General features: G+C 39.3%; 47 protein-coding genes. 9 read left to right on the forward strand and 38 right to left on the reverse strand.

Features of this window, described 5'->3' with window-relative positions; all coding sequences use genetic code 11:
• Positions 1-401: 401 nt before the first annotated feature.
• The 9 genes from H5118_RS00005 to H5118_RS00045 form a co-directional block, all read right to left on the reverse strand.
• Positions 402-2,180 (reverse strand): sugar phosphorylase, encoded by a 1,779-nt coding sequence (locus tag H5118_RS00005; RefSeq protein ID WP_182747277.1) that lies wholly within the window; start codon positions 2,178-2,180, stop codon positions 402-404.
• 55 nt (positions 2,181-2,235) lie between these two features.
• Positions 2,236-3,456, reverse strand: a complete 1,221-nt coding sequence (locus tag H5118_RS00010; RefSeq protein ID WP_165744733.1) for a glycosyl transferase — start codon at positions 3,454-3,456, stop codon at positions 2,236-2,238.
• Positions 3,449-5,194, reverse strand: a complete 1,746-nt coding sequence (locus tag H5118_RS00015; protein WP_182747279.1) for an HAD-IIB family hydrolase — start codon at positions 5,192-5,194, stop codon at positions 3,449-3,451. The genes H5118_RS00010 and H5118_RS00015 overlap by 8 nt, the downstream gene beginning before the upstream one ends.
• A gap of 145 nt (positions 5,195-5,339) precedes the next feature.
• Entirely contained in the window at positions 5,340-6,578 is a 1,239-nt protein-coding gene (locus H5118_RS00020) for a uracil-xanthine permease family protein (protein ID WP_149593033.1), read from the reverse strand.
• Between the two features lie 10 nt (positions 6,579-6,588).
• The gene (upp, locus tag H5118_RS00025; protein ID WP_002958676.1) at positions 6,589-7,218 is read right to left on the reverse strand and encodes a uracil phosphoribosyltransferase; all 630 of its coding nucleotides are present in this window, start codon (positions 7,216-7,218) and stop codon (positions 6,589-6,591) included.
• A 146-nt stretch (positions 7,219-7,364) separates the two neighbouring features.
• A complete protein-coding gene (locus H5118_RS00030; RefSeq protein ID WP_182716892.1) occupies positions 7,365-8,321 on the reverse strand; it encodes a phosphotransferase in 957 nt (318 codons plus the stop codon).
• A gap of 270 nt (positions 8,322-8,591) precedes the next feature.
• Positions 8,592-9,074, reverse strand: a complete 483-nt coding sequence (locus tag H5118_RS00035; protein WP_182747281.1) for a hypothetical protein — start codon at positions 9,072-9,074, stop codon at positions 8,592-8,594.
• Between the two features lie 25 nt (positions 9,075-9,099).
• Complete coding sequence (locus H5118_RS00040) at positions 9,100-9,651, reverse strand: hypothetical protein (RefSeq protein WP_182693008.1); 552 nt, start codon at positions 9,649-9,651, stop codon at positions 9,100-9,102.
• A 115-nt stretch (positions 9,652-9,766) separates the two neighbouring features.
• Positions 9,767-10,162: a DUF6228 family protein gene (locus H5118_RS00045; RefSeq protein WP_182747282.1), complete on the reverse strand. Its 396-nt coding sequence runs from the start codon at positions 10,160-10,162 to the stop codon at positions 9,767-9,769.
• Positions 10,163-10,783: 621 nt separating this feature from the next.
• Between H5118_RS00045 and H5118_RS00050 the strand changes: the two genes are divergently transcribed.
• Complete coding sequence (locus H5118_RS00050; protein ID WP_182733278.1) at positions 10,784-11,752, forward strand: integron integrase; 969 nt, start codon at positions 10,784-10,786, stop codon at positions 11,750-11,752.
• 190 nt (positions 11,753-11,942) lie between these two features.
• On the opposite strand, the gene H5118_RS00055 is transcribed toward H5118_RS00050, so the two are convergent.
• The 5 genes from H5118_RS00055 to H5118_RS00075 all read right to left on the reverse strand — a co-directional run bounded on the left by H5118_RS00055 (position 11,943) and on the right by H5118_RS00075 (position 21,313).
• Positions 11,943-14,198 carry an acyl-CoA dehydrogenase gene (locus H5118_RS00055; protein WP_149603631.1) on the reverse strand — a complete coding sequence of 752 codons (2,256 nt, stop codon included), beginning with the start codon at positions 14,196-14,198 and terminating at the stop codon, positions 11,943-11,945.
• Positions 14,199-14,537: 339 nt separating this feature from the next.
• Entirely contained in the window at positions 14,538-15,566 is a 1,029-nt protein-coding gene (locus H5118_RS00060; RefSeq protein WP_182747283.1) for a zinc-binding dehydrogenase, read from the reverse strand.
• 10 nt (positions 15,567-15,576) lie between these two features.
• A complete protein-coding gene (locus H5118_RS00065; protein ID WP_182747284.1) occupies positions 15,577-16,989 on the reverse strand; it encodes a TolC family protein in 1,413 nt (470 codons plus the stop codon).
• Positions 16,982-20,134: an efflux RND transporter permease subunit gene (locus tag H5118_RS00070; RefSeq protein ID WP_002958688.1), complete on the reverse strand. Its 3,153-nt coding sequence runs from the start codon at positions 20,132-20,134 to the stop codon at positions 16,982-16,984. The genes H5118_RS00065 and H5118_RS00070 overlap by 8 nt, the downstream gene beginning before the upstream one ends.
• 9 nt (positions 20,135-20,143) lie before the next feature.
• On the reverse strand, positions 20,144-21,313 hold the full coding sequence (locus H5118_RS00075; RefSeq protein ID WP_024595653.1) for an efflux RND transporter periplasmic adaptor subunit: 1,170 nt from the start codon (positions 21,311-21,313) through the stop codon (positions 20,144-20,146).
• Positions 21,314-21,432: 119 nt separating this feature from the next.
• On the opposite strand from H5118_RS00075, the gene H5118_RS00080 reads away from it, so the two are divergent.
• Positions 21,433-22,371 carry a LysR family transcriptional regulator gene (locus H5118_RS00080; RefSeq protein ID WP_076925596.1) on the forward strand — a complete coding sequence of 313 codons (939 nt, stop codon included), beginning with the start codon at positions 21,433-21,435 and terminating at the stop codon, positions 22,369-22,371.
• A 10-nt stretch (positions 22,372-22,381) separates the two neighbouring features.
• Here H5118_RS00080 and H5118_RS00085 read toward each other — a convergent pair whose 3' ends face one another.
• The 7 genes from H5118_RS00085 to H5118_RS00115 form a co-directional block, all read right to left on the reverse strand.
• A complete protein-coding gene (locus tag H5118_RS00085; RefSeq protein WP_182747285.1) occupies positions 22,382-23,419 on the reverse strand; it encodes a GGDEF domain-containing protein in 1,038 nt (345 codons plus the stop codon).
• A 168-nt stretch (positions 23,420-23,587) separates the two neighbouring features.
• Complete coding sequence (moaA, locus tag H5118_RS00090; protein WP_007582018.1) at positions 23,588-24,559, reverse strand: GTP 3',8-cyclase MoaA; 972 nt, start codon at positions 24,557-24,559, stop codon at positions 23,588-23,590.
• Between the two features lie 185 nt (positions 24,560-24,744).
• Positions 24,745-27,036 carry a xanthine dehydrogenase family protein molybdopterin-binding subunit gene (locus H5118_RS00095; protein ID WP_182747286.1) on the reverse strand — a complete coding sequence of 764 codons (2,292 nt, stop codon included), beginning with the start codon at positions 27,034-27,036 and terminating at the stop codon, positions 24,745-24,747.
• 12 nt (positions 27,037-27,048) lie between these two features.
• Positions 27,049-27,537, reverse strand: a complete 489-nt coding sequence (locus H5118_RS00100; RefSeq protein WP_007582016.1) for a (2Fe-2S)-binding protein — start codon at positions 27,535-27,537, stop codon at positions 27,049-27,051.
• 200 nt (positions 27,538-27,737) lie between these two features.
• The gene (locus H5118_RS00105) at positions 27,738-28,331 is read right to left on the reverse strand and encodes an NTP transferase domain-containing protein (RefSeq protein WP_182747287.1); all 594 of its coding nucleotides are present in this window, start codon (positions 28,329-28,331) and stop codon (positions 27,738-27,740) included.
• The gene (locus H5118_RS00110) at positions 28,325-29,353 is read right to left on the reverse strand and encodes an XdhC family protein (protein WP_182747288.1); all 1,029 of its coding nucleotides are present in this window, start codon (positions 29,351-29,353) and stop codon (positions 28,325-28,327) included. Before H5118_RS00110 ends, H5118_RS00105 begins: the two co-directional genes overlap by 7 nt.
• A gap of 84 nt (positions 29,354-29,437) precedes the next feature.
• A complete protein-coding gene (locus H5118_RS00115; protein ID WP_182747289.1) occupies positions 29,438-30,301 on the reverse strand; it encodes a DUF6279 family lipoprotein in 864 nt (287 codons plus the stop codon).
• A 781-nt stretch (positions 30,302-31,082) separates the two neighbouring features.
• On the opposite strand from H5118_RS00115, the gene H5118_RS00120 reads away from it, so the two are divergent.
• A complete protein-coding gene (locus H5118_RS00120; RefSeq protein WP_024595553.1) occupies positions 31,083-31,808 on the forward strand; it encodes a tetratricopeptide repeat protein in 726 nt (241 codons plus the stop codon).
• A 136-nt stretch (positions 31,809-31,944) separates the two neighbouring features.
• On the opposite strand, the gene H5118_RS00125 is transcribed toward H5118_RS00120, so the two are convergent.
• The 12 genes from H5118_RS00125 to dnaK form a co-directional block, all read right to left on the reverse strand.
• Positions 31,945-33,339 carry a coniferyl aldehyde dehydrogenase gene (locus tag H5118_RS00125; RefSeq protein ID WP_409074705.1) on the reverse strand — a complete coding sequence of 465 codons (1,395 nt, stop codon included), beginning with the start codon at positions 33,337-33,339 and terminating at the stop codon, positions 31,945-31,947.
• Between the two features lie 214 nt (positions 33,340-33,553).
• Complete coding sequence (locus tag H5118_RS00130) at positions 33,554-35,029, reverse strand: SLC13 family permease (RefSeq protein ID WP_182747291.1); 1,476 nt, start codon at positions 35,027-35,029, stop codon at positions 33,554-33,556.
• 9 nt (positions 35,030-35,038) lie between these two features.
• A complete protein-coding gene (locus tag H5118_RS00135; RefSeq protein ID WP_182747292.1) occupies positions 35,039-35,995 on the reverse strand; it encodes a porin in 957 nt (318 codons plus the stop codon).
• 176 nt (positions 35,996-36,171) lie between these two features.
• Positions 36,172-37,536, reverse strand: a complete 1,365-nt coding sequence (locus H5118_RS00140) for a sigma-54 dependent transcriptional regulator (RefSeq protein ID WP_002959078.1) — start codon at positions 37,534-37,536, stop codon at positions 36,172-36,174.
• On the reverse strand, positions 37,529-39,259 hold the full coding sequence (locus H5118_RS00145) for an ATP-binding protein (protein WP_182692464.1): 1,731 nt from the start codon (positions 39,257-39,259) through the stop codon (positions 37,529-37,531). The genes H5118_RS00140 and H5118_RS00145 overlap by 8 nt, the downstream gene beginning before the upstream one ends.
• 190 nt (positions 39,260-39,449) lie before the next feature.
• Positions 39,450-39,713 (reverse strand): CBU_0592 family membrane protein, encoded by a 264-nt coding sequence (locus tag H5118_RS00150; protein WP_024595558.1) that lies wholly within the window; start codon positions 39,711-39,713, stop codon positions 39,450-39,452.
• Positions 39,714-39,874: 161 nt separating this feature from the next.
• Complete coding sequence (locus H5118_RS00155; protein WP_024595559.1) at positions 39,875-40,126, reverse strand: hypothetical protein; 252 nt, start codon at positions 40,124-40,126, stop codon at positions 39,875-39,877.
• Between the two features lie 302 nt (positions 40,127-40,428).
• Positions 40,429-40,797, reverse strand: a complete 369-nt coding sequence (locus H5118_RS00160; protein ID WP_024595560.1) for a response regulator — start codon at positions 40,795-40,797, stop codon at positions 40,429-40,431.
• Between the two features lie 92 nt (positions 40,798-40,889).
• On the reverse strand, positions 40,890-41,294 hold the full coding sequence (locus tag H5118_RS00165) for a DUF1761 domain-containing protein (RefSeq protein WP_002959069.1): 405 nt from the start codon (positions 41,292-41,294) through the stop codon (positions 40,890-40,892).
• A gap of 150 nt (positions 41,295-41,444) precedes the next feature.
• Complete coding sequence (gene ybaK / locus H5118_RS00170) at positions 41,445-41,906, reverse strand: Cys-tRNA(Pro) deacylase (RefSeq protein WP_182716874.1); 462 nt, start codon at positions 41,904-41,906, stop codon at positions 41,445-41,447.
• A gap of 101 nt (positions 41,907-42,007) precedes the next feature.
• Positions 42,008-43,147: a molecular chaperone DnaJ gene (gene dnaJ / locus H5118_RS00175; protein ID WP_002959065.1), complete on the reverse strand. Its 1,140-nt coding sequence runs from the start codon at positions 43,145-43,147 to the stop codon at positions 42,008-42,010.
• A gap of 202 nt (positions 43,148-43,349) precedes the next feature.
• Positions 43,350-45,266 carry a molecular chaperone DnaK gene (gene dnaK, locus H5118_RS00180; RefSeq protein ID WP_182747293.1) on the reverse strand — a complete coding sequence of 639 codons (1,917 nt, stop codon included), beginning with the start codon at positions 45,264-45,266 and terminating at the stop codon, positions 43,350-43,352.
• Between the two features lie 241 nt (positions 45,267-45,507).
• On the opposite strand from dnaK, the gene H5118_RS00185 reads away from it, so the two are divergent.
• Positions 45,508-46,323, forward strand: coding sequence for a thioesterase family protein (locus H5118_RS00185; RefSeq protein WP_024595563.1), 816 nt, complete (start codon positions 45,508-45,510; stop codon positions 46,321-46,323).
• Here the strand turns inward: H5118_RS00185 and H5118_RS00190 are convergent.
• Positions 46,312-47,058: an ABC transporter substrate-binding protein gene (locus H5118_RS00190; RefSeq protein WP_182747294.1), complete on the reverse strand. Its 747-nt coding sequence runs from the start codon at positions 47,056-47,058 to the stop codon at positions 46,312-46,314. The genes H5118_RS00185 and H5118_RS00190 overlap by 12 nt on opposite strands.
• Positions 47,059-47,222: 164 nt before the next feature.
• Here H5118_RS00190 and H5118_RS00195 point away from each other — a divergent pair, with 164 nt between their 5' ends.
• The 3 genes from H5118_RS00195 to H5118_RS00205 are packed head-to-tail and all read left to right on the forward strand — an operon-like array spanning position 47,223 to position 50,649.
• The gene (locus tag H5118_RS00195) at positions 47,223-48,389 is read left to right on the forward strand and encodes a paraquat-inducible protein A (protein WP_024595565.1); all 1,167 of its coding nucleotides are present in this window, start codon (positions 47,223-47,225) and stop codon (positions 48,387-48,389) included.
• Positions 48,386-50,041, forward strand: a complete 1,656-nt coding sequence (gene pqiB / locus H5118_RS00200) for an intermembrane transport protein PqiB (protein ID WP_002959056.1) — start codon at positions 48,386-48,388, stop codon at positions 50,039-50,041. Before H5118_RS00195 ends, pqiB begins: the two co-directional genes overlap by 4 nt.
• On the forward strand, positions 50,041-50,649 hold the full coding sequence (locus tag H5118_RS00205; protein WP_024595769.1) for a PqiC family protein: 609 nt from the start codon (positions 50,041-50,043) through the stop codon (positions 50,647-50,649). Before pqiB ends, H5118_RS00205 begins: the two co-directional genes overlap by 1 nt.
• Here H5118_RS00205 and H5118_RS00210 read toward each other — a convergent pair.
• Together H5118_RS00210 and H5118_RS00215 are read right to left on the reverse strand one after the other, a co-directional pair.
• Complete coding sequence (locus tag H5118_RS00210; protein ID WP_310736084.1) at positions 50,646-50,987, reverse strand: GNAT family N-acetyltransferase; 342 nt, start codon at positions 50,985-50,987, stop codon at positions 50,646-50,648. The genes H5118_RS00205 and H5118_RS00210 overlap by 4 nt on opposite strands.
• Before the next feature lie 201 nt (positions 50,988-51,188).
• On the reverse strand, positions 51,189-51,416 hold the full coding sequence (locus H5118_RS00215) for a hypothetical protein (RefSeq protein WP_370626123.1): 228 nt from the start codon (positions 51,414-51,416) through the stop codon (positions 51,189-51,191).
• A gap of 323 nt (positions 51,417-51,739) precedes the next feature.
• Between H5118_RS00215 and H5118_RS00220 the strand changes: the two genes are divergently transcribed.
• Positions 51,740-53,122: a Na+/H+ antiporter NhaC family protein gene (locus H5118_RS00220; RefSeq protein ID WP_024604188.1), complete on the forward strand. Its 1,383-nt coding sequence runs from the start codon at positions 51,740-51,742 to the stop codon at positions 53,120-53,122.
• Between the two features lie 70 nt (positions 53,123-53,192).
• On the opposite strand, the gene H5118_RS00225 is transcribed toward H5118_RS00220, so the two are convergent.
• Positions 53,193-56,075, reverse strand: coding sequence for an insulinase family protein (locus tag H5118_RS00225; protein WP_182747295.1), 2,883 nt, complete (start codon positions 56,073-56,075; stop codon positions 53,193-53,195).
• A gap of 236 nt (positions 56,076-56,311) precedes the next feature.
• On the opposite strand from H5118_RS00225, the gene H5118_RS00230 reads away from it, so the two are divergent.
• Positions 56,312-56,728, forward strand: a complete 417-nt coding sequence (locus tag H5118_RS00230; protein ID WP_024594583.1) for an MAPEG family protein — start codon at positions 56,312-56,314, stop codon at positions 56,726-56,728.
• Positions 56,729-56,795: 67 nt separating this feature from the next.
• Here the strand turns inward: H5118_RS00230 and H5118_RS00235 are convergent, their stop codons facing one another.
• Positions 56,796-57,536: a peptidylprolyl isomerase gene (locus tag H5118_RS00235; protein ID WP_182747296.1), complete on the reverse strand. Its 741-nt coding sequence runs from the start codon at positions 57,534-57,536 to the stop codon at positions 56,796-56,798.
• Between the last annotated feature and the right edge of the window lie 135 nt (positions 57,537-57,671).

The following is a 57,671-nucleotide window of genomic DNA, read 5'->3' on the forward strand; positions in this document are numbered from 1 at the left end:
CCTTAGCCAAGCAAGTCATAAAGCTATGTAAGAGACGTATTACACAAAGCTATATAGAAAAAAGTTTAAAAAACTTTATTTTGAATTACGAAAAAGAGGCCGCTGGATAAAGTGGGGATCCCTCAACCCGAAGGGTTCTTTCTAGGGGCGATTAACTCTTTGTTACCTACATGGATGTAGGTAAGGGGCGTGAGCAGGACGCGGAAGCTTTGCTCGGTTTTTACTTATTCTTACATGGATGTAAGCCAGTAGAATAACGCAGGAGCAGTTATCGAGCCCACTAGGTTACAAACCTCGCGTCGCGATTTGATCGCCCCTAGATTGAACAAATTTCAATCCACAAAGATCAACACGCCCTAGTTAAAACAAAGGCTCGCAGTGCGAGCCTTTTTTAATACATTTTATTTAATATTACTCAGCCACACGCTTTGGTATGGTTCTAGCTCTATTGTTAATTGGCTTTCTTCAATCGTTTTATCTGCCACCAAATCAAACCACTTTTGGGTGTTAATTAAGTTTAAGTCGGCCAATGTGAGTGTTTGTGGTTTATCGCTAATGTTATAAACACAAAATATGCTTTGGCGTCTGTCTATACTTTGTCGCCAAAAACCAAATAATCCCCCTGCTAAATGCAGCGTAAACTGTGTAGCATTTGGGTGGAAGGCACTTTGCTTTTTGCGTACTGCCAATAAACTTTTTATGCCGTTAAACACTTTATGATGATGACTGTACTTTTCACCAATTGCCGCCAGTAGCTTTGACTCTTGCCAACGATGGCGGTTAATAGCACGGTTATGCTGAGAGTTTTCAAAGCGTTCGTAATCGTTAGTTGTACCCAACAAACTATGAATATAAAGCCCTGGGATACCTTCAAGCGCAAACATAATTGCGTGAGCACACATAAACCGCTCCAGGCCAAACTTATCTGGGCCATTGTGCGTCCCTTGGAGAGCATCAAATAAAGCAATATTTAGCTCGTACGGTGTATGCGTTCCATCGTTACTGGTTCGCATAGATACACGACCACCAAATTGCATAGTGGTACTTACAAGTGACGCCACTTCACTGGGTTGTAATAAACCTTCAATTGGTCTGAGCCCTATTCCATCGTGCGAGGCTATAAAATTAAAGTATGCCGTACCATTTTGCGCAGGCGGCATGCTCATCATCCAATGCTTAATTGCAGTGCTATCGCCACTAAGTAATGTATGAAGCAATAAAGGCGGCAGTGCAAAGTTATAAATACTGTGCGCTTCGTTGGCATTACCAAAATAAGACAGGTTTTCTTGATTTGGAATATTGGTTTCGGTAATTATAACTACGCTCGGCTCTGCGTGCTCAATAAGTGTTCGCATTAGCCTTACGGCTTCATGTGTTTGCGGCAAGTTAATACAACTTGTATTAAGCTGTTTCCACAAAAATGCAACCGCATCAAGCCTAAACAAACGCACGCCATTGTCTAAATAATGCCTAATTATTCCCACAAACTCTTTAAGTACATCAGGATTGCCAAAGTCAAAATCAACCTGATCGTGACTAAACGTACACCATACGTGCTTTTCACCGCTTGGCGTTGTTACAGTATTTAATAACGATGAGGTTCGCGGGCGTACAACTTGGCTTAAATCATCCGTTAAGCTCGCCGTTTTGAAATAATCTTTACCCGGGTGTAAATCATTTAAAAAGTTCTCAAACCATACACTTCTGCTTGAGCAATGGTTAATAACCAAATCCGCCATTAGCTTTACATCTTTAGCGATATTTTGAATATCTCCCCAATCACCCAAGGACTCATTCACTTGCACGTAGTTCATTACGGCAAAGCCTTCGTCTGAGCTGTACGGGTAAAATGGCAATATGTGCAGCGCATTTAACTGCATATCACATTGCTCTTTTATAAACCTGTGTAGTGTTTTAAGCGGTGCCTCCATTGGGCTCGATACGGCAAATTCACTATCATCGTGTTTAATAATAGAGTCGCCATAAGCAATCAATACTATATCTTGTTCATCCCACCGGTTTGTATGGGGTGTCGGGTCGCGCAGTGCATTGCTACCTAATATAATTTTAATGAGTTGCTGAGCAAGCTCAGTAACCGATAAAGGCAGCTCAACACCCTCATAAATAATATGAAGATGTTGCTCTACTCGTTGTAAAAATAATTCGCTAACTGTGCTCACATGCGCCCCTAATATTTATTGTTTAGACTTATAGGCTAGTTAACCTGCACGCAGGTTAACTATATTCTTTGTTATCTAGCTCTACGGCTTCTTTTAAGCGCTCAAGTACGTCTGGCATTGCTGATACAACACGGTTCCAACTTGGCACAAATGGCGCTTCCATTGGGTTTTCTAAAAAGTGTTGCCCTGCTTCCATAATATTTTGTGCAAACATTTCTACTGCTTTTTCTTCTTGGTGTACATCAAGCGTTAACCCGTTCATTAGCGCGTCGTTATGATACGTTTCTATAAAATCTAAACCGATACGGTAATAAGTCGCTTTTAATGAACGAATTGTTTCGCTGGTAAAAGTAACACCTTGAGTCGCCAGCTTTCTAAACAATGCCTTAGTAATATCAATCGACATTTTAGACAAACCTGCACTTTGATCATCAAGTGAAAGTTCTTGGTGCTTATGGTCATAATTATCGGCAATATCTACTTGGCACAAGCGGTTATGCGAATAGTTACGATACATTTCACTCAGTACACCTATTTCAAGGCCCCAATCACTTGGGATACGAATATCGTTTAATACATCGCGTCTAAACGAAAACTCACCTGCAAGTGGGTATCTAAAAGAGTCCATATATTCAAGGTAGTCGGTATTGCCTAAAATTGTTTTAAATGAGCGAAGCAATGGCGTTACTAATAAGCGCGATACACGGCCATTAATTTTGCCATTAGCAGTACGCGGGTAAAACCCTTTACAAAATTCATAGTTAAAACGCGGATGCGCAACGGGGTAAATTAAGCGAGCAAGTAGGCTTCTGTCGTAGGTTAAAATATCGCAATCATGCAGCGCGATAGACTCTACTTCTGCTGTTGCTAATTTATAACCCATGCAATACCACACATTACGCCCTTTACCCAGCTCACGTGGTGCAACACCTAGCTCTTGTAATTCTTTATCTAGTGCTTGTAAGCGTGGGCCGTCGTTCCATAATACTTTATGGTTTTGGTTTAGCTCTTTAAAAAAGCCTAGTGCATGACGGTACTGTGCTTCGTCGGCTCTATCTAAGCCTATCGTAATTTGTGATAAATATGGTACTTCGCGTAATTCACTAACTATATTTTGCAGCGCAGGGCCTTCAAGTTCACTAAATAGCGAAGGAAGTATTAACCCCATAGGGCGCTGCTTACTAAAAGTAAGTAGCTCTTTTTCTAGGTCTTCTATTGGTCTGTCGGCAATATTATGTAGTGTTGTAATAATGCCATTTTGGTAAAAATCAGCCATGAGATGTTTGCTCCTCAGAAATACTTAAAATACTGCTAATACACGGCAACGACGTTATTTCTTCAATCCAGCCCAGCGGTGCTGGTGATTGAGAATATCGTGCTTTGTTGTGCGACAATTTAACCGGCTTTTTACTCGCCGGATTGGCAATAATAATGGCGATATTTGCGTGCTCTAACATTTGCTTATCGTTATCGCTATCACCCAGTGCTATAACCGTGAGAGGCTTTCTGAAATGATGGGTAAACTGTTTAACTAACCACTGCTGTGCAGCGCTTTTATCGGTATTTTTGGCAATATGAATGAAGCGTCCGCCAATTTTTATATCGTAGCCGAGTGCTTCAACATCGTTTACAAAGGCTGTGAGTAATTCGTCATTGCCATACCAATAAAGAGGGTCTGAATAATCGCGAGTTTGTGCGCGTCTTGCTTGTGCATCGTTTAGCCCGGTAAGCTCTGAAATTTGCTCACTCGATAAGTCACTAAACAATTTGTAATGCGCTTTATAATCCGCCTTTAAAGTATTTAAATCATTTAATAAACTCGATAACGGCTTTGCCATTGCGTAGCACCAATAAGCGCCTACTTTTTTACAACCAATTGGCTTTAATTCAAAATAGTCTTCTGGAATAAATACTGCTGCACCGTTTTCGACAATAAAAGGTTGTTGAATATTTAAATCGTTTTTAAGCTCTATAACTTCGCAAAAAGTTTTGCTGGTATTAAACACCACAGGAATATGCGCATTTTGCAGCTGCTGTAATAACTCACTAATATTATTTGTATTGTAATCGGCGTGATCGAGTAATGTACCGTCCAAATCTGTAAAAATAATAGGTTGAAGGGTGTCATCACTTGTTAGGTGCATACCGCTAATATCTCGGTTGCTATCAAGTTCAATTAAAGCATTTGCTTTAGCGCTCAGTGTGTTTAAGTTCTCACGCGTAATGCGCTCAAAATGAGAAATAAAATACACCAATTGCTCGTTAGTCATGGTGCCTGAGCCTTCACCTTTTTTGGCTATTAGCTTTTGTTCTTGCTCTTGTCGCCATGTAAAAACATCACTAAAACTCGGTGCTTTTAGCATAACTGTATAATCAATTAGGTTAAAAACGGCTTTATATTCATTTGCCAAACAGCTATTTACACAGCGGCGCCAAACGCCTTCTTTATCAAACTGTTGCTCTAACTCGTTAAGCGGCTCACTCAATGAAAACAGCGGTTGTGGCTCACTGCCCACGCACCACCCTTCTAAAATAACAATATCAACTGGCTTTTCATTTGTTAGCCAATCACTTATTGGCACGCAGTCGTCTTCGTGTTTATTAAAACGGGGAAGCGGTACGTTTACCTCTCCTGCCAGTAAATTAGTTATTGTGCTATTCATTAACGCTACGTCGTGAGTACCCGGTACTCCGCGAGTAGTAAAAAGAGGATGTACGTCTTTGGCAAGCTCAGTACGTGCTTCTTTTGCTAAATAAAAGTCATCAATTGACAATGCAACACTGTTAAGTGGTGTGTTTTTAGAAAACCACGTAACTAAAAAATCTGCGAGTGTTGTTTTTCCTGAGCCCTGGCATCCATTTATGGCAACAAAAATAGGAGTATTTGTTTTTTTAGATTCGAGGATGTCATGCGCAAGTGGAACAAAATATTGCTCACTCAAATATTGATACTTTAAAGGCAGTTGGTGTTTTGCTAAAAACGGGGTTATATCCACAATATTGGCCTCTGACATAGTAACTCCTTTGCATACGATGCGTTCTGGAAATTAAATGCAGATACTAGACCATTATTATTTTTGTATATTTATTAATAGGTTAAAAAAATAGCGCATTGAAAATGCGCTATTTTGGTGCAATATTTTTAACTTACGTGCACTATTAACTCTCTTGAGGCTGCGCCTTAGGTAATACAAGGTTGAGCACAATGCCTAAAATAGCGCATAAACTTACGCCCTCTAAACTAAATTGGCTACCACCTATATGCATACCGCCAATACCGCACACCAAAATAAGTGCAACAATACTTAAGTTACGTGGTGCTGTTAAATCATCGCCCGACTTAACTAATGTATTTAAACCCACTACAGCAATAGAGCCAAAAAGTAGAATCATAATGCCACCCATTACAGGTACAGGTATAGTCTGTAAGCCAGATCCCATTTTAGCAACAAAGGCTAAAATAATGGCGATAATGGCTGTCCACATCATTACTTTAGGATTGAAGTTTTTGGTAAGCATAACTGCTCCCGTTACCTCTGAGTAAGTAGTGTTAGGCGGGCCGCCAAATAATGATGCTGCAGACGTCGCAAGGCCATCACCAAACAAAGTACGGTGAAGCCCAGGTTTTTTCAAAAAGTCTTTATTGGTTACTTGGCTAATAGCCATCATGTCGCCAATATGCTCAATTGCAGGTGCTATTGCTACAGGCACCATAAACAAAATAGCCTGCCATTTAAACTCAGGCCATGTGAAGTTTGGTACAGCAAACCACTGTGCGTTAGTTACTGCATCAAATTGCACAACGCCCATACCAAGCGATAAACAATAACCCGCAACAACCCCTGCCAGAATAGGTATAAGCTTAAATACGCCTTTTCCCCACACTGCAAAAATAAGCGTAACCACTAACGAGAACAACGAAATATAAATAGCACTGTTGTAATCAATAATTTGAATACTTCCGTCGCCACTTTTACCCATCGCCATATTTACAGCAACAGGTGCAAGCGCTAAACCAATAACCATAATTACAGGGCCTACAACCACAGGCGGTAAAATTTTATGAAGCGTTGCAACGCCCTTAAATTTTACTAATAAACTTAAAAGCATATAAGCAAAGCCCGCTACCATTAAGCCGCCCATAGTGGCTGGCACGCCCCACATTTGCACAGCGGCAATAATGGGTGCAATAAAAGCAAATGATGAAGCTAAAAATATAGGCACTTGGCCTTTAGTCACTACCTGAAACAGCAAAGTACCAATGCCAGCGGTAAAAAGCGCAACATTAGGATCCAAGCCCGTTAAAAGTGGCACTAATACCAGCGCACCAAATGCTACAAACAGCATTTGCGCGCCCGTTAAAATAGTTTTTATTGAAAAGGTGTCATTATTTTGCACTTAAAGACTCCTAAACAGTACCGAATATTTTGTCGCCCGCATCGCCTAAACCAGGGATAATATAGCCCTTTTCGTTTAAGTGGCTATCTACAGAGGCTGTAAATATTTCTACGTCGGGATGTGCTGTAAGTGTTTTTTCCACACCTTCTGGTGCAGCTACTAATACAATTACTTTGATTTCTTTACAGCCTGCTTTTTTAAGCATATCGATTGTGGCAATCATTGAGCCACCCGTTGCAAGCATAGGGTCAATAACTAAGCTTAGGCGTTCATCAATATTACCTACTAGCTTTTCAAAATATGGTACTGGTTCTAGTGTTTCTTCGTTACGTTCAAGACCAACCACACTTACTTTAGCGGCTGGTAATAACTGCATAACACCGTCCATCATGCCAAGACCTGCGCGTAAAATAGGCACTACGGTAATTTTTTTACCTTTAATATGCTCTACTTTTAATTTATTGCCATCCCAGCCTGTAATTTCGTTATCTTCTAACTGTAGGTTTTTAGTTGCTTCGTAAGTTAATAAGGTTCCAACTTCAGAACATAATTCACGAAAGCTTTTAGTACTAATACCATGCGCTCGCATTAGGCCTAGTTTATGTTGAACAAGAGGGTGAGAAATAACGTGAATTGCCATGATATAAACCTACTGATACAAGAATTTGCAGTATTTTATATTAAAAAAGGTCATTTGACCTGTAGTTTTAAAGAGATTTTCATACATCGTGCCAAAATGCATTGTTTTGCCTGATATTTATGCAAGCAATCAACGCGTTGTGTTTATTAAATGTTACTCGCTAACCAGCTATTTACTTGCTGTTGCATATAACTATTTATTTTTTGGTGCTCGGGGCTCCAGCCAGCTAAAAATCGATAAAAGTCAGCCCATGCAGCAGGCCATAAAGCGAGCCAATTGTCAGCTATTTTACTTGCTGGTGCCCAAGGGTGATAAGCTGTAATAGCAGCCTTTAAATTGTCAAAATAATACACAAGGTACTCATCAGCGCACTCGTGTAATTGTGCATCACTCAAGCAACTGGTCATAAAATACATTACATCAATTATCCCAGAACCTGCACCTATATACTGAAAATCATAACCGAGTATTTCATCGCGCTCATTTGCTGCAAAGTTAGCAAGTTTTGCATCGCCATGAATCAGCGTTTTATACGTACAACTTTGTAGCTGCTCATCTATTTTATGTGCAGCATTTTTAATATCGGACTTTTTATCAAGGTTATCTTTTAGTTTATTAAACTCATCTGGGCGCGTGCTTAAATGCCAGTAGTTGCCTTGCTGCCATAACCCTTCAGCGGGTTTACTTAAGTTAAACGCATGAAAGTGTGCAAGCCACCTTAATATAGCTTTGACATGTTGTGGCCCTGCTTGAGTAAACCCATGTTTGGTGAAATCCTTAAACACCAGCGCATATTCATCATCTTTATTAATTACACCTATACATTCAATACTTTGCGCATGTACTGGTAAATGCTGGCTATAAAGCTTATAAAATGTGTATTCAACACTATATGAGTGCTGCTTTCTTTTAAGCGCAAATTCGCTTTGTTTAATTTTAGGATGGTTTATATAACTGGGTATTTTAATCGCTTTAATAACGCAGGCTTTATCATCAAGCTGGCACTGCACAATACTGCCACATCCACTCCAAAGTGATGTAAGCGTATCGCCAATTTCAATGTGCTTAAAGTGAGGTTGTAATAAAGGAATGTAAAATGCCATAGCTATATTAAGTAATTAAGTTTTTTGTAGTTTAACATTAGTGGACGTTTTTAATAAAACTAAGGCATAAGAAAGCTCCACTTGGTTTTATACAAGTTTGTATGTAAATAGTGGCCAAAATCACTATGCCACAACACTTTGATTTTAAAATTAACTGGATAAAACCATGTCTTCCTAGGTTGAGTATATTTAGGCATTTTAGCCTCTTCAAAGTGATGAGGAGGTGTCCACTAAAACGGGTGAGGAGCAATGTCCTGCTTGAATGGTTTGTTATGTAACCTTTATACCACTTTCCTCAAAAAACTTTTCTAATTTACTTTTATTAATGTTTGATAGAAAAGCAAAAGATCTAAAGGTAATACCGACTTTAGATTTAAAGTCTATTAGGTGACCCAGCGGACCAAGATTATAGGAGCGTATTTCTTGAAGTGAATCAAGTGCAATGTCATCTTTAAAAAAGCCATAACCGTAAAAGTACAACCTATTTTGATGAATTTGAAAAACAGGCTTACTTAAGGCTCTAATAGACCAAACCCAAAGGATAAAACCAACACCAAATAAAATAATCAAAGTAAAATCTAAACGATAGTTAAGCAAGCTAAGTAATAATTCATCATCACTCCTATTACGAGCCTCCAAGAAATAAACACCTAAAAAGGTTCCTATCGGAACTCCAGGTATTACCCAGATGTACATTAAGAATGCTTTCCACATTGGATAACGTTCTGTGGACGAGTTTCTCCAGAATTTCACGATTCTTCCTTGGTTACATAACGCGCTAATCAGTCGAGCCGTTGTTTGGCGTCGGCTGCATTTGCTTGTTAGCTTGAATATACTCTAGTCCCATTTCTTTTTTGCATATATCTCCGCTCTCAAACTTTTCATCAGAATAAAATAGTGCACCAATTATCTTATTATTTGTTGGGTTAAAAGACACACTTAACGAATCAACTCCCTTAGCTTCATTGCGATTGATTTTTAAAGTCAAAGAGGTTTGGTTTTCTGTGCGTTGCATTTTAACGTGTGTAACAGAAGAAACTTGGTAAAAAGCAGGATACAGAATTAAGGAAGAACTGAACGCGTTAATTAAGGCTTGTTTATCATTCCACTCTGGAATTGATTTCTTATACCTTTCCATTGCAGTTAAGTAATCATGATATTCATCTATTCGATCAGCAGAGTGATAACTTTTTGATAGGTTCTTAACGTCATAAATATAATTATTGATTTGAATAAGCTCATCACTTGAGCATACGTTAGCGAAACTCCCTGCTGTGAAAGTCGAACTTAGTAGCAATACTAAATGACTAAGTTTCATATTTGAAAACATACGCCTCCCTTCAAGCTAACTTTTAAATAAGGGGCGCAGGCATGTGGGGCATAATGGCGAAGCCGCCCCGCATGTTTGCGTCCCAGCGAACGCAGTGAGTGACTTAATTTTTTTGTTAGGTGCGTGCATGATTGAAAAAATGCTCCGCTTGCTTTGCCAAAACTGGTAACTGACCTAAATCAGTAATGATACTTGAAGTTACCTGCCATTCCTCTGGGTGTCCATGCATGTCGCTGAGCTGAAAAGAGAGGCGAACCTCACCCAAAGATGAACAAGTAGCTGAAACACTAAACTGATTTTCTAGGGACTGCCATTCGATTGGCGATTTCCAAGGTTTGGAAAATGAAGCGAGCTTATTTAACCAATTAGAAATACCGGTTTCATCGGTATAGGTGCACACTCGCGCCGATGCTGAAACAATACCAGATAAATGAACAGTAACGTACTCTGGCTCAGGCTTAGAGAATCTGAGCGAGTTGTTCGATATCGATGAATCTATAGAAAATTCCATTTATCTCCAAAGCACCTAACTTTTAAATAAGGGGCGCAGGCATGTGGGGCATAATGGCGAAGCCGCCCCGCATGTATGCGTCCCAGCCCGCGCAGCGGGCGAACTTAATTTTTTTGTTATGTGTCATGCTGTTGAGAAAACCTTGCTCTTATTAATGCTATTAAACTTCTAGCCATACTCCAAAAGCATAAAGCTATAAGCGCAACACCAAGTAAAAACCCGTAGCCATCGGAGCGTCGTCCTTCAAACCATTTCTCGAAGTTTTCGAAACGAGACCCCATCCAGTAGCAAAGAGCAAATCCCAACAAAATACCGAGGGTGTCTAGAAGAAACTTACTTAGCGTGTATGGTTTTAGGTTTTCTTTAACTTCCATGTAGCCTCAACTTACACTGACACATAACAATTTAATAGTGCGCTCATCGCGCATATTTCTGCCAACGATACGCTCATGTATTTTATAAATCTTTTTTACCAAATAACTTAATACATTGCCATATATAATTTTTTATTAGCACTCAAACTCTCAATAAAAGACAAAATGCGCTCGCAGCTCATTTTCTTGAATATGTGTGCATCACAACTATACTGTATATAAAAACAGCGCCATTATTGGTAATAGTATGAAAACACGTTCCCCATTTTTAAATTATATAGCCGATTATATGTTGGTACGTCAGTATTCATTACGCACCGTAGATACCTACCTAAGATGGATTGCATCTTATATCCATTTTCATAATAAACGCCATCCCGCCTCAATGGGGGACAATGAAGTCGAACGCTACTTAGAACATTTAGTGTTAAAGCAAAACGTTGCACCACGTACGCAAGCCACCGCACTCAATTCATTGTCATTTTTATACAAGCACATAATAAAAAAAGAACTCTCATTAAATTTAAATTTTGCCCGTAGTAAAAAACAAGCAAAGCTCCCTGTAGTGATGACCCCAGAGGAAGTTAAAATGTTGATGGCTCATTTAAATAAGCGCTATTATTTAATTGCAGCCCTTATGTATGGAAGTGGCTTAAGAGTAATGGAAGCGGTGCAATTAAGAGTAAAAGATATTGATTTTGATTATAAATGCATTCAAGTATGGAATGGAAAAGGTAATAAACACCGCATTGTTACGCTGGCCACAGAGCTAATTCCTATGCTGAGAAATCAAATTTTGAACGTTGATGACTATTTAAAACTGGATTTAAATAATACGGAATATTCTGGCGTATGGATGCCATATGCTTTAACAAAAAAATATCCAAGTGCCGCAAAATCGCTTGCGTGGCAATATTTATTTCCTTCTCATATATTAAGTTCAGATCCTCAAAGTGGTGAAATAAGGCGACATCATTTTCATCACTCTTGTATTAGAAAAGAGATTAAAAAAGCCGTCCAAAAATCAGGGTTAACAAAAATAATAACACCTCATACATTGAGACACTCTTTTGCTACTCATCTACTGCAAAATGGCGCCGATATAAGAACTGTTCAAGCTCAGCTTGGCCATTCTGATGTTAAAACTACTCAAATTTATACCCATGTACTACAGCAAGGTGCTAACGGGGTTGTTAGCCCTTTTTCAAGATTATAAGCGTCTCTTTTTAATCCTCTACAGATACATATTCACTTTCAAACCAATACCGTCATCTATTTCTACTTTAAATAACACATAAAAAAGCCCCGCTTGTTTTTACACAAGCGGGGCTCCACACTAATACTTTTCAAAAATAAAAGCGCCGATACTGCGGGCGCTTTGCATCATTGAATTTAATTACTTTAACTTACTGATTAACTACGCTTTTAAGCGGGTTAATTGGCTGTGCGTTATCGTCTAGTATGTTCATATCAAAATCGAACTCATCTACACGAATCGCTTTTTCACGTTTGATGTTGTAATCAATTAACTGAACGTGCTCAGCTTGCGTAATTACGTTTGCCGCTAGTGCATTATCAAGCGTGATGTTAAAACGTGCACCTGGCTTAATTACTTTAGCACGTAATGCTTTTTTAACTTTAGCCAGCTCGCCAAGTGATGCCATTTTAGCTTTGTAAGCTTGCTCATTAATATGATGGCCATCGCCCACTACAGGTTTAACTAAATGCGTGATTTGCGCTTTAAATGCGGTATCTAGCTGAGCTTGCTTAGCTAGTTCGCGGATTAAATCGTCGCTAATTTTTGGCATTTTAGTTGAGTAGTTCATTGTAATGAAACGAATAAACTTACGTGTACCACTTGCAGGGAAGTTATCTAAAAACTTATGCAATGCTTCTTCAGCACTTTGTAGTGCAAAACGAGTCGCGTAATGGAAATACGGCGCTGCTTGCTCACGGTCACTACTTGATACTTTTTGCTCGTAGTATTTAATTGATGCCATAGCTGCATATAAGAAGCTCATTACATCACCTAAACGTGCCGATAGCATTTCTGCTTGTTTTAACTTACCGCCAAGTACAAGTAACGAAAAGTCTGCGTACACTGCAAGTTTTGCAGATAATTTATGTACTGCTTTTTCGTAGTCACGTACTTCTGGTAATTCAGAATTAGCACTTGCTGTAAATGGTAAAACACCAAGGCGGAAAGCACGTAAGCTGTTTGCTGTGCTGTAGCCAATTGTTTTACGTAAAATGCCGTTAAATTCTTTATCTGCGCCTTTGTCTTCACTGTGAATTGACTCAACCATAGATTGTAAATATGGGTGACAACGCATAACACCTTGACCAAAGATCATTAGGTTACGTGTAAGAATGTTCGCGCCTTCTACCGTAATGGCAATCGGCTGTGCAACATAACCACTTGCTAATGTATTTTGTGGACCGTTTTGAATCGCTTTACCCGCTTGAATATCCATTGCTGAATCAAGCACGTCGCGACCAAGCTCTGTCATATGATATTTAGCGATTGCTGTAACAACTGATGGTTTTAAGCCCATGCCTAAGCCTTCAGTTGTAAGCACGCGCATTGCTTCTTGTAGGTATGTTTTACCTGCAATGTCGGCTAGTTTTTCTTGAATACCTTCAAACTGACCAATGGCTAAACCAAACTGTTCACGCACTGCTGCGTATTCAGATGCTGATTTAAATGCAACTTGTGCTGTACTAACACCTAGCGCAGGTAATGAAATACCACGGCCAGCACCTAAACAGCTAACCAGCATTTGCCAACCACGGCCGATGTTTTTCTGTCCACCAATAACAAAATCCATTGGTACAAATACTTTGTTACCACGTGTAGTACCGTTGTAAAAACGAATACCCATTGGGTCGTGACGATTACCAAGCTCTACACCTGGGTGCTCTTTAGGAATAAGTGCACAGGTAATGCCTAGGTTTTCTTTACCACCTAGTAGACCATCAGGGTCAACTACTTTAAATGCTAAACCAAGTACGGTAGCAATAGGTGCAAGTGTAATGTAGCGCTTGTCCCAGGTAATTTCTAAACCAAGGACTTCTTCGCCGTTGTACATACCTTTAGTTACTTTACCAACATCAGGAATACCACCTGCATCAGAACCAGCTTCTGGGCTTGTTAATGCAAAACATGGAATGTCTGTACCATTTGCTAGGCGTGGTAAGTAATGTGCTTGTTGTTCTTGCGTACCAAAGTGAAGTAATAACTCACCTGGACCTAACGAGTTAGGAACCATTACGGTTACCGCAACTGCTGAGCTTTTAGTCGCAATTGTGCCAACAATGGTAGAGTTTGCATAAGGGCTAAACTCTAAACCACCAAACGACTTAGGAATGATAAGCGAGAAAAAACGCTCTTTTTTCAAAAATTCTAAGATGTCATTTGGTAAATGAATGCCGTTTTGAATCACTGAATCGTCAATCATGCCCAATAACTCTTTTACTGGACCGTCTAAGAATGCTTGCTCGTCTGCGCTTAATGTAGCAGCAGGTACGTCGCGAAGTGCACTGAAATCAGGTTTACCTTGGTAGATAGAACCTTCAAGCCATACATCACCCGCGTCTAGCGCTTCTTGTTCTGTGATAGAAATACTTGGTAATACTTTTTTTAGTTTTGTACGTAAACTCATGATTGAACTCATCCGACCAGCTAAATAATACCTACATTACGTCATAAAAAATCGTTTAGATCAATTACTCTATTCAATTAATTAACAGTTTTTTCAATTTATTTTCTTTACCTGAACGTAAACTGTTGAAACACAAAGGCTTACAGTTGTACGCTGAAAAAAAGTATTTTGACTAAAATGATGAATAAAACAGCAAAAGCGCTAGCGCTGTATCTATTTTTTGATGGGCATAAAAAAACGCAGCACAAATAGGCTACGTTTTTATTCAATTTATAGAGGCTACATTATCAGTTAATCTAGCTAAAACTACCTAAATTTAAATCAAATTGTATAAGCGCTTCAGTTAGCAACTTTAACAATTTGCTTGCCGGTAAAACCACCAGCAAGTTGTTTATTAAGCGCTTGCGATACTGACTCAGCACTAAAATCTACGGGCGTTATTTCTGGGTGTTTAATGTCCCCACTAACAGCTCCTTCAAGTAACAGGTTGCCCATAAAGCTCAAGCGTTGTTGTGCACATAAACTATTAGCAAGCCATGCACCACCAATCGATACAACGCTAATATTTGGCGCTCGGTGATACATTAAGTCTTGATCAAAATAAGGTAGCGGATTTAAGCAGGCAATACGTCCGCAAAAACGCATTAACTCAATATTACGCTGAGTACACTCTCCACCTATCGTATCAATAACCGCATCAAAGCCTTGCGGGCCAAGTTCTCTGCGGATTTTTTCGCATAGCTTTTTATCGCTATAGTCAAAAACCACATCAGCGCCTAGCTGCTTAACCAATTTATGGTTACGCTTTGATGCGGTGGTAAATACATCTGCACCACGCTGTTTTGCATATTGAATAGCAAACTGCCCTACCGCTCCGGCTCCGCCTTCAATAAAAATAGTATCGCCTTCACTAATGCCTATTTTATCTAAGCTGATAAGTGCTGCCATACCGGCGCATGGAAGTGTTGCTGCTATGGCCGGATTTAAACCGCTTGGCACAACCGACACTGCAAAGTTAGGTACTTTGGTGTATTCGCTCAAAGCACCTTGCTCACCAATGTTGGCATGCCACATAACCCGCTGGCCAACATTTGGAAACACACCTTTATTAGCTTTAACCACAACACCTACAGCATCTAAGCCTAAAATGTGTGGATACTGCCATTTACAAAAGCCTGTTTTAGCAAATTGACCATCAACTGGATTTAAACCAACGTACTCTACTTTTACAAGCAGCTCGTTATCTGCACAGTCTGGAACAGGCAGCTCAGCATCTGCTAAGTCAATTGCTTCATTTGGTTCTGGCAGTACAATAGCGCGCATCGTTTGCGGGATAATGTATTCATGTAAATTTTCAGTATTTGGCATCAATATAACTCTACTTATTAGTGTCGTTTAACGCATAACTCCATTGGCCATTAAATGACTGGTAAGCATTTACTTTGGCAAGCAGTGAAGAAATTGTTGTTTCAACAGCATTTTCTTGTGCTATTAAAACATCCTGACGCGCATCTAACAACTCAAGGTAAGGAATTTGGCCTTCTTCATACATTGCTTGGGCTTGTAAAAATGCTTTATTAGCAAAGTCATAGCGCTCATCTGCAAAGCGTTTTTGCTGTGCCTGATTGACCAACAATTGCAGTGAAAGTTCACTTTCACTTAGTGCAGTTAATACCACTTGTTGATAATCGCTGTATGCGGCTTCACTTAAAAACTGCTGCGCGTCGCGCTGTGCTAATAATGCTGGGTAACTTAATAACGACCATTGTAACTGCGGCGCTACTTGCCACTGCTGATCAGTATTTTTTAAGCCTGTGCTGTCTATACTCACAACCCCTGCAAATGCAGATAAGCTAATATCTGGTAATAACGCTTTGCTAGCTGCAACACTTAAACTATTTGCTTGGCTAAAGTCAAACAGTGCACGGCTAATATCAGGACGTAAGGCAATGGCATTATTAGCGTTTTTTAATGCTACGCTAAAGTCACGTTCAAGCACGCCTTGCTCGTTTTCAATAGCAATATTTTGCGCTAACTTACCGCTTAGTACTGCAAGAGCAGATAAATCGCTGTATTTTGCATACTCAATGGCAGGCATTAGTGCTTGTTGCTGCCTAAGCTGCGCCATAGTACGGTTTAAATCAAGCTCGTTTGCGACGCCTTCGTCAACACGGGCTTGAAGAACGTCAATACTTTGCTCAAGCGCTTCAATTTGAAGTGTAACAATGTGTTGTTTTTCAACATTACCTTGATAACTTACAAAGCCTTTAACAACTGACGATACTACTTCAATTTGCAGTAAGCGTACTTGCTCTGCTTGGCTCATGGCCGATGCATTTGCAGCATCAACCAACGCCGTAATGCGACCAAATAAATCTAGCTGCCAATCAAGTGCAATGTTTGCACTTGATTGACGGTCATAAACGCTTGGTGCATCACTTCGAGCTACGCCAACATTTACGCCACCTTGCGGAAGGTACTGGGCTTTTTGCTCTCCTAATCGCGCTAATACACTTTTAAGTGTTAACTGGCTTGTTTGCAAATTATAGTTATTTGCAAGCGCACCAGTAACAAGCTCATTTAGTTGATGAGAATTAAGCTTTTTCCACCAGTTTGTTTCATCAGCAACGCTAACGTTACTCGCAATATTAGCTTTAGCAACAAATTCGTTAACGGCTTTTTGCTCGCCCATGGTGTCTATTTTACTCGCGCACCCGGCTAAAAACGCAGCGACTAATACCGCACTGACAGTTAGACTTGTTTTAAGCCTTTTTTGCATTAATTTAGTCATGAGTATTCTCCTGCGCTTTCTCTTTTTTGTTAGTCACTAACATATAAAATACCGGCGTAAACAATAGGCCAAACACGGTTACACCTATCATGCCTGAGAATACTGCGTTACCCATTGCGTGTCGCATTTCGGCGCCCGCACCGGTGGCAAGTACTAACGGTACAACACCTGCTGTAAATGCAATTGACGTCATTAATATTGGGCGCAAGCGCATACGACATGCCTCAAGTATTGCCTCTAAGTGCGATAAGCCTGAGTCGTGTCTATCTTTTGCAAACTCAACCATCAATATTGCATTTTTAGAAGCCAACGCGACCAGTACTATTAACGCTATTTGGGTGAATATGTTGTTGTCAGAGCCGACAAACCACACACCTAACAAGGCTGAGAAAATAGTCATTGGTACAATTAATATAATTGCCAGTGGTAAACGTAAGCTCTCGTACTGCGCTGCAAGTACCATAAATACAAGTAATACAACTAACGGGAATACATAAACCATGGTGTTACCGGCAAGTACTTGTTGGTACGTTACTTCAGTCCACTCATATTCAATACCTGTTGGTAGTGTGTCTGCGAGTACTTTTTCAATAGCAACTTGTGCTTGATCAGAGCTATAACCTGGCGCTGGGCTACCATTTAGTTCTGCACTTGGGTAACCGTTGTAATGCATAACACGGTCAGGACCAATTGTTGGTGTTACTGTTAATACAGAGCCTAGTGGCACCATATTACCTGAGCGGTTTCGTACTTTTAAATTAAGTATTTGATCAGGGTCTAAGCGGTAGTCAGCATCAGCCTGTGCATTTACTTGGTACGTACGACCAAACATATTAAAGTCATTTACGTACACAGAGCCTAAGTAAATTTGCAGTGCATTAAATACTTCATCAAGTGGAATACCTTGAATAAGCGCTTGTTCGCGGTCAATATCAATATCCATTTGTGGAACTTGGATACGGAAACTTGAGTACAGGCCCATTAATGCTGGGTCTTGTTGCGCTTTACCAATAACGGCTTGCAGGCTATTAAATAGTGCCTCAAATCCTTTATTAGCTCTGTCTTCTATTTGCAGTTTAAAACCACCTGTAGTGCCCAAACCTTGAATTGGCGGCGGTGGAAATACCGCTACAAATGCCTCATCAATTGCAGCAAAACGTTTATTCAACTGCGCCGCTATCGCCATCGCTGATTGGCTCGGATCGGTACGTTTATCAAAGCTCTCAAGTGGTGTAAATACAATGCCGCTGTTAGGGCTGTTTGTAAAACCGTTCACTGATAAGCCAGGAAAAGCAACAGTATGTGCAACGCCTGGGACTTCTAATGCAATTTGCTGCATTTGAGCAAGTACGTCTTCAGTACGATCAAGGCTTGATGCGTCAGGTAACTGCGCAATAGCCACTAAATACTGTTTGTCTTGCTGTGGAATAAAGCCACCTGGTACGGTATCAAATAACTTAATTGTGCCGCCAACAAGTGCAATGTAAGCCACCATTACAACAACGGTCATACGGATTAGTTTTTGTACCAGTTTTTCGTACCCTTTAGCACCACGATTAAATACGCGGTTAAATGGTTTAAACAACCAACGTCCAAACAATTTATTAAGTAAACGCGTGAACGCATCTGGTTTTGCATCGTGTGATTTTAATAACAATGCAGCAAGCGCAGGCGATAACGTTAATGAGTTAAACGCTGAGATAATCGTCGAAATTGTAATTGTAAGTGCAAATTGCTTATAAAATTGACCTGATAAACCGGTAATAAACGCAGTAGGAATAAATACAGCACTTAGTACTAGCGCAATGGCAATAATAGGGCCTGTTACTTCGCTCATTGCAACGCGGGTTGCTTCAAGTGGCGATAAGCCTTTTTCGATATTACGCTCTACGTTTTCAACAACTACAATCGCATCATCTACAACAATACCTATGGCCAAAACTAAACCAAACAGCGACAAGGTATTAATTGAGACACCTAACCACTGCATTACGGCAAATGTACCAATAAGTGAAATAGGCACAGCAATTAGCGGAATAATTGATGCACGCCACGTTTGTAAAAATACAATAACAACAATAACTACCAGTACAATTGCTTCAAGCAAAGTGGCAATTACCGCGTCAATTGAGCCGCGAACAAATACCGTAGGGTCGTACACAATGTCGTATTCAACACCAGTAGGGAAATCTTTTGATAAGCGCGCCATTGTTTCGCGTACTTGATCAGAAAGCTCAATAGCGTTTGAACCTGGACGTTGGAATATTGGCATTGCAAGAGCTGGTTGGTTGTCAAGCTCTGCACGCAGTGCGTAAGTGTCTTGACCTAGATCAACACGGGCTATATCAGATAAACGCGTTAACTGACCTTCGTCGCCTACTTTAATAATAACTTGTTCAAACTCTTCAATACTGTTTAAACGACCTTTAACGTTTAACAGTATTTGAAATTGACTGTCGTTTGAAATTGGTTGCGCACCTAAGCTACCTGCAGCAACTTGCTGGTTTTGCGAGCGAAGTGCTGTTACTACATCTGTTGCTGTTAATTCGCGTGCAGCAAGAGCATCTGGGTTTAGCCATACTCGCATTGAGTATTTGCCAGCACCAAACATGCGAATATCACCTACGCCTGGCAAGCGCGCAATTTCATCTTTAATATTTAAATCAGCATAGTTAGATAAGTAAGCTGTGTCGTGCGTTTTTTCAGGTGAGTATAAATGCACTACCATGGTTAAATCGGGTGATGACTTTTCAGCCACAACACCTAAACGCTGTACTTCTTCTGGCAAACGCGGAAGTGCACTGTTTACACGGTTTTGTACTTGTACTTGAGCACGGTCTAAATCGGTACCTAACGCAAAAGTTACCGTTAATGTCATACGGCCATCACTAGTACCTTGCGAGAACATATATAGCATGTTTTCAGTGCCGTTAATTTCTTGCTCCAGCGGTGTTGCCACTGTTTGCGCAATAACGGTAGGGTTAGCACCTGGGTAGTTGGCGGTAACAACAACTGTTGGAGGAACTACTTCTGGGTATTCACTTACTGGTAATTGAAATAGTGATATGCCACCAGCAATTAAAATAACCAACGACAGCATAGCCGCAAATATTGGGCGCTGTATAAAGAAATGCGAAAATTTCATCAATAAACCTTATTGCTTAGCCACAAGTTGTGCGTTGTCGTTTGACAATGTAAATGCCACACCGCTTGTATCAATTGTTACTGTTTGAGGAGAGATTGGCATACCAGGACCTACGCGAGCAGGACCATTTACAGCAATTACATCACCTTCGTTAAGGCCTGAAGTAACCGCACGTAATGCACCGTAACGTTCACCAATAGTAATTAGTTTGTATTCAAGTACGTTGTTTTCGCCAACGGTTAGTACAAAGCGATTTTTTAAGTCAGTACCAATTGCACGTTCTGGGATAATAATAGCGTCGCTAATAGAATTGGCTGCAAGCTTGATACGTGCAAACGAGCCTGCGCGTAATTGGTTGTTGTCTTCATTAAATACCGCACGTACACGTAATGTACCTGTTGATGAATTAATTTGGTTATCAATAAAGTTAATGTAGCCTTTGTATGCAAAATCACTTTGACCGACTTTTTGCATTACAACAGTTTGGTGGCTCGCAGCAGTAACATCATTAAAAGAGCTATTCCATGTGCGCTCATCAACATCAAAATAAGCGTACATAGCTTGGTTTGAAACAATCGATGTTAATACGCTTTGACCCGCAAGTACGTTATTACCTTTAGTAATATTTGCACGAGAAATAATGCCATCAATTGGTGATACTACTGACGTAAACTCTAAATCAAGTTCTGCTGAGGTAAGTTGTGCTTGCAGTGCAGAAAGCTGTGCTTCGCGTTGGCGCAGTGTTGAAGTACGCGCTTGTGCTTGCTCTGTAGAGATTGCCTTACGGTCTAATAAGCGTACCGCACGTTTGTCTTCACTTTTAGCTTGCTCAAGTGCGGCTTCTGCACTTTTAATTTGCGCTTTTAAGCTTGCAACAACCGCTGCAAATGGGCGAGCATCTAATTGAAATAAAACATCGCCTTCTTTAACCACGTCGCCTTCTTTAAATTCAATGCTATCGATGATTCCTGATACACGCGGCATTAAAGCAACTTCTTGTGGAGACTCTAAACGAGTTGTATATGTGTGCCAGCTCTGTACCGGCTTAACAAGCACCTGTGCTACATCAATTGGTTGAAGTTGCTGTGCAGGTGCTGATTGAGCTGTGCTCTCATCAGCACAACCCGCAAGTGTTAAAGATGCCGCAGTAAGTGCAGCAGCAATTAGATGTTTGTTCATGAAGACGCTCCATTGTTGATTAGCCTCGCATAATACGGATTAAACCCGTGTGTAAAAACCATAGATTTTTAAATTCATTAATGCCAAAATGGCATCAATAGATTAGTTAAGGTGTAATAATGGATACAACAAGTCGACTTTTAATGTTACTTGAAGTAGTTGAGCAAGGCTCTTTTGCTAAAGCTGCAGAAATACGCAACATAGATCGCTCTGTTATATCCAAGCAAATTAGTCGTTTAGAAGATGAGTTAGGCGTTAGGTTACTCAACCGAACCACACGTTCATTTTCGCTCACAGCGGCGGGCGCCGAAATGATCAAAAAAGCAGCAGAGCTTAGAGAGCTGCTTGGCGAAACTGTGCGCATGGCCGAAAACTACCATTTAGAGCCGCGCGGCGTTTTAAAAATCACTTCATCAACACTTATTGGTCGTCGTTATTTACAACCTGTGCTTAATGATTTTCAAAAACGCTTTCCGCAAGTAGAAGTCGAACTGCGTTTAGACGACAGATTAGTTGATATTGTCTCTGAAGGATTTGATTTGGCTTTTCGTGTAGGAGAGCCTAAAGACTCGTCACTTATTGCACGTAAAATAGCGCGTAACCGGTTATTAATTTTAGCTGCGCCACAGTTTATTGAAACTTATGGTATGCCAAAAACAATGGAAGAGTTAGCGCAATTACCAGCAGCAAGCTATGCCAGTAATTCTATTCGAGTAGAAGCTATAGATTACTACGATAGTAAAGGTGAACGCTGCGAGCAAAAAATAAAAAGTGTGTTTCGTGCAAACGATGCAGAATCATTGTTAATGAAAACATTGTCGGGCACAACTTACTTTGTCGCACCTGCATTTATTATTGGTGATGAAATAATACAAGGTAAGTTAGTGCCTTTATTGACCGATGTAAAACTGATGGAGTTTAGCGCGATGTATGCCGTATATCCGCATCGAGATTTACCAGTAAGAACCCGATTATTTTTTGATGCTGTACGCGAGCATTTAGGAAAAGATAAACCGATTTGGGAAAACGGGATCCCTAACTTTGAACAAATGTACTAAGTAGCACGACTTACGCAACGACTGCCTGGTAATCATTTTCTTTTTTAAACTTACAATACACTTTATTGCGACCAAATTGCTTTGCTTTGTATAACTGTTTATCAGCTTGATTTACAAAGCTTTCCAATGAATTGGTACTTTTAAATTTTGCGACACCAATACTAGTTGTAACATTGATTGCAAGGCCGTCAATGTCAAATGTGGTATTTTCAAAACGTGCTCTTATTTGTTCAGCGGTATTAAGTGCAGTCTCTTCATTTGCAAAAGAGCTAAATAAAGCAAACTCTTCACCGCCTACTCTAAATACATACCCTCTACCTAGCACAACCCTTAGTAAAGTGGCCACTTCGATAAGTACTTGGTCACCGACACCATGACCATGCTCATCATTTATCTGCTTAAAAAAGTCTAAATCGAGTAAAAACAAATATAACTGTGACTTATCTTGTAGTTCAACTTCAAAGTAGTGGTTCATTGAAAGGCGATTGCCTGCACCCGTTAGTGGGTCAAGTAACGCTAAATTTTTAAGTCGCCTTGAAAAATGTGAGCGGCTCCCTTCAAAAACATGAGAAATCGCCCAAATACTTAAATAAGCACAGAGTAGATTAAGAGATAAGTTAAAAGTTTCAAAGGGGGCAAGTGTAGACTTACTCCCTAAAATAAACACTTGGATAACTAATAAATTTGCAGAGAAAATTACACCATATTGTTTACCTAGTAACAGGTAGTACAAAATAGGTAATGCAAACGACCATACAAACACACCATTACTAGGCGTTGCTAAGGATGTACCTATAATAATAATTAACGTTACCAGTGCACACATTATTAAGGATTGCCAAAACTGTAGTGGACGGCGTTTAAGTGAAATATAAGTAAATATACAATAAATAGAAAAACAGATTTCGATATAGCCTAGCAATGGAAAATTATTTACGGTCAAATTAACACTCGCAAATACTAGCGATAAAAAACCAAAACAAAGGCACATTCCTCTTAGAACGTCCTTTCTTAATGATTTAGTGCTATTAAGGGCCGCTATATCCATTCTAATCACTTAATAAAAATAAAAAGTAAGTTTAACGTGAAAATACAATTTAACAAGCTTTGTTCATATAAACCACGTAGATACAACCAGTTATTTACATTTTAGGGATAATGTAGTGTATTTTAGAAACACGTTTGATACTTTAATATCACTAAGTGGCTTTAACAACTAGCCACCTAACATGGATAAATTAGTAGTAATACCTGTATTACCCTGGTGTAAAAGGTGAGTTGGCTTCTTAGTTTTAATATAACGAGATAACAATGCCATTAATTCACTATTCGAACTGTCGTTCATATATTCTCTTAGCGAAATACCCTCTTCAGAAAACAAACACAAGTGCAGATTTCCTTTTGCTGTAACCCTTAGTCGATTACAGGTACTACAAAAGTCGTTACTGTAAGGCATTATTAAACCAATTCTGCCTTGATAATCAGGATGAGCAAACTCTTGAGCAGGACCTGCTGATGCACTACGCGCAACTTGCTGCCAGCCCGTTTGTAGTAGCTGAGTTTTTAAAACTTGCCCAGAAACATGGTTAGCATCAAAAAAGGCTTTGTTGTCGTTTGTTTGCATCAATTCTATAAAGCGGATGGTGACGGGGCGGTGTTTAACCCAATTTAAAAATGTATCAAACTCTTTTGCGTTGTATTGCTTCATCAGCACGCTGTTTATTTTTACTGAATCAATACCCGTTTCAAGCGCAGTATCAATACCTTTCATTACTGAGGTAAATTTGTCATGCCCAGTAATGGTGTTAAACATGCGCGAATCTAAGCTATCAATGCTTACATTAATGGCGTTTAAGCCTGCATCTACCCAGTCATGAATATTCTTATGAAGAGAAAAACCATTGGTAGTCATTGCAATTTTTTTTATGCCCGCAACATCTTTTGCCGCGCGAACAACATCTATAAAGTCTTTTCTAAGGGTTGGCTCTCCGCCAGTGATCCTTACTTTTTCAATACCATGGTGTGCAAACGCTTTAAGCGTATTGCTAATTTCATCAATTGTGAGAAAGCCACGGTCATGACCGCCCTGATAACCATCTGGTAAACAATAAACACACTTAAAATTACATACATCAGTAATAGACAAACGTAGGTAACTAAACTCTCGCCCTGTTGGGTCGATTAGCATAAATAAACCTTAACTAATATCAACACGTAATAACAACCTAATACCAATTTGCAATAATGCTTAATCGTTTAATTAAGCAAACTGGTATAAACAACGCTACCTATTGATACATAAATAATAATTACATAAATATATTTAATAACTAAAGGGGCAGCCTAAAGCATACCCCTTTAATTATTTTTGTTTTACGCTTTTAAGCCTTTTTTAAGTTCGCTTGGCTTCATTGGTAGGTCACGTAAACGCACGCCTACAGCATTAAACACTGCATTACCAATAGCAGGAGCAACTCCTATCACGCCAGGCTCACCTAAACCAACTGGAAACTCATCGCTTTGTAAAAACTCGATGTCCATATCTGGCACATCTTGCATTCTTAGCGGTAAATAAGTATTAAAGTTAGTCGCAGATACTTGCCCATCTTTATACGTATTTGACTCATGCAATGCAAGGCTGCTGCCCCATAGTAACGACCCTTCAATTTGCGCCAGTGCGCCATCTGGGTGAACTATTAAGCCCGCATCTACAACAACATAAAGCTTTTTAAGCGTTATTTTACCACTATCACGGTTAACGTGAACATGCGCTGCGGTTGCAAGCCATGCTGGCATGGTACGTTCTTGCCCTGAGCTTACAGAAAAACCAATACCTTCGTCTTTCGCCAATTTTACAGAAGCTACTTTGTCAGACACTGTTTTAAGCACATTACGTAAGCGCAGTGCTCCGCCAACGCTCTCAGGTGCTTTACCTGCTTGCTTGCCTTTACCATCTAACATTTCAATTCTAAATTGAACAGGATCTTTGCCTTGCTTATGGGCAATTTCATCGATAAACGACTCAAGACTCCATGCAATCCAACCTGGCCCTACTGAACGTAACCAACCTGGATTAAAGGTGCTTTGTGCAACTTCGTTATTAATAGCGCGTGCACGATGACTGCTCATGCTATACCAATGATCAGCGCCTGATGCCGAAAATGCATCAAATTTACCTTTGCCATCAACACCCGGTGATAAAAACCCTGGTGCCATAGCTTTAGTAGGCCAACCAGCAGCAAATGCATGTTCCATTCCTGTGAAGGTACCATTTTTATCAAACGACGCCGTCATTTTTGCAGCAGATGCTGAGCGAGACTGATCGAATAAACTATCGTCTGCTCGTGTAAATACCAGTTTTACTGGTTTACCTACTGCTTTTGCAGTTAGAGCCGCAGGTACAGTCCAGTCACCAAATAATCGACGACCAAAACCACCACCTAAATAATAAGGACGAATAATTACTTTGTTTTGTTCTATATCGAGTGCTTTAGCAAGCGCTGGTAACGTAAGTGACTGCCACTGGTTACCTGTATGAATAATCCAATTTCCGTCTTTAAACTCTGCAACCGCATTTAATGGCTCTAGCTGATAATGACTCGCTGTCGCTGTGGTATACATTGATTCTAACAACTCACTAGCGTCTGCTTGAGTTTTCTTTATATCGCCTTCATCAACAAACAAAGTACCCGAGTCACGTTGCTCGCATAATCGCTTACCTTCTTTTTGAATATCAGCTTCAGATATATTTGCCGACTCACCCTTTTTGTAACTCACCTTTAAAGCATCTACTGCTTTAATGGCACTTGGGTAACTATCAGCTAATACAACAACCCAGCCTTGCACTGTGTTACTAGGGTCATTTAAAATTTCATAGCCTTTGTAACCTTTAATTGCTTTTGCTGCACTATCATCAACGTTTGTTACTGTACTGCCATAACGAGTTGGTGGAATAACTGGACGCGCGTACAGCATGCCTTCAACTTCTACATCTATCCCATATACTGCTGTACCATTTGTTTTGGCTGGTATATCAAGCGCTTTAAAGTCTTGTTTAAGCCCTGTTAAATGACGTTTATTAGCCGGTTTTAGTGGAAGGTTTGCAACTTCATCACTGGTAAATGTACGATTAAACTCGCCTTTTTTAACTATGTCTGCGTAACTAACCGATTTTTCGCCTGAAATAATATAGCCCTTTTCAGCACGACATTTGTCTGCAGGCACGCCGAGCATTTTAGCTCCAGCTTCTATTAATGCAATTCGACCCGCAGCGCCGGCTTGAGATAATGGCTTAAAGCTTTGAAATACAGACCATGAACCACCCGTTACCATAAAGCCCCATTTTTCATGAGTATCTACGTAGGTAATTGATACTTTATCCCAATCACATTCAAGTTCATCAGCCACAATACGCGCAAGAGCAGTACCGATATGTTGACCCATTTCAGCTTTAGCAATACTCACTTCTACGGCACCGTCGGTGCTCATAGTCCACCAAATAGTGGGTGAAAAAGCCTGTTGCGCAATTGATTCTTTTGCACTGAGCGAACCCGAAAATAACGCAGGGGCAAACGCCATGACTAAGCCTGCGCTAGCAGTGCCAATCATAAACGAGCGACGATTTAAATTAACGGTTTCGCTATTTTTTTGAAATAATTTTTTCATTATCGGCTCCAGTTAAGCGTCTTGTGCATTTGGATCAAATATATTTACTACACTTTGTGACTCATCTGCAGCGCGTTGAATAGCAGTTTTAATACGTTTATAAGCCATACAGCGACAGTAGTTACCATTCATATGGCTTACTATCTCTTCATCTGAAGGACTTGGGTTAGCTGCCAGTAATGTAGCCGCTTGCATTATTTGCCCAGACTGACAATAACCGCACTGTGGTACTTGCTCTTCAACCCATGCTTTTTGAAGTGGGTGTTCGTTATTAAGCCCTTCAATTGTGGTAATGTTTTTTCCTGCAATAGCGCCAATTGGTAAAACACAGGAGCGAGTTGCTTGCCCATCTAAATGCACCGTACACGCACCACACATTGCAATACCGCAACCAAACTTCGTACCTTTTAATCCAATTTCATCGCGAATAACCCATAACAATGGTGTATCTTCACTTGCGTGTGATTCAACCACCTTGCCATTAATTGTAAACGTCACCATAGCTTGCCCCTTGATTAAGCTTTATAACCTGCGTTTATATTGTTTAATTTAAACGCAGGTTATAACAGTTAAGATTGTTGTAACTACTAATCCATAACACATATAGTTACCGCACCAGCTACATTAACAGCTAAATACCATAACCACTGCACTAAAGCGTTAGCGCAGCTAAAAACTTATTTTGCCCTACGACTACTTTTTCACTCATTTTTAGCTATAAAATTACTTAGCTGCTTTTGAGTATCTATATCTACACTCGCACTACTTAAACTAATTGTATTAACGACCTCACTGCTGGAACGCAGTAATTGCTGCGCACCTCTATGTGAAGTTAAGCTTGCAAGCTGAGATAAATCAACCGCTGGGAATATAGCGGGTACACCTAAACGCTCGCCATAGTTTGCGCACCAGCGCGATGGATTACGTTTAAAACCAGTAACTAGCTCACTTAAGTGCGCTACTTTTAGCTCAACCTGATCCGCAAGCATAAATAAAATCCCATTATAAGCATGGTGTTTAGATAGCGCTTGCGAAGCGACAGCAATTGAAACACCTAAGCCGTCATCCCATCGTTTGTTTTCAATAATATGTATATTTGAATGCCCGCTGAGTGCTTTTACTACCTCTGCGTGCCACTTTCCTGTAACTACATATACGGGTGAATCATCAAGCGCTTGCAGCACTTCAACCGCTCGCTCAATCATTGTTTGCCCTAAGCCCACATCGGCTATTAGCTTACAACCATCAAAACGAGATGATTGACCTGCTGCCAACACTACTTTTGCAATCAGCACGGCTCTTGCCCCCAATGGCTAAGTGATTGGGCATCTTTATCACACAGCACTGCATGTATTTCGCTGATCAGCGATAGTGCAATACTCTCTGGCGAGTCGCCCCCTAAATTTAAACCGACAGGCCCAAAAACAGGAGACTTAATTTGTGAAACACGCGTATTTGCGTGCTCTAAAACTAGCTCACGCCTGTGCTTAGGACCCAATAACCCTATATATTTAAACGGTACATCTTTAAATTGAGCCAACGTACTGGCGTCAAGTTCAACGCTGTGAGCCATTAAAATAGCCGCATCGACTTTATTAGTTATGCAATATTCTTTTAACTCACTCGGTGTGATGCGCAAAATAGCATCTGCATTTTTAAAATATTGTCTTTTTGCATTAGCCGCGCGTGTATCCCATACCGTTACACTCCAACCAAGTTGTTTGGCAAATGTATAAACCGGAACTGCATCTGCTCCACCACCTACTATTAATAGGTGGGGCGGTGGATAAATAGAGGTTTGCAAGCACGTAGCGCCTTGTAATTCTACCAACTGCGCTTTGCGGTTCATTGATAAGCCATGCAACTCATCATTTTGCGAAAATACACCACTACCGGCTGGCAAAATGGGGCTTACTTGTTGAAGATATCGCCCTGGTTTATTCTCATTAAGTGCTTTAGATACAAGCTCTAACTGTAAATAGTCATTAGCTTTGTGAATGGGCTGCAGTAAAATATGTACTATGCCCCCACAACCAATGCCAAGTTGAAATGTTAAATCGTCTTCATCGGTAGCATCATAACTAATGGTTTTACTGCTTAAAGTACTCATTACTTGTTTAGCATGGCGCTGTATGTCAGCTTCTAAACAGCCACCCGAAAGCATCCCTAAGCGCTCGCCTAGGCTCGAAATAAGCATCATAGCACCTAGCTTTCTGTAGCTAGAGCCTTCAATTTTGTACAAAGTAGCTAAAACCCATTCTTGGTTGTCCCTGTTGGGATACCAAGTGTTTAAGATACTTTTCAAATCTGTAACCATATATTGCCCTTTAAAAAGCATTTTTGCGTTTAAAAACAAATCAGCCTAAACAGCTAATTTAAAACTTAATAATTCACGCACAATTTAGTTTTTTATTATATCGTTTAAGGTCTCAATTAACTCATCAAATTGATCATTAACGCTTTGGCGTTGTTTATCATTTAAGGTTGAGTTTAATTCGTAGAGTAAATTTATATATAAATCTAAGTTTGCTTCATTGGTTTTCAATAGTGCGTCGCTCATATATAGTTCGCGCTCTTTAATAACTGTACTCAACTGATTTATAAATTCTTTTTTTGTAATTTCAGCATTTGTAAATACCTGTTTGGCCGCATTCAAACGGGTTTGCTTATACTCTAACCACAACGCTTCTGAGTCTTGATGTTGCTCATTAGTTGATTTAATCAGCGCTTTTTGTTGTTTATTAAGCTTTCCTATCCACTGCTCGTAGTATTCAAATTGCTCTTCCAAACGCTCATCTTTTCGCTCAAGCGGGCTTTGTTCGTTTAACTCTTCACGTTCGTCGTTAATTTTTATTTGAATATTGTTTAAAAGCTCTTCTCTTTGCTCACTTGATAAGGTTGCCCCAAGCTCAGCTAAAGGCATGTGCGCGTATTCAAGTAAGTTTTGCCAATGCTTTTTAGCAAAAACCACCTGCTCTTTTAACTGATCGTTGCTTAGTGTGGTGTTAAAAAGTGCCTTAATATTTTGAATGTCTTGTTTGTAGGCAGGCAGCTGCGTACTTCTGTGCCAGGCTTGGGTCGTGTTAATAATCTGTTTGAGCTGCTTATTTTGTGTTTTATTTAAATCAATATAATCATCTACCCAAAATGACGAAAGCCAGCTCAAGTTGTTATAAGTGAATGAGGCTGAACAGCTACACAAAAATACCATGCTGATAGCAAAGCATGCATTTATCACTTTTTTAGCTTTAAGATTATTAAGCATCACTTTCCTTATTTTAAATTTTATAATCATGAAAATCTTATTTGATAATAATTATCATTTAAGCATTGACTTGCGCAGTAATCTAACTAATAATCATTATCAGAAACAAAGTGTACCGACCTCAGTGCCTATGGAAGGATATTCAGCAAGGATGCTGACACATTAAAAGAAGAACGTGCCGCTTCGTGGTATTACTTACTCGACCCAAGTAATAACACCAAATATCACATTTACTTGCTACATTGCTCATATTAGTGACGGTTAATATGACTCAAAAAAGCCCTAACGGGCTTTTTTTATATCTTTAAATTTTCTATAAAATCTGTATCTTACACTTCTTAAACTCATTTACTTACCTTGAAAGTCCACCGCGGTGTTATTTACATTTTATACGCACGATCTTATAAGGTACCGCCTTGCGTTTACACTAAAGCTGGCGTAAAACATAACAGTAGACACCCTTTTTTGCATCTATTTATAGTAACCGATTTAGTCTTTACATAAATGTATTGGGTATTAAACGTTTATAATGTGCAAATAGTGCAAAAATTTAATAAATTAGCATTTAACTATGGCCTGTTGACCTTTTAGGATTAAATCTGTTCTATCTAGGCGCTATTTAATCGCCGCGCGAAGTTTGTAACTTAGTAAGCTCATTAAAAAACCGAGCAACAAAGAGCAAACCGCCTCAAGGGCGAGCCTAAATAGCAGTGGATGTTTAATCTAAAAAATGTACTGGCCCTAAAATCTATCGAAACTATTACTAATTGGAGACATTAATATGTCACAGTTTAATTTAAAAGCACTCATTCTTGCTGGCGTTTTACTTGCCAGCCCTTTCGCTCATGCAACATTAGAAGATGGCATAAGAGCAGCTAACGAAGGTGAATTTGCAGTCGCCCTAAAAGAATTCCAATACCTAGCAGACAAAGGTTTTGCGCCAGGAATTTACGAACTAGCCAAATTATACGAAGGTGGATACGGTGTAACACGCGATTACCGCAAAGCAGCTGCGCTTTATCAACAAGGCGTTAAAAAGAACCATGCTGATTCGATGTTTGCTCTAGCTGTTTTATACGATGAAGGTAAAGGCGTTAAACTTGATCATCAAATGGCTGTTACTTTATTTGAAAAAGCAGCAAAGAAGAATTTACCTGCAGCTCAATTTAATTTGGGCGTAATGTACGCCAATGGCGTGGGTGTTACACGAGACTATGAAGCGGCACGTAACTGGTACGAAAAAGCAGCTGCAAACAATTACTCTTTAGCGCAATTTAATTTAGCCCTCATGTATTTTGAAGGACTAGGTATGCCAAAAGATCTAGAAAAGTCATATATTTGGAATACTATCGCTGAGTACAACGGTAATATGCAAGCGAGTCATAGCCGTAAACTTGATGAGCGTAAAATGCTGCCTAAAGAAATTGAAGCAGCTAAAGAAAAAGCCGATGCCATTTATGCAAAAATACAAGTGGGTACCTATGCTGGCGAAGGTCGCTTATTTTAAAGTCTTATTTTAGAGTTTAAGACCGTAGCTTTAAACTAATCTAAAAAAGGCTGAATTACATAATGTAATTCAGCCTTTTTAATATATCTTGATTAGCAAGTTAACACCTATTCAACTTTACCAAATCAGCACCCTATTATTTTATGTAAAGCCACTTTAGAAGCTTAATAATAAGTTTGCTTTGTTTTAGTAGCATAACAATGCGAGGATTAAACGAGCCCGATACTAACGTATTTTTAGCATGGCTAAACGTTAAAAAACCTTCTATACCATGATAATGCCCCATTCCTGAATGGCCTACACCACCAAAAGGAGCATCGTCAGCAGTTACTTGCACTAAAGTATCGTTTATTGCCACAGTGCCACTGATTGTTTGCTTCATAATGTATTCTTGAGCTTGCTTATCTTGGCCTAAAATATAAAGCGCTAATGGGTGGTGATGAGCTTTAATATAGTCAATTGCGCTGTCGAGCTTTTCATAACTCATTATTGGTAGTATTGGACCAAATAACTCATCTTGCATAAGCTGCATTTCGTCAGTTACTTGAGTCACTAAATGCAGCCCCATACGATGCTTTTGCTCGTCTTGCTGATTGTGTTCAAGTGGCTTAATAATGTTTGCACCCAGTTCTTGGGCTTGCTCTAAGTAGGTTGCCAAACGTTTATAATGCGCATCGCTAATGATAGAAGTTAAGTTTTTACCTTCAACACCGTCTTTAAAATGCTTTTTATACAACTCGCATAATTGCTGAATAAGCTGATGCTCAAGCTCTTTGGGTACAAATACGTAGTCGGGTGCAACGCATATTTGCCCTGCGTTGGCCATTTTACCAAACAGTAAGGCTTGTGCCGCTTTTTTAATATCGGCATTTTGCGTAATAATAACTGGCGATTTACCACCGAGTTCAAGCGTTACCGGCGTTAAATTACGACTCGCTGACGCCATTACTAATTTACCTACGTTCGTAGAACCCGTAAATAATAAATGAGCAAATGGCAGTGATGAAAACTGTGCTGCAACATCACTCGCCCCTAGTATTATTTTACAATGAGCTTGCAGATCATCTTTAAATATTTTTTCGATAACGGCGTTTGTATGAGGTGTGAATTCGCTTAATTTAAGCATCACTCTATTACCGGCAGCTATGGCGGTAAGCACAGGTACTAACGCTAACTGAATCGGGTAATTCCACGGTGCAATAATACCAACCACACCTTTGGGCTGATAATTAACACTTGCTTTTGAAGGCCATAAGCTTAAACCCACAGAGCGATTACTTGGCTTTGCCCATTTTGGCAGTTTTTTAATAATGTGCGCGAGTGTTTGCACTGTAGGCAGTATATCGCCAAGTAAAGTATCGAAAGCGGTTCTGTAACCAAAGTCTTTTGAAGCAGCATCTACTAGCTCTTGCTCAAGTTCAACAATACGTACACGGAGTTTTTTCAATAAAACGAGACGTTTATCAATTGGCAAGTAAGGCGTTTCGAGAAAGCTTTTTTGCAATTCATCAAACTGGGGAATTAAAGGCATTGCCTGTGATGTCTCAGTGCTCAAAATAGGTTACTCAATTTTTAAAGTTATTAACGACTATAACCTTGTTCTGTTTTTCGAGCAATAACACTAATTATCTAAAAAAGAGCTTCTTAAGCAATATAAATAAGCATAAAGAGTAGCTTTGTTTAAAATTGTAAGTATAAACAAAGCTACTCTGGCATAGGTTGGTTGGAACTAATTTAGTTCAGCTTTAAAAGCCAAATACTTGGGCTGCAATCGTCATTGTAACCAGCGTAATTAATACAATAGCCACAATGTTTAGCACAAAACCCGCTCTTATCATGTCGCGCATTTGAATTTGCCCTGAGCCAAACACAATAGCATTTGGTGGTGTCGCTACCGGCATCATAAACGCACAACTACACGCTATAGCTGCTGGAATAACCCAAACCAATGGTGAACCTGTTATAGACTCTGCAACGGGCCCTAACAAAGGAAGAAAGCCAGCTGCAGTCGCTGTATTGCTTGTGATCTCAGTTAAAAACGTAATTAATGCCACAACAACAAGTACACTCATAACAAGTGGAATAGTGCTGGCGCCTTCAATTAGATGAGCAATAAATTCAGCAAGCCCTGATGACTTAATTTGAGATGCAAGTGTAAGCCCGCCACCAAATAATAATAAAACGCCCCACGGCACTTTAGCTGCGCTTTCCCAATCAAGGATACGCTCATCTTTGCCTTTATTCGCTGGCATTACAAACAACAGCAATGCCGCTGCAATTGCAATAGTAGTATCTGAAATATTAAGACCTGTTATGTCACCTAATAAAGGTCTAAATATCCAACACAGTGCTGCTAAAACAAACACAAATAACACGCCTTTTTCGGCGCGCTGCATTATACCTAGGCTTTTTAACTGCGTTGAAAACACCGCTTTTGTATCAATTTTTTGATCGTTTTTAACATTAGCATCTACTTTATACGCAAATTTAGTAAGCCAAACCCAGCTAATAATTAGCATACTTAAAGACAGGGGTACGCCTACAATCATCCATTGCGCAAAGCCAATTTCTATTTGGTAACTATCAGACAAGTACGCAGCCATTAAAGCATTAGGCGGAGTACCGATTAAGGTAGCAATACCACCAATACTTGCACCATAAGCGATTGATAACAGTAAAGCCTTACCAAAACCTTCATTACTCGGGTCTGACTGCTTTACTAAATTGGTAATTGAAAGCGCAATAGGCAGCATCATTACAGCTGTTGCGGTATTAGACATCCACATCGACAAAAATGCGGTTACCAGCATCATGGCTAAAATTTGCAAGCTTGGCTTTTTACCCGCATATAACATGGTGCTTAGCGCAATACGTTTATGTAACCCCCAACGCTCCATAGCAATAGAAATTAAAAAACCACCTAAAAATAAAAATATTAGCGGGTGCGCATACGGGGCAGCCACGCTTTTAATTGCTGCTATATCAGCCAGGGGGGATATTACCAGAGGGAGCAAAGCAGTTGCTGGAATTGGTACTACTTCGCTCACCCACCACGATGCCATCCAAAATGCTAAACCTGCGGTTTTAAATGCCGCTACAGACATACCCGTTGGTGGATCGAGTAAACATGTTAATAGCATTACTACAGGGCCTAGTACCAAAAAAAGCCATTGGAAATGTCTTTTCTTATCTGGTTTTTGCGTGAGTATATTATCTGTCATGGCAGGCCTCTAAAATTTGTATTTAAGACCAAGCGCAACACTGCTGTCGTCTTGTTCTTCTAAATTAAGATCGGTGTATAAAAGGTAAGCAGTTGTTTGCTTATCAAATACATAGTCAAGGCCCGTAGTCCATTGCGTTGCCTCAGAAGTTTGACGAAGTAAAGAGTCATCTTTAGCAAACTGTAATTTAGGTACCCATTTATCAAGCGTATAGCTTGCACTTAACACATAACCGTTACCTGATTTTATACCATCTGTTGATTCAGAATGCTGATACAGTGCACCAAGCTGTAATTGTTCAAATTTATAGGCTGCTGCTATTCGGCTCGCATTAATATTATTAAGAGAATCAACATGGCTTAATGATAAGTAATATGAGGTGTTTTTTAAGCTACGATCACCATAAATAAAAGTTGCTGCAAATCCAGCTTCGTCATCTTTGTTGTCGTCTTTTGGAGCATAAGTAAACGAAAATTGCGTATTATGCCAATAATTAGAAGTGTATGTTAGCGTATCACCAAGTCTATCTTGTCCTGCAATAACTTGGGCTATGTCACCTTGGGTTTCATTAAAGTTATCAACTTTGCCTTCAGAGTATTTAAAGCGAGTATCATTTCTTCCCACTACAAGCTCGCCAAATTGACCTTTTAAACCAAGATAAGTATTCCTTGCACTAAATGGCTCTTCGGTGTCATCTTGCTCAAAGCCTTTTACTTGCACTTCGTATTTAAAAACAACGTTTAAATATTCATTTAATTTGTGTTGCCCTTGAATACCTATACGCGAAAATGGCGCTTCAATCTGCGTGCCTTCTTCTGCGTAACGCATAATACCCGTATCTGTATTAGCAATTTGCACTTCGGCTTTACCATAAACATCATATTCAGTAGCGCAAGCCGTGTACGAGTAAAAAGCTAAGCTACTTATTGAGGTGAGTAAAATAGTAGAGTGTGTAAACTTTATCATTATGTGTCCTAATTATTAGAATCTACTTGTTGTCAGACCTAATAAGGCAACTTTACTGCCAATGGTAAAATACTTCTATATTTCAGATAGTTAATGGGTATTGCGTATAAAAAAGAGAATAAATGTGCGGTTTCCCACACACCATAAAAACGAAGTTGTCACATAAACCACACAATTTAGTCAATAAACATATCGCGGTTTAAATTGTATTTACTCATTTTATCGTAAAGGGTTTTACGAGCGATTTGCAGTGTATCCATCGTATTTTTAATACTGCCATGGTTACGCTCTAGGGCTTCTTCTATTAACGACTGCTCATAAAAAGCAACTTTTTCAGATAGGCTTAAATCGGGAGAAAGCTCACCTTTAGCCTGCGTTTTGCTAACACTAAAAGCAAGTTCTACTCCTAATAAAACCGCGCGCTCAGCTTGGTTTCTAAGCTCCCTTACATTACCAGGCCAGTCGTACGCTAAGAGTCGCTGTTGTATTTCGCTATTAAGAGGTGCTGGCGGCTTGTGATAGCGTGTTGCTGCAATAGAGCTAAAGTGCTTAAAGAGTAATACTATATCTGCTTTGCGAGCTCTAAGAGGCGGTATATCTACTTTTACCAAGCTTAGTCGATAATATAAGTCTGCTCTAAATTCACCTTTTTCAACTAATAAAAGCAAATCTACTTTAGTGGCTGCAACAATTCTTATATCTAACTCAATTGCTTTATTATCACCTACTGGAGTTACTTTTCGCTCCTCTAATACGCGTAATAATTTAACCTGCAACGACATTGGGGTACTTTCTATTTCATCTAAAAAAACAGTACCACCTTGTGCGAATTCAAACTTTCCCTTACGAGTGTGAGTTGCTCCGGTATAGGCACCGCTTGCAGCACCAAATAACTCACTTTCTATCAACTGCTCAGGCACCGCGCCGCAATTTATAGCCACAAAGTTACTTGCTGAGCGAATACTTTGATCGTGTAAGTAACGCGCTACAAGCTCTTTACCCGTGCCAGTTTCACCTTCAATCATTACATCAGCTGGGGTATCAATAACCGTATTGAGTAAATGCATCATATCTTGCATTTTAGGAGTATCACCCAGTATTCGTACACCCGGCGCTGAGGTTTTTTGTACAGCAAGTTTTAGTGCACGATTTTGAATCACTAAGCTACGCTTGTCGCATGCTCTTGCTATGCAATCAAGCAATGTTTCGTTTACTGGTTTTTCAAATAAGTCATACGCGCCTAATTGCATAGCTTTAACAGCAATAGTTACATCGGCGTACCCTGTTAAAAATATAACCGGCAGTTCACTATCAAATGCCGTGACTTGCTCAAGCAAAGTAAGCCCATCCATTGCAGGCATATTTATGTCACTCAGTACAACGCCCATAAAACGTCGATTAAGCTTTGTTAGAGCCGTACTTGCATCATTAAAGCACTCAACTGTATAGCCTTCGAGAGTAAGTAATTGCTTTAATGAATCTCTGATCATCGCTTCATCATCAACTACAATGATGTGCTTACACGGTGAGTTTTCAATCATCTGTTTTATCCTGCGTGCTTGATAGACTGATTATAAACTCAGCCCCGCCTTGCAGTCGATTGTGCGCACTTAAAGAGCCATTAAACGAGTCAATGATTTGTTTTGAAATAGATAGTCCAAGGCCTAAGCCGTTACTTTCTTTAGTACTATAAAAAGGTTCGAAAATATTACCAAAAGCATGTTGCTCTATTCCAGGCCCTGTATCTAAAATTGAGAGTTTTACTCGATTATCAAAGCACTCAACATTAAAACTTAATTTACGTATTATTGCGCCATTCATAGCTTGGCTCGCGTTAGTTATTAAGTTAACCAACACTTGCTCAAATTTAAGTGAATCAACCCACACTATTAACCCACTATCTAAATTAGGCTGCTCTACGTGTACGTTATCTTGTTTTAGTTGTGAGCTGGCAATCATCAAGGCGTTATTTAATAAACCAGCTAACGGATAAGGCCTTAATTGAGTTTGTGATGGTTTGCTAAAATGTTTTAGCTGCCCCACTATTTTGTGTACGCGACCTACAAGCCCCTCAATCACCGTTATGCTTTCGCCAAGTGCGGTGTAATTTTGCTTAGCGAGTAAACGTTTGGCGCTTGCTAGGTAAGTATTCATAGCGCTAAGGGGCTGGTTTATTTCGTGATTAATACCTGCGCTTAACTGCCCAATTGTTGCAAGTTTTGCTGATTGAACTAATGCAACTTGCGTTTTCTCAAGCTCTTGTGTGCGCTCAATCACTTTTTGCTCAAGACTATGCCTAGAGTAAACGAGCTTTTTATAACCCGCAAAACGAGCAAGTAAACTATAACCAACAATCATAACTAAAGCATAAATACTAAATGCCCAAAACAAGCGTATTAATTGAGCTGAATTTACTTTTGTAATATCAACAAGTACGTTCATATGTGCACTAAAGTAACGCAATGGTTTTGTCGCACTCACATAAAGGTTTTTATTAATTCTAAAATGCGAAATACCCTGGCTCTTATATTGAAATTGCTTAATATATACAGGTTGATGATCTAAATAAGCACGGCGTAACTTTATATTACGTCGCTTTGTTATATCAAACTCACTGAAGCTATTTAAACGCCATGTTTGCATATCAGACATCGCAATTACATTATCACTAAGCTCTAAATAAAAATGGCTACCTTTAGATGTATTTAAAAGCTCTCTGTCGTTTTCAAATTTGCTTACATTCACTTTTAATACAACAACACCAACCGCTTTGTTGTCGTGATAAACAGCCTGCGAAAAATAAATGCCACGCTCTTTTGAACGCATACCTAGTGCAAAGTAGGCCACTTTTTCACCTGCAAATGCACGCTTAAAGTAAGGTCTAAAGGCAAAGTTACTGCCTAAAAATGTGTAGTCGGCTTGCCAGTTACTACTTGCCGTTACTGCGCCTTGGGCATTCAGTACAAATATATCTGATGCACCACTGGCTTGTTGTATATCAGCTAAGTAGTTATTTATAGCGTTGTAATGGGCTTGGTCGCCGTTTGCAAATTCAATCATTAACTGATTATAAGTAAGTAGCTGGGGAATAGCCGAAAAACGAGCGAGTTCAGTATCAATGTAATTATTTAATTGAGTAACCTGACGCTGCGCTTGAGCTGTTGCTTTTTCAATATCGTGAGCGCGGCCTACCCAAAATGTAACAACCAAAATTAATACTAATAATATACATACTGTAATTATTTTTTTAGAAAACGTAAACATGGCCTACCCGAGAAATAGCCTAAAAATTTAAGGTCGCTAGTGTAACGACTTATATGAGGTAGGGATATAAACTTTTTGTTAACAAATGAATTTAATTATACTTGTTAATTAAATTTAGTCCTAAAAACAAAAAACACCGCAAACAGTTGTGCTTGCAGTGTTTAAGGTTTAGAACAAAATTAATACGTTATTAATTTGTAGCTAAAGCTGATCTGTTTTTTAGGTATTTGTATAAACCAATTAATGAAGCAGCTATCCAAAATATTTCTATCACAAAGCTCGCTAAATTAAAGTTATAGCAAAGGCTAATTAACAACAAAATCGCCCCTGTTAAATTCATCATATTATACGTTAGGCTAGATGGAGACGTTTTTCCTAGCTGCAGTAAGAAAAATGAACCAACTACTAAAAAAGTACCTGTCATACCTATGATGTCAAATAAGAGTGCTATCACGAAACTATCCTTTATCCATTTTTAAATAACCCAATAAACTGGCCCGTTCCATGGGGAGGGTATTTTTTCATTCATTGAAACAGCAAACCGAGCGATTCTATCAATATGGTAAATTCTAACAAGGCCATATGTCCGTATGAAGAAATTTTACTGTATCTGAATTATTTAAACGTTACTTTGCCACCAATTATTTTATAGGCAGGTGCACCACGAATAATCGCTTCTCGGGCAAAAGGCCGACTGCAGTTAGGACAAATACAGGGCTCTTGTGTAAAGTCTTGACTAATACGCTCTTTAAAACACTTAACTAATGCTCCTTTGCCTCCTTTTCGATATTTAAATAAGGAAGCTTTACAAGCAGAGCAAAAAATATCGACCGTTTTAGTTGGGCCTTTTTTATTAGGTTTTGCCATTAAGTCCTTCAGTACTATATAAAAAATTATTCTTTATGATACCAGTTTATAGCAATTCGTTTAATTAAGTGATCTATTTGAGGGTAGAAAAACGTGTTGATAGCTAGGCGAAAATTCGCTATTTAACTGTTCTAAATGAGAATTTTTTAACACAGGGAGCGACACATTTAGCCTCGCAAAATGATTAGGTATTATTGCTCATTTGTATTAGGTGGGTAAAGGTGACCACTGGGTTTTAAAATTTTTTGCGGTATGGATACTAAAGTGAGCTCATAATAATTTAATGATAATGAAAATATAACCTAATCTTTGAAAAAGAAGCGGTTTAATTGAGATGATAGTACATTCATATTAAAAGGTTTGATTATAAACCCCGATACTTTAGCTGCAATAACTTGCTTAACTTTATCTGTACTATCCTCACAGGTAACCATCAACACAGGAATATCAGCAAGGGCTCTGTCTTTTCGAATGTTTGTGAGTAAATCAACGCCATCCATTTTTGGCATATGAAGATCTGTAATAACCAAATCGAAATGCTGGTCACGTAATAAAGCCAAAGCTTGTAATCCATCTGTAGCTTCAACGATATTGCAATACTCCAACTTTCTTAGCATATTAATTAAAACATGACGCATGAGTGGCATATCATCAACTACTAATATTTTCATTAATACCGCTACCAAATCATGTAAATACGATTATATAAACCTACTCTACTCTCAGGTAAGAATCAAACCAGGCATTAACGGCTACTCAACCCTTACGGCCAAATACCTAAAATAAGCCCCATTAACGAAAACTGTAAAATACAGTAACTCCCATTAATTAAAAATAGCTTTAAAGGGCGTTGCTCAAATATATAACTTAATCCTAGTGAACTACTGATCCAAAAAAAGCCGATTACAAAGCCTGTTCCTATACACTCAACTAAGCTTGCGTCTTTACCTAAAAATAGAGACAACATTAAAGCCGCTATAAATACTAAAAAGAAGCTGCCGCCAAATATCAACTTAGGATTGGCTGATTGTAAATCAAGGTCAGTTAAGCCAATACTTTCTAGCCAAGCGTTTTTAAAGAGTGCTTTTGAGTACCATATGCCGCCAAGCATAAAAGAAGACAGTGCAGCCACCAGTATTGCAAAATAATCTACATCTAAAAGGTTCATACAAACAGCCGTATACAAAATGTGTAATACCGTTTGGTATTAAATATTAACGGTATAAAGATACTCTCAATGTAGTTACAAATAAGGTATTGAGCAAATTGCTTAACTTGAGTTAATTGCCTTTATGGAGAGTAATTTTAAAAATAAAGGCTATAAATCGCCAAATTTAGCGCTAGTTAACGCCGCTAAATTAGTTGGGGAGAGTGCGATTTCTAAACCTCGCTTTCCAGCGCTCACATAAATAGTATCAAAAAGTGAAGCACTACTATGAATAAACGTAGCTAAGCGTTTTTTTTGCCCAAGTGGACTTACTCCACCTAAAATATAACCAGTGCTAGCTTGAACTTTTTGCGGGGCAGCCATTGCTACTTTTTTGGCACCACATAATTTTGCCAACTGTTTTAAGTTAACTTGTTGCGACACAGGAGTAACAGCAACAATTAGCTGCCTTTCATGCGTTTCAAGAACGAGAGTTTTATATACTTGGGCGCTATCTAAATTTAACTTTTCAACAGCTTCAAGCCCATATTGACTATTACCTGCATCGTGATCGTAACTGAGTACTTCAAAGGGGATTTTTTGTTTTTTAAGTAATTCGATTGCTGGGGTCATACTATTGAATCGTGTTTTTTTTTAACAGTAACAAAAATAAAATTTAAAGCAAAAAAAACGACGCTAAAAAGCGCCGTTTCATTATTAATAATAATTTAAATTTACTTGGTCAAATCATCAAAAAACTTTTTAACACCGTCAAAAAAGCCTTGCTCTTTGGGACGATTTTTCGAGCTATCTGTACCCATACTTTCATCTAACTCTTGCAGTAGTTCACGTTGACGCTCGTTTAAATTAACTGGCGTTTCGATTACTACCTTACAAATTAGATCGCCTTGGGCACCACTTCGAACAGACTTAACGCCTTTGCCACGCATACGGAACATTTTGCCCGTTTGCGTTTCAGAAGGTATTTTAAGTTTTGCACGACCATCAAGTGTTGGCACCTGAATTTCGCCACCAAGACCTGCTGTTGTAAAGCTAATTGGTACTTCACAGTATAAATTATTTGCTTCACGCACAAATATTTCATGTTCGCGAACAGATACTTGCACGTACAAGTCGCCAGATGGCGCGCCGTGCATTCCGGCTTCACCTTCACCCGTTAAGCGGATACGGTCTCCAGTATCAACGCCAGCTGGAATTTTAACTGAAAGCGTTTTAGTTTTTTCTACGCGGCCTTGACCATGACATTTGTTACAAGGGTCTGAAATAATCTGACCTTGTCCCTGACACGTTGGACACGTTTGCTGAACAGCAAAGAAACCTTGGCGCATTTGTACTTGGCCAGCACCATGACACGTAGTACATGTTTTAGGCTTAGAACCTGCTTTAGCACCACTGCCATCACATGGCTCACAACCCACCCATGTTGGTACTTTAATTTCAACTTCTTTACCACGAACCGCTTCTTCTAAGCTCAAGTCCATGTTGTAACGTAAGTCAGAACCACGTTGTTGACGAGATTGACGTCGACCACCGCCGCCACCAAAAATATCGCCAAATACGTCACCAAATACATCACCAAAATCGCCATGACCGCCACCAAAGCCGCCATGACCACCGCCACCGCCCTGTTCAAATGCCGCGTGACCATGTTGGTCATACATTTGGCGTTTTTGAGGATCAGTTAAAATCTCGTAAGCTTCTTTAACTTCTTTAAATTTAGTTTCAAGCTCTTTATCGCCTGCGGTACGATCTGGATGATATTTCATCGCTAAGCGTTTATACGCTTTTTTTATGTCTCGCTCACTCGCATCTTTGCTTACGCCGAGGGCTTCGTAATAATCGCGTTTTGACATATCTATCACACTACTCTTTTCTGTTTGCAGCGTGAGCTGCTGGATAAACCGATAAATCGCATCGATTTATCATTGAATTTTCAAACCTTAAATACATGCAAAAGGCGCGACAAGCTATTGCTCGCGCGCCTCAATTGTTCATCCTAACCTAAACACTCGATTGAGTTAAGTGTTTTTGGCTAGCGAGAAGCGTTAGCAACAATTACTTGTCGTCTTTCACTTCTTCGAACTCTGCATCAACAACGTCGTCGTCTTGCTTAGCTGATTGCTGTTGCTCGCCTGCATCTGCTGAACCTTGCTGTGCTTTCGCTTGTGCAATTTCCATTAGTTTTTGAGACTTTTCAGCAAGAGCTTGAGTTTTAGCTTCAATCTCTTCTTTGTTGTCGCTCTTAATAGCAGCTTCTAAATCTACAACAGCCGCTTCAATCGCTTCTTTGTCTTCGCTTGGTAATGCATCGCCAGCTTCTTCAATTTGCTTACGAGTACCGTGTACTAGAGCATCAGCTTGGTTACGAGCAGCTACAAGTTCTTCAAACTTTTTGTCTTCTTCAGCATGTGCTTCTGCATCACGAACCATTTTTTCAACTTCTTCATCGCTTAGGCCTGAAGATGCTTGAATTGTGATTTTTTGCTCTTTACCTGTATCTTTATCTTTTGCAGATACATGTAAGATACCATCGGCATCAACATCGAATGTTACTTCGATTTGCGGTGTACCACGTTGTGCTGGGCGAATACCTTCTAGGTTAAATTGACCTAGAGATTTATTGTCGCTTGAACGTTTACGCTCACCTTGTAACACGTGAATTGTTACAGCAGATTGGTTATCTTCAGCTGTTGAGAATGTTTGCGATTTCTTAGTAGGAATCGTCGTGTTTTTCTCAATTAATGCTGTCATTACTGAACCCATTGTCTCAATACCAAGAGATAATGGAGAAACGTCTAGTAATAGTACATCTTTGACGTCACCAGCAAGTACACCACCTTGAATCGCTGCGCCTACTGCAACTGCTTCATCAGGGTTTACGTCTTTACGTGGTTCTTTACCGAAGAAATCAGCAACTGTTTTTTGTACTAAAGGCATACGTGTTTGGCCACCAACAAGAATAATATCGTTGATGTCGCTTACTGATAAATCAGCATCAGCAAGTGCACGTTTAAGTGGCTCTAGAGATTTAGTTACTAAATCTTCAACTAGTGATTCAAGCTTAGCACGTGTTAGTTTCACGTTCATGTGCTTAGGACCAGATGCATCAGCAGTTACATACGGAAGGTTTACTTCAGTTGATTGTGCAGATGACAGTTCAATTTTTGCTTTTTCAGCAGCTTCTTTAACACGTTGCATTGCAAGAGGATCAGTTTTTAAGTCTAAACCTTGATCTTTCTTGAATTCAGCTACTAAGTAGTTGATTACACGGTTATCGAAATCTTCACCACCTAAGTGAGTATCACCGTTTGTAGCAAGTACTTCAAAAGTGTGCTCGCCTTCAACTTCATCAATTTCAATGATTGATAAATCGAAAGTACCGCCACCTAAGTCATATACTGCAACGATGTTTTCGCCACGGTTTTTATCCATACCGTAAGCAAGTGCCGCAGCAGTTGGCTCATTGATAATACGTTTAACTTCAAGACCCGCAATACGGCCAGCATCTTTCGTTGCTTGACGTTGTGAATCGTTAAAGTATGCAGGTACTGTGATTACAGCTTCAGTTACTTCTTCACCTAAGAAGTCCTCTGCCGTTTTCTTCATTTTTTTCAGTACTTCAGCAGAAATTTGTGGTGCAGCGCGTTTTTCGCCACCCGCTTCTACCCATGCATCGCCGTTATCAGCTTTGATGATTTTAAACGGCATAATGCCGATATCGCGTTGTACTTCTTCGTCTTCAAAACGACGACCAATTAAACGCTTGATTGCAAATAATGTGTTTGTCGGGTTAGTAACCGCTTGACGCTTAGCAGATTGACCTACTAATGTTTCGCCGTCTTGCGTGTAAGCAATAATAGACGGGGTTGTGCGATCGCCTTCCGCGTTTTCAATAACACGTGCTTTGCCACCATCAAGTACTGCAACACAAGAGTTTGTAGTACCTAAATCGATTCCAATAATTTTACCCATGAAACTTCTCCAACTTCAATATTCGTTAATACGTTCGATGACATAGTAAATAGGGATGCGCCAAACTTATTTCAACTGTAAAAATGAAAAAAAATCCATTTTTTGTGATTTATTTACAAAATAACCCTAATAATTGTAAGGAATGGTGATTTTTGCACCGCCAGAGACGTTTTTAATTACTGGTCTGACTAGTTTGGTTGTGTTATAAATTTATTAAATCGCACTATAAAAGGACATCTTCATGCATTTTGAACAATTACTTCTCCAAGCTGCAAAAATTGGAAGTTCAGACAATACCGAACAATTAACTAGCACAATGCAATTTCCAGAAAACTGGTGCCAAGGCAGAACTGCTTTTGGTGGGCTCTCAGCCGCACTGTTGTATCAAGCTATCAGAGGAAAAGTATCCAATGATCGTCGCCTACTCTCACTCAGTACAAATTTTGTAGGGCCATTACTAGCTGATACTCCTTTTTCGTTATCGGTAGAAATATTACGACAAGGTAAAAGCAGCACACAGGTACTCGCCAAAGCCATTCAAAATGAACAAGTGTGTGTAATTGTACAAGCGTGTTTTGCTAAAAGTAGAGAGTCGGGTGTAAATGTGCCTGTTTCAAAGTCTTTAGGGTTAAAACCGGTAGACGAGCGCCATACTCTACCTTTTATTAAAGGCCAGATGCCTGAATTTTTTCAACATGTTGATTTATGCCCTCAACAAGGTGCCATGCCATTTAGCAGCGCAGAAACGTCTCACTTAGGGGGATGGATGCGCTTTAAACATACGCCCGAACAAATAACTGAAGCGCATGTAATTGCATTAACAGATGCATGGCCACCTACGTTATTACAAATGTTTAAACAACCCGCTCCAGCTAGTAGCATGTCATGGTATTTAGAGTTTGTACAAGAGCCAAACTTATCACCTGGCGAATGGCTTGGCTTTGAAGCAATCACTCATCATTCAAAAGATGGCTATGGTTTAGAAGATGGCTGTATATGGTCACAATCCGGTGAGCTAATAGCGCTTACACGTCAAACAGTGGCGTTATTTGATTGATGAATGGGTTTGGCCTTCATCAACAATTCTTTTATAAGTACCGTTTTGCTTGATGAGCGCCAAACCTATATCAAACTCAGTAGCTAAAGAGAGGTTATTAAAATAAGCAGGTCGCTCTGCTTTTGGAAATAAAGTGTAAATTTGCACAGCTTCGGGTGATTTATGTTGATTGTAGTAATAGTAAAAAATACGCTTATCTAACACAATTACATCCACCCAACCTTTTAACAGCTTATCTACCTGCGCCTTTTGATTAATAACCTCTTGATATGAGCTAAAGTGTTTAACATTACTTTTAAATATAGAAGGCAGATATGCAGTTGCATTTTGAAAAGCAAGGACGTTTTTATTAAACATGCCTTCTATTTCATCAATATTATATTTATTTCGCTTGAGTGTGATGGCTACATTTTCATAACTAAGTACCGGTTTACTTGGGTAAATACATGGACTACTTCCTCCTGCATAATTTAAAAGTATATCTACTCCTTTATTATGCAATTGATGCTCAGCGCGTTTATTCGACATATCTTGCACATTAATATTGGCAAATCCATTAGCCTTTAACGCGGCTTTGATTAAACCTAGGTGTATACCCGAGTCTGTTTTTTCAAAAACATAGGGCGGAATTGATGCGCTCGCGGCGATAATTACTTCTCGCTCTTTATTAATAGCCACAGCATTTTGCGAACAAATAAAGAGCCACATTAGTATGCAGTACAAATAATATTTCACACGCTTCCTTTATATAACGTGCAGCTTGATGGCAGAACGCGTTGTATTAATGTATTAAATATAGCAAAATTGAAGAAATATTCTTCTTGCTTGGTATTAAATTGCAAACTGTCTGCCCCTGCTGCGATCTGATCATAGATATACCTCGCATAATCGCAAAACAAATGGCGATATGCCCACATTGTCACCATAAACTTTGCGAAGCCGATGTTAATCACGACAGTCGCATAGTTGCACTAAGCTTTAGCGCACTATTAATGTTGCTCAGCAGTATGTTTTACCCTTTTATTTCATTTAGTAGTAGCGGTATAACTCAAACTATTACACTGCCCGACGCGGCTCGAATTTTGTTTAATTATGATAGTGAGCTACTTGGCTTATTTATTGATTTGAGCATTATTGCCCTGCCCATGGGTTTGCTTGTTATTTTAATTCCTTTGCATCTTGGGCTTTTAAAAGCATTACCAGAGAGCATTGCAAGGCGACTACTAAAGTTCACTTTGGCGTTAGAGCCTTGGATTATGTCGGAAATATTTTTAATTGGCGTACTTGTTAGTATGGTTAAAATCATGTCGCTGGCTGATATTAGCTTCGGCACGAGTTTTTGGGCTTATGTGGGGTTTGTTATTTTATACATAGCTGCACTTGTTCACTTAAATCGCCCACGCTTATGGGCTCAAATAAAGCCTGTAAAAGTACTCGAAGGCGCAGAGCATGCTAAACGTGCAATAGATGAAAATATTAAAGCCTGCCATGTGTGCCATCAACTATGTACCGGTAATATTTGCCAGCGTTGCCATACAAAAACACACGTTAGAAATCCTTATAGCGTACAAAAAGCAGCAGCTTGGCTAATTACTTCTGTTGTTTGTTATATTCCAGCAAATGTTTTACCTATTATGCACACCACTAGCCTTGGGGATGAATCCCCTTCGACTTTAATTGGTGGTGTTATTACTCTTTGGAAAAGTGGCTCCTACCCTATTGCCGCTATTATATTTTTAGCCAGCGTTGTGGTGCCACTTGCTAAAGCTTTTGTATTGAGCTTTCTATGCTTTATGGTTACAAGGCCTGCCAATAAACATACAAAAAGTTACACCCGAATTTATCAACTGACTGAGTTTATTGGTAAATGGTCGATGATAGATGTATTCGTGGTTGCTATTTTAGTGGCCTTAGTTCAACTGGGTAATTTAATGTCAGTAACGCCAGGATTAGGCATTGTATTTTTTACAGTTATGGTAATATGCCAAATGATGGCTGCCCATGCCTTTGACCCACGCTTATTGTGGGATTCCCCTAAAAACAAAAAATCAGAGAACAAAGCATGACCGAAACCGCCGAAATAACAAAAGAACCGAAAATTTCCGCTATCTGGATCATTCCGGCAATTGCGCTGTTAGTGGGCATGTGGATGCTATACCAATACCAAGCTAATAAAGGCCCTACTATTTTTATCGAAATGCCACAAGCAGAAGGTATTATTGCAGGTAAGACTGAAATAAAAGTGCGCAGTGTAAAAATAGGTCAAATTGATCATGTTCGGCTATCCGACACGCAAGACAGCGTAATTGCTCGCGCGCAAATAGATAAAAATTACAACGAGCTACTGACTGACGATGCCAAAATTTGGGTCGTAAAACCACGCATTGATGAAACAGGTATTAGCGGGATGAGTACGTTATTGTCTGGTGTATATTTAGAGTTTTCACCCGGTGAAAGTAAAGAACTAAAAGAGCGTTTTAAGTTACAAGATGAACCCGCCCTCATTGGTAAAGATGTGAAAGGTGGTCGTTTTAAATTAATGAGTTACAACGCTGAAGTACTTGATGTAAGCACCGGTATATTCTTCAAAAATTATAAAATAGGGCAAATAGAAACCGCCACTTTTGATTGGGAAAACCAAGCAATGAAGTATGGCGTATTTATTAAAGCCCCTTATCAAAATCTGATCACCATGAACTCAATATTTTGGGTGAACGCAGGAATTGAAATTGACCTATCTGCCGATGGTATCAATATTAATACGGGCTCTTTGAGTAAACTATTAAAAGGCGGTATTTCGGTTGGTTTACCTGAACAACAGGCCCCGGGTGAAATAGCACAAGATGGGCATAGCTTTTCATTAAGCCAAAGCTATAAAGAGGCGTTAGAAGAGCGCTTTTATGATTTTGATTACTACCTAATTGAATTTGAACAGTCAGTTCGAGGACTACGCACAGGTGCACCTGTCGAATACAGAGGTATGCGTGTAGGTACTGTTGTTGAAACCCCTGCCAATGTAATTATTGACGGTAAACCTGCCCACTTTAGAAACCATAATACGGCGGTTCCAGTGCTTATAAAAGTAGAATACGGACGCTTGTATCATGACAGTGCTTCAGCAAAAGAGTATTGGCAAGGCAGTTTAAAGGGCTGGATTGAAAGTGGTATGCGCGCCTCATTAAAGCCCGGTAATTTATTAACGGGTGCTGTGTATGTAGATTTTGATATATACCCCGACGCGCCAGAAGCGCACCTAGGTAAACTTGTGCAGTATGATGTTTTTCCGAGTATTTCAAGCGGTATAACTGTATTAGCAGATCAAGTTTCTGACGTACTTAATAAGGTAAATAACTTAAAAGTTGAAGATAGCTTGGCACAAATGCAAGCTACATTTACCGATTACCGAGCGCTTGCTAATGAAATGCGAGAGCTGCTAAGCCAAAAAGATACACAAAACTTACCTGGCGACTTTAACCGTAATTTCGAAAAGATGACAAAAAGCATGGAGCAGTTTGAAGTCACTATGCGCCAATTTGATAAAACCATGGCCAGTTACCAAGCCGGTTCTGAACTTCATCATCAAATACAGCAAACATTAAAAGAGTTTAAACGTTTAAGTGAGGGCCTACAGCCTCTAACTCGCGGATTAAACGAGCAACCTAATATGCTAATTTTTGATAAATCATTACCAGCAGATCCAAAACCAAGGAAGCAATAATGAAATCGTTATTTTTAACTGCAAGTTTATTATTACTATTGGCAGGTTGTAGTTCATCAATACAAACTGCGACACAGTATTACCAGTTTGAGCAGCCTATAGGTGCATCGTCTCGAAACGTTGCAGATACAGATGCGCAACTAAGAATACAAACTGTTGTACTTAGAGGCGCTTTAAATAATTTGGGCATTGCTATGAAAATAGATAGCAACCAAATTCATGCTGCAAATTATAACCTGTGGGGCGAATCGCCGGATGTAATGCTTACTGCAACAGCCCAGCAAACACTTTTTAATGCTATGCCCAACTGGATGGTAATAAAAGGCTTACCGGTCATTACTGAACTTGATCAACAAACGTTTTATGAGCTTGAATACGAAATTCACCACTTTAATGGCGATATGCAAGGTAACGCTGATATTTCTGGGCTTTGGCGTTTATATTACACACACCCTGAAACAGGCCGACGCCTTATAAGTATTAATAATTTTTCGCAATTGGTCCCTATTGATGATGATGGCTATGACGGTTTAGTTTCAACACTTGAAGCAACATGGCTAAATATAAACCTAAATGTTGCAAAACAAATAGAACAAGCAAGACTTTAATCGTTAAGTGACAATATAATCACGGCGGTTTTGTCATCATTGATAACCGCCTTGCCCTCTATTTTAAAACCCAATTTTAACAACACATTCTGCGATGCCCTATTATCTGGTGATGTTATTGCACACAGTTTTGTAATTCCAAATTCATGCTTATGTTGCAAAAGTGCGCTGGCCGCTTCAAAAACATAACCCTTTTTTTCAAAACCGCTTACAAGTGCAAAACCTAAATCAGGTTGCAGTAACGCGGCGCGTTTATAAAACCCAACAACGCCAACCACTACAGCATTATGCAAAGTAATAATGTAAGGCCCAAAGCCTTGGCGTACATGAGAAGCAATAAATGACTAGGGCCTGTTGACCTTTCAGGATTAAAATTTGTTCAATCTAGGGGCGATTTAATCGCGGCGTGAGGTTTATAACCTAGTGGGCTAAGTAAAAACCGAGCAACAAAGAGTTAATTGCCCCTAGGTAGAACCCTTCGGGCAGCGCATGTTTGGCATTTATGCTGTGTTATCGCCTATTTATGGGGAATAACCACACTACATAGGCTCTGCCTTGCCTAAATACCAAACATACTGCTGCAAATTTAACCTCGAAAGATAAACAGGCCCTATAATGTACGACTTGGCATCATCAAGGGTATAGATTGCTTTATCACCAATATGCTCTATGAAACTCGCCTGATTAACTAGCTTAAGTAAAATAGCTGCATCAAGCTCATTTGCATGGCGCAACAACAGTCGATTTGTTTTAAATACAGCGTTCAATGTAAGCTCCTTTAAAAAACTTTGTTTTGCATGTAACTTTTTGTTGACTGAAATTAAAAAGCAGATTATTTTTGCGCCGATGTTTTTACAGGCACAACAATAGCGGTTTGCACTCCTTGCACCGTCTGGCGCCAAAGCCAACGCGTTTCACTTAAGCTGCTATTTAACATAACTGTTTATGTGTCCCTCCCTCGCGTACAAAAGCAGTGACTTGGAAGATGATTTTACAACAAACTTATCATCTTCTTTGTTTTTGTATAAGCAGTTTAAAAATTAATACTATTGTAATTTTTATACATGCTTTTAATTTTGTGAATACTTAAATGCTTGAACCTTCTGCGTTAAGTTTACTGCCACCTTTGGTGGTAGTTGTATTGGCTGTTGTATTACGCCGCCCTATTTTATCTTTACTTATTGGTGCTTTAGTTGGTTTAGTTATCGCCGATCCTGCACAGGTACTTACTAACTTTGCGAGTACATCGCTAAAAGTGATGACAGACGAAACCATCGGCTGGCTAATACTTGTATGTGGTGGCTTTGGTGCTTTAATCGCGCTATTAGTGCGCACAGGTGGCGCATCGGCTTTTGGCAAGTTAGCCCTTAAATACACTAAAGGTAAGCGTTCATCTTTGTTTATGACCTTTTGTTTGGGTGTAGTTATTTTTATTGATGACTACTTAAATGCGCTTACCGTGGGTGAAACCATGAAACGCATTACCGATAAATTTAAAGTGAGCCGTGAGATGCTTGCCTATGTTGTAGACTCTACTGCTGCACCAATTTGTGTACTTGTCCCTTTATCTACCTGGGCGGTTTTTTTTGGAGGCTTACTCGTAGATAACGGTATTGCTGAAGAAGGCAAAGGGATTGCAGTTTATATCCAAGCCATACCGTATATGTTTTATGCGTGGTTTGCAGTGCTTGTTGTTTTACTTGTTGTGCTGGGTATTATTCCTGCGATTGGTCCAATGAAAAAAGCAGAGCAAATGGCACAAATTGAGCAAGCTCAAGTCGACCCTGCTCAATACAATGACGTTCAAACAGCGGATGAATATGCGGTAAAAGCCGTAGAAGAAAACTTTGAAGATGCTGATCCTAAAGGTAAATTACGTAACTTTTTGGTGCCGATTATTTTACTGGTTGCATTTACTGTTTACTTTGAAATAGACGTATACAAAGGCTTATTAGCAACAATGGCGGTCACTCTCCCGTTTTATGCTCTACAAAAATTAATGAGTGTAAGTGAAATGATTGAACGCATGCTTGATGGCTTTAAAAGTATGATCCCCGCGATTGGTACTGTTATAGCTGCGTTTATATTTAAAGATGTATGCGACTTAATTGGTTTGCCTCAGTTTGTTATTGGCAGCTTAAGCCCTTATATGACCGCGGCATACTTACCAGCCGTGGTATTTATTTCAATGGCTATTTTAGCGTTTGCAACTGGGTCTAGCTGGGGTATTTTTGCTGTATCAATTCCCATTGTTATGCCACTGGCAAATGCGGTTGATGCAAACATACCACTGGTCATTGGTGCGCTATTATCGGCTTCCTCTTTTGGTAGCCAAGCGTGTTTTTACTCAGATTCAACGGTGCTCGCAGCGCAAGGCTCTGGTTGTAATTTAATGAGCCATGCCGTTACACAATTGCCTTACACGCTAATTGCTGCGGCATTAGCTGTTATAGGCTTTTTGATAATGGCATAAATTAGCTGAATAAATAAAAACCCCAATGTAGTAATACATTGGGGTTTATTTTTAGCTACATAAATAAAGCTTATTTTTGTAATTTAATACCATTGTAATAGGCATCAAGCGTTGTGATTTTAGTTTGATTTGGTAAATCGGCAAAGTCACTTTCTATAAACTTAGTCCCGCGTAATTGCACATTTAAACGTGCAGCATTAGGATTAAGCATTGTTTGCTTATAGTAGTCTTTTATATCTGCAAGCGTTACTTTTTCAACTTCATCAATCAGCTTTTGCTTAGAATCAAAGGTAAAGTTTTCACGGTACCAATCGTTTATAAGTGGGCTCATTTCGTCACTTAAGTTTTTAGGCTGCTCTTTAAGTGATACAAGGGTAGAGTTTTTCAGCTGCTCAAAAGTCTCTTCGCTCATGTTATCAATTTCAACTGCGTACTCTTTTTTAAATTTATCAAAACGAGCTTGTATTTCTTTTGGTCCTTTAACCGGTGTTTGAATATACAAACCAATTGCTGAGTAATCCTCGATTGGGCGAGCTAACGCACCTACTGCGTATGCAAGTTGCTCCTCAGTACGCATTTTATCAAACGCAACTGTTCTAAAATGGCTTTGTAATACAGCTGCTTCTGCTTTTTGTTTGTAACCCGCAACAGGATGAACGGTCATATCAACCACCGCTACATCGGCTACATCAATATCTTTTTGCAGTACCAGTGTTTCGCCCGGTTGTGGCAACCACGCTTTGCTTCGTGCAAATTCACTGCGCTTATGATTACTTGGTAATGTTGCACTTAACTCTTGTGCAATCGCGTCTATATCTTGCTGATCGTAGTTACCGTAACTAAATACACGTAAATCGTTTTGTGCAAACGTAGCTGTTTTTAATTGTGCTAAGTCGGCAACACTCAGTGAGTCAGCGGCTTTAATAAGCGCATCTGTATCAAAGCCACCTGTACGCGTTAGTTTTGAATACTCGCCAAATGCTTGTGCATACGGAAACTGCTTTTGTTGGTTTAGTAAATTACGTTTAAAACGATCTACCGCTTGGCTAAATGCTTGTGCTGTTTCATCGACTTTTAATCCGGTTAAAGCTTGTTTAAGCAATACATCTTGCTTATCTGTAAAACCACTCATAGATAAAACAAGACCATTACTCGGTGCTAAGCTTACGCTCATACCGGCGATTGCTGCTTCGGTACTTAACTGACTTTGTTGAATATTATATAAATCAGCCCAAACAGAATAAAGGACTTCTGCTTTGATATCGTTCAAACCTGGTTGAGTATTTATATAAACTTCAACAAGCCCTTTTGGCTGCTCTGCAAATTTTTGACTTGCTTGGCGCCATACTTTTACACCATTTTTATCGTAAGCAAGCTCTGGGTGTTTTTGCTCTTTAAATGCTTGCGTTTTTATTGCAAAATTTTCAGGCAATAAATTGTTTACAGTCGGTAGTGCTAACTTAAATTCGCTTGGTTTTTTCCAGCTGGCAATTTCATCATCGCTAATATCACTGATGCGGTATTTACCGTCGTAAAAGTGTAGTTGTGAGTCTGTCTCTTCTTGCTGCGATACATACCAAATACGAAGGGTGTCGGCATTTAACTGCTCAAGTACATTGTTTACAGCGTCAGCGTCAAACTTTGCAAAATAATAAGGTGCATTAATAGCGTGATTTAACGGATAGTCTTGCATACTTTGTGTAAGTGAGCTTACATAATTAAATTCATCACCTTTTTCTAAAAACTTAAATTGGTTATTAAGGGAAGTACGAATTTCGTTGAAGTACTTGCTATCAACACCTTCTTTTTTAATTAGGTCGATGTACTGCATGATAGTTGCAACTATTTCATCACGATTTTTCATGCCTTCATCGGTAAGCTCTACATTTACATTTAACGAACCGTAGTTGCCATATTGATTTGGTGCAGCTGAAGCAGAAAGCTGAGACACCCACCCTTTATCACGAAGAAGTTGCGCTGGGCTGCCCGGCATTTCATTACTTAGTAAATACGCTACAAATCGATTTGGTTTAAGTGCAAATTCGCTATTATTATTAGCAATGGTGAAATCAAGTTGCAGCTGTTTTACATCTTCATTTGGTGCATAAAACACGCGTTTTCCGCCAGCGTTATCAAAATCAAGTTTTGCAGTCACTGTTGGTTTTTCGATATTTTTATTTTTTATGTCAGCAAAGTATTTTTGCGCTTTTTGCTCCATTTCAGCAATAGGTAAATTAGAAATAAGCGCAACTTTCATAATATTTGAAGAGTAGTATTTATTATAAAAATCAACCGTTTCTTTATGAAGTGAACTGTTTTCTTTATCGCCAAGGGTTTCTAGGTTACCAATTAAAAAGCGATTAGCCGGGTGATCGCCCATCATTTTACGCGCGAGTTTAAATTGTCCAAAAAAGTCCATTTCACGGCGCATTGACCACTCTGCGTTTACTGCATTTTTTTCTTTATCTGTGTATTCTGGGTATAACTTAGGCGCTTTGAAAAAGTCAGCAAAACGGTCTAGCCCTTCATCAAACGCGTCGTTATTAATTTTAAACATGTAATTAGTAATATCGAGCCACGTGTAAGCATTGTGCGCGCCACCATTTTTGGTCATAAAATCAGAATACCCTTTTGTGTCTGGGTAGCGATCTGTGCCTAAAAACAGCATGTGCTCTAAATAATGCGCCATACCTTGCTGCGACATCGGGTCGTGCAGTAAACCAACACCAACGCTTAGTGCCGCTGCTGATTTTTCAGCACCTGGATCTGACACTAAAATTACTTCAATGTCGTTTGCCAGCTTAAGTGTTTTATATTCGCGGTTATCGTTAGGACTTACGACTAACGTATCTGATAGTAAAGAGGCCTGAGGCGCCACTGAAACCGAAGCCGTATTTGAACAACCACTTAAAACTGCAAGTGCGATGGCACTAAAACCAATAATCTTTTTCATTTTTGTTTTCCATTAAAAAGTATTGCGCAAAATAGCGTGCGCCAATTCAAAGCAATATAGTTAAGCTAAACTAACATTTTCAATTAATAACTTTCTACAAAATAACGCTATTTTGTGTAACACATTGTGAAAAATGTCTTCATAATTGGATATTAGTTGGGAGTCTGCCAACCTTGCGAGACTAAAAATCATTCAATATCAAAAAATACGCAAATTCTAAATAATAAGGAAAAACAATGGAAAAAATCATCATACTTGCCATGTTTGCACAAGTTACGCTTTCACTGGTTGTCATGCTCATTATGGGTAAAAGGCGCTTTGCCGCAGCTAAAAATAAACAACTAGATTTAAGTGATTTTAAAACAATGCAGTTAGATAAGGCTGGCGACACTATTAGGGTGGCAGATAGAAACTTTTCAAATCAGTTTGAAATACCAGTGCTTTTTTACGCGGGGTGTTTACTTGCACTGCAACTAAATAGCGCCAGTACACTTGTGGCAATACTGGCCTGTTTATTTGTAGCAACACGTATTGTGCATAGCGTTATTCATTTAGGTGAAAACAACGTACGCGCACGTTTTAAAGTGTTTTTACTGGGTTGTGTTTGTGTGTTTTCAATTTGGCTAGCAATGGTTTGGCGAGTACTATTTTAAATAGCAAAGTTTAATAATAGTAATGTGGACGGCTGGTTTAGGCCATCCACATTAACGTTAATTTTAATTATTTAGCACGTTTTAAACGAGGTACCGCAAGTAAAAAAGCACCTAAAAGCCAAATTAACCCGCCGCCAGAACTGCTGCTAGAATCTGTTGATGTGTCAGAATCAATTAACGTATTTTCAGTAACAGTAAGGCCTACGGCTGAATTAGGATCATCATCCATAACAGTTACACTTTGAATAGTTACCAAATTAGCACTACTAATTGCTACATCACTGCTTGAGCATTGCTCAGTGGTAATACCAACCACCGGTGTATCACCACAATGCACTAAAGCAGCAATTTTATCTAAGGTTGATTGGCTTGCTGCAGTAATTTGTCCAAACACAGTAAAGCCACCATTTTGCGTATCAAGTGCTGCACTATTGTCTGTAATATTAAAAAACCACTGACTTGTTGCGCTATTAGCATCACCCGATAATTTAGCCATCGCAATGGTGCCCTTAACATTAGAAAAAACGGGCTCATTTTCTACAGCAGGCTTTGTAGTAATCGCATCTAGCGAATCAGAAAATGTAAATCCACCACCTTGAATAACAAAGTTACTAACAGAGCGGTGAATTACTGTTTCGTTATATGAATCGTCTTGAACGTAACTTAAAAAATTTGCGACTGTTTTGGGGGTTTGTTGATCAAACAAGTTAATCTCTATGACACCTTGGCTCGTGTTCATTTCAACTATAGTAGCGGTGCTTGTAAAACTTGCTGCAGCAAATGCTGAGCCAAGTAAAAGTTTTTTCATGTTTTATTCCTGTTGTTATATTTTTTAAATAATTAGTTAATGCGTTAACACATTAATGCCATCGGCGACTAAAATCGATTCTAAAGTGTGAGTTGATACAATTAAGACCGTGTTGATAACAAATTAATTACATAT

This window comes from Pseudoalteromonas sp. SR41-1, from assembly GCF_014164015.1.
GTDB lineage: Bacteria > Pseudomonadota > Gammaproteobacteria > Enterobacterales > Alteromonadaceae > Pseudoalteromonas > Pseudoalteromonas distincta.

Bases quoted from the DNA above. Each gene is read 5' to 3' on its own strand.
- H5118_RS00010 (WP_165744733.1), bottom strand. From the start codon at position 3,456: ATGGCTGATTTTTACCAAAATGGCATTATTACAACACTACATAATATT.
- H5118_RS00015 (WP_182747279.1), bottom strand. From the start codon at position 5,194: ATGTCAGAGGCCAATATTGTGGATATAACCCCGTTTTTAGCAAAACAC.
- upp (WP_002958676.1), bottom strand. From the start codon at position 7,218: ATGGCAATTCACGTTATTTCTCACCCTCTTGTTCAACATAAACTAGGC.
- H5118_RS00030 (WP_182716892.1), bottom strand. From the start codon at position 8,321: ATGGCATTTTACATTCCTTTATTACAACCTCACTTTAAGCACATTGAA.
- H5118_RS00040 (WP_182693008.1), bottom strand. From the start codon at position 9,651: ATGTTTTCAAATATGAAACTTAGTCATTTAGTATTGCTACTAAGTTCG.
- H5118_RS00045 (WP_182747282.1), bottom strand. From the start codon at position 10,162: ATGGAATTTTCTATAGATTCATCGATATCGAACAACTCGCTCAGATTC.
- H5118_RS00050 (WP_182733278.1), top strand. From the start codon at position 10,784: ATGAAAACACGTTCCCCATTTTTAAATTATATAGCCGATTATATGTTG.
- H5118_RS00055 (WP_149603631.1), bottom strand. From the start codon at position 14,198: ATGAGTTTACGTACAAAACTAAAAAAAGTATTACCAAGTATTTCTATC.
- H5118_RS00060 (WP_182747283.1), bottom strand. From the start codon at position 15,566: ATGCCAAATACTGAAAATTTACATGAATACATTATCCCGCAAACGATG.
- H5118_RS00065 (WP_182747284.1), bottom strand. From the start codon at position 16,989: ATGACTAAATTAATGCAAAAAAGGCTTAAAACAAGTCTAACTGTCAGT.
- H5118_RS00070 (WP_002958688.1), bottom strand. From the start codon at position 20,134: ATGAAATTTTCGCATTTCTTTATACAGCGCCCAATATTTGCGGCTATG.
- H5118_RS00075 (WP_024595653.1), bottom strand. From the start codon at position 21,313: ATGAACAAACATCTAATTGCTGCTGCACTTACTGCGGCATCTTTAACA.
- H5118_RS00080 (WP_076925596.1), top strand. From the start codon at position 21,433: ATGGATACAACAAGTCGACTTTTAATGTTACTTGAAGTAGTTGAGCAA.
- H5118_RS00085 (WP_182747285.1), bottom strand. From the start codon at position 23,419: ATGGATATAGCGGCCCTTAATAGCACTAAATCATTAAGAAAGGACGTT.
- moaA (WP_007582018.1), bottom strand. From the start codon at position 24,559: ATGCTAATCGACCCAACAGGGCGAGAGTTTAGTTACCTACGTTTGTCT.
- H5118_RS00095 (WP_182747286.1), bottom strand. From the start codon at position 27,036: ATGAAAAAATTATTTCAAAAAAATAGCGAAACCGTTAATTTAAATCGT.
- H5118_RS00100 (WP_007582016.1), bottom strand. From the start codon at position 27,537: ATGGTGACGTTTACAATTAATGGCAAGGTGGTTGAATCACACGCAAGT.
- H5118_RS00110 (WP_182747288.1), bottom strand. From the start codon at position 29,353: ATGGTTACAGATTTGAAAAGTATCTTAAACACTTGGTATCCCAACAGG.
- H5118_RS00115 (WP_182747289.1), bottom strand. From the start codon at position 30,301: ATGCTTAATAATCTTAAAGCTAAAAAAGTGATAAATGCATGCTTTGCT.
- H5118_RS00120 (WP_024595553.1), top strand. From the start codon at position 31,083: ATGTCACAGTTTAATTTAAAAGCACTCATTCTTGCTGGCGTTTTACTT.
- H5118_RS00125 (WP_409074705.1), bottom strand. From the start codon at position 33,339: ATGCCTTTAATTCCCCAGTTTGATGAATTGCAAAAAAGCTTTCTCGAA.
- H5118_RS00130 (WP_182747291.1), bottom strand. From the start codon at position 35,029: ATGACAGATAATATACTCACGCAAAAACCAGATAAGAAAAGACATTTC.
- H5118_RS00135 (WP_182747292.1), bottom strand. From the start codon at position 35,995: ATGATAAAGTTTACACACTCTACTATTTTACTCACCTCAATAAGTAGC.
- H5118_RS00140 (WP_002959078.1), bottom strand. From the start codon at position 37,536: ATGATTGAAAACTCACCGTGTAAGCACATCATTGTAGTTGATGATGAA.
- H5118_RS00145 (WP_182692464.1), bottom strand. From the start codon at position 39,259: ATGTTTACGTTTTCTAAAAAAATAATTACAGTATGTATATTATTAGTA.
- H5118_RS00155 (WP_024595559.1), bottom strand. From the start codon at position 40,126: ATGGCAAAACCTAATAAAAAAGGCCCAACTAAAACGGTCGATATTTTT.
- H5118_RS00160 (WP_024595560.1), bottom strand. From the start codon at position 40,797: ATGAAAATATTAGTAGTTGATGATATGCCACTCATGCGTCATGTTTTA.
- H5118_RS00165 (WP_002959069.1), bottom strand. From the start codon at position 41,294: ATGAACCTTTTAGATGTAGATTATTTTGCAATACTGGTGGCTGCACTG.
- ybaK (WP_182716874.1), bottom strand. From the start codon at position 41,906: ATGACCCCAGCAATCGAATTACTTAAAAAACAAAAAATCCCCTTTGAA.
- dnaJ (WP_002959065.1), bottom strand. From the start codon at position 43,147: ATGTCAAAACGCGATTATTACGAAGCCCTCGGCGTAAGCAAAGATGCG.
- dnaK (WP_182747293.1), bottom strand. From the start codon at position 45,266: ATGGGTAAAATTATTGGAATCGATTTAGGTACTACAAACTCTTGTGTT.
- H5118_RS00185 (WP_024595563.1), top strand. From the start codon at position 45,508: ATGCATTTTGAACAATTACTTCTCCAAGCTGCAAAAATTGGAAGTTCA.
- H5118_RS00195 (WP_024595565.1), top strand. From the start codon at position 47,223: ATGGCGATATGCCCACATTGTCACCATAAACTTTGCGAAGCCGATGTT.
- pqiB (WP_002959056.1), top strand. From the start codon at position 48,386: ATGACCGAAACCGCCGAAATAACAAAAGAACCGAAAATTTCCGCTATC.
- H5118_RS00205 (WP_024595769.1), top strand. From the start codon at position 50,041: ATGAAATCGTTATTTTTAACTGCAAGTTTATTATTACTATTGGCAGGT.
- H5118_RS00220 (WP_024604188.1), top strand. From the start codon at position 51,740: ATGCTTGAACCTTCTGCGTTAAGTTTACTGCCACCTTTGGTGGTAGTT.
- H5118_RS00225 (WP_182747295.1), bottom strand. From the start codon at position 56,075: ATGAAAAAGATTATTGGTTTTAGTGCCATCGCACTTGCAGTTTTAAGT.
- H5118_RS00230 (WP_024594583.1), top strand. From the start codon at position 56,312: ATGGAAAAAATCATCATACTTGCCATGTTTGCACAAGTTACGCTTTCA.
- H5118_RS00235 (WP_182747296.1), bottom strand. From the start codon at position 57,536: ATGAAAAAACTTTTACTTGGCTCAGCATTTGCTGCAGCAAGTTTTACA.